The sequence below is a fragment of the Tessaracoccus antarcticus genome (assembly GCF_003688855.1).
In the GTDB taxonomy this organism is placed as follows: Bacteria; Actinomycetota; Actinomycetes; order Propionibacteriales; family Propionibacteriaceae; genus Arachnia; species Arachnia antarctica.
This window is the reverse complement of record NZ_REFW01000001.1, coordinates 112398-170068: the sequence shown is the minus strand read 5'-3', so window position 1 is coordinate 170068 and position 57671 is coordinate 112398. Positions and strand designations below refer to the sequence as shown.

Sequence of the window (57671 nt, the reverse complement as noted above, 5' to 3'; positions counted from 1 at the left end):
TCCAGTCCCAGGTCCGGGCACAGGTAGAGGTTCGTGAGGAATGCCACCTCACCCATGCGGGCGACGAGCGTCATGGCCGCCTCGGCGCGATCCTGGGCGTCGAGTGCACGCTGCCAGTCAGGGACCACCGTCAGGTCGGCGTCGATGATCCCCGCGGCCCGCCACTCTGCAAGCAGTTCCTCGGGGGCGCCCTCGGGACAGCGGTGGGCGAGCTGCTCCACGGCGGCCTGCCAGGCGGGGGTGGCGAGGCGCCCGACCTGCAGCCCACTTCCGGTTCCCGTCATGGGGTGGTGGGTCATGAGCGCTGGAGTCCTTCCCGGACGGCGAGGCGGTCGAAACTGATGGCGGCTCCGAGGTCGTCGTCCACCTCGTCGACAGTGTGGCGCATCCCGTCGCCGTCGTAGCAGTACAGGTAGAGCTGGCCACGCAGCGCCGACGATGCCAGCACGACAGCGCACCGTGAGAGGGCCGCGCGAAGGAGTCGGGCTCTCGAGGCGGGGTCGGTGCTGGTGGTGTGGAGGGTGACGACGCACTGGGCGCCGCTGATGGGCCCGCTGCGACGACAGGTGGCCTCGACGCTCTCGCATCCCTCGAGCGTCGTCAGGGTGTCGCGGAGCGCCGCAGCCATGTCGGCGAGACTTTGCCTACTCACGCCCCACCTCCACCTGGTACGTGGAGATGGTGCCGCCGACGGTGGGGTAGAACCGGTCGATGTGGGTGGTGAAGTCGTGCACGGGGGCCTCATCCTTCGTCCAGTCGGATCCGCCGGGTCTCATGATGTCGCGGATCTTGTTCTCATAGGTGTCCTGGCCGTGCCAGTCGTGAAGTCCGAGTTCACCCGGCCCGTTGTCCAGGGACACGTCGGAGACCCCTGGGCGCTCGTACGAGCCGCCGAAACCCCCCAGGTCGGATTTCGGCACGGGGTCGTACTGGTTGGAGAAGTTGACCACGGGGATGTCCCGGGGGATGGGGACGGTCTGGATGGGGGACCCGGCAGTCATGATGCCGCCGATGTCGTAGCGGGAGGAGAAGTCGGGATCGGCCGCGATGTTGGCGGCAATGATGCCGCCCTGCGAGTGGCCCGTGAGGATGATCTGGGGGCGCCCGCCGCCGGGATGTTCTGCCGTCACCTTGTCGATGGCAGCCCGAATGGCCTCAGTCGACGATGTGGTGCCGTAGCCGACCCCCTTGAGGTTGGCCGCCCAGTCCGTGCCCCCCTGCTGCCCGGTCCAGCCGCCCCACGTGTCGATGGATTCGGTGGTGCCGGGGATGGCCACGATGTAGCGCGGCGGCTGCCCGGGATTGTCGACCCGGGTGATCTGGACACTCGGGCGGTCGCGGCCCTCGTTGCGTGTCGAGTACACCGTGGACATGTCGCGCATCAGATCCGACGGGTTGTGCAGGCGCCGGTTGTCCAGGCCCGACCTGTGCTGCGGGTCGCCCACGAACGGCCGCCCGTCGTCGAAGAACTTCTGGTCCTCTCCGGTGACGAGGTTGGCGATGGCGCCCGCACCGAGGCCGGTCAGGTAGCCGCCGACCGCCAACACCTCGGCAAGCTCGGGGATCTCGCCCCGCTGCAGGAGATCGTCCACCCATCTCGGACGTTCCCCCGACGCGTCGAGGAACCGGTCGACCCCGGCCGTGAAGGCGGACAGGTGTTCGCCGACGGTGTCCCGCGCAACATCGGCGAGGTCGCCCAGGTCCTCCCACCGGCCCCGGCCCCAGTCCAGCCCGTCGTCGACGCGGTCGCCCAGGAACTGCGCCCCTGAGAGGACGCCGTCGGCCATGGAGGTTCCCCCTTCGCTGATCCGGCCGCCCACGGCCATGACGGCGAGTCGGCCGGCCAACCGGGCGTCGAGCGTCGTGAGCCGGAAGACGATGGCCTGCACGGAACCCCAGATGCGGATCCGGGTCCAGGGCCTGCGGGGATCCAGCATCCTCCAACCGCCGGCGAGGTCCTCCACGTGGCCGCCGTCGGAAATCCGGAAACCCTGTGACAGGGCGTTGTTGGCGGTGGCGTCCATGTCGCCGCGCAGGGGCTCAAGGTCCGATGCCGCGTCGGCGTACGCCGTCGACGCGTCCGCCAGCAGGGAGGACAGGTGGGCGCCCTGGGCGGCGAGTGCGCTGCGCCGCGCCGCCGCAGCGGTCGCGGCGACGCCCTCCCAGGTGCCGGTGGGCGTGTTGCTGAACCGCTGTATCGCGGAGGCCAGCGCGTCGGCCTGGCCGCGCTGTGCCTCCGCGGAGGCATGGAGCGCTGCCGCGTCCCACCGGAGACCGTCACCCCAACCAGCCACGGCTCAGCCCCCGAAGAACTGGGTGATGGCGGCCGCGGCCTTGTCCTCCTGCTGCCGGTAGCCGTCGACGGTGGCATGCGTGGAAGACCCGTACGCCTCCAGCCCGCTGGCCAGCGTGCCAGCCGCCGACGCGAACCTGCCATGGAGAGCCACGGCTGCGACGCCTGACATCGAACCCGGCATGGCGGTGGCGGCCGCGTCGAGGCGCACAGCGTGCAGGGTGTAGGCGGCATCGGCGCCGACGGCCGCAACGTCGCGCCCGTGGTGCTCCAGCCGTCCGATCTGCACGGTGTAGTCCATGGCCAGACCCTAGGGCGGACGCGGGTCAGGCCGCGAGCAGCGCCGAACACGAGCAGTGGGTCCCGGCTGGTCCCTGCGGGAGCTGTGAGCAGGGACTCGCCCATTGGCGGCGCCCGGCCAGCCCTCGCCACGGCAGCGGGCGCGCATGGATAGGGTGATTGGACGTAGTCCACGAAGGAGAGCCGCATGAAGCAGGTCATGGTCGTTTATGGCACACGTCCCGAAGCGGTGAAGATGGCGCCGTTGATCCGTGCGCTGGAGGCGTCGTCGGTGCTGAACCCGATCGTGGTGAGTACTGGTCAGCACAGGGAGATGATGGATCAGGTCAACCAGTGGTTCGGGATCACGCCGGATCTGGATCTGAAGGTGTTCCATCCGGGTGCCACGTTGACGGAGTTGGCGGCACGGATCCTGCAGGAGTTGCCGAAGGTGTTGACGGAGCGTCGCCCGGATGCGGTGGTGGTGCAGGGGGACACGACGACGGTGGCCATTGCTGCGATCGCGTGTTTTTATCACAACATTCCGGTGGTGCACCTGGAGGCGGGGTTGCGCTCGGGTGATATTCATTCGCCGTTCCCGGAGGAGGCGAACCGGAAGCTCGCGGGTCAGGTGACGGCGTTGCATCTGGCGCCGACGACGTTGTCGCGGGACAACTTGTTGCGTGAGGGTATTGATCCGGCGATCGTCAGTGTGGTGGGCAACACGGTGATTGATGCGTTGCACTGGACTGCTGAGCAGGTGGTCACGTTCACGGATCCCCGGATCGCCGCACTGGCGGGGGAGGAGCGTCGGATCGTGTTGTTGACGACGCATCGCCGTGAGAATTTGGGGGAGCCGATGCGCCGGATTGGTCGGGCGGTGGCGCAGCTTGCTGCGGCGCGTCCGGACACGGTGTTTGTGTTCCCGGCGCACAAGAATCCGAAGGTGCGCGAGGAGATCCTGCCGTTGTTCGCGGATCACGACAATATTTTGGTGTGTGAGCCCCTGGATTATGCGGAGTTCGTGCACGTGCAGAAGTTGGCGTACCTGATCCTGACGGATTCGGGTGGTGTCCAGGAGGAGGCGCCGAGTCTGGGGAAGCCGGTGTTGGTGTTGCGGGACAACACGGAGCGCCCGGAGGCTGTGGATGCGGGGACGGTGAAGCTGATCGGTACGACGACGGAGCGGATCGTGGCGGAGGTGGATGTGTTGCTGGATGATCCTGCTGTGTACAAGGCGATGTCGACCGCGGTGAATCCGTATGGTGATGGCCTTGCCGGTGAGCGCAGTGCCGCGGCGATCGCGGAACTCCTCAACGTTGGCAAACGGATGCCGGAGTTCGACGTCCAGGGGAACTGATCGCTCCACGTTCCAGAGGGCTGGGACGTGTGGCTCAGATGCGGTGGTACGGGGCGAGGAGTTCACGGACCGTGCGGAATGACGTCCAGTCGCGCTCCGTGTACCACCGGATGCCACACTCGCCAAGCCTCCTGTACAGACCACCCAGGAGGGGCTGGGGGAAGTGCTCGTACAGCGTCGGGTTGGCCCGCTCCATGAACGCCATGTCGAGTCCCTTGGCTGCCTCCGTCACCGACGGGGGCATGTCACTCACAAGGCGAAGTCCGGCCACATCCCCGCGCCGGGAGACGACGTAGAGGGACAGGAGGTCCAGGGCGAAGTTCTGGCCGAAGCGGAAGTGGGGTTCGGCAGGGGGCGCGATGTCATCGAAGTCCACGGTGATGTTCAGCGTGTCCGCCACCAACCGGGTCAGTACCGCTTTGCGATACAGCTTCTCCTCACCGGGGCTTGCCAGGGATGACAGGGACGGGGCAACGAGCTCCGGGTTGGTCTGCAGCAACACGATCAGTGTGCCCACTTCTGTGAGCCCGAGAACGTACGGGGCGTTGGTGTAGCCGGCAGCGCGGAAAGGTGGGAACGTGCCCGCGGCCGCAGCAGCCGGCTTGACCCGCATGTTGTCCACCCCGGCTTCCAGAATCCCCCCGAAGGTGTGGTACTCGCAATGGTGGAAGTCGGAGGCCAGGATGGCTCCGATGCCCATGAACGACCAGGAGTTCCTCCGCAGCGGGCTCGACAGAAGGTTGCTCGAAACGCGCAGGGTGTCGAAGCGGTCGAAGAAGTCCCGCTCCCGGGAGAACCGCCCTCCGAAATCCATCGACACCAGCTTGGTGTCCGAGGGCATCAGTGCGCGAGCGGCCAGTGAGTCGAATCCTCCGCTGAAGCTCAGCAGGTTGCCGCGTCGCGCGCCGCTTGGATCCGAGGATTGTGTGGGGGTGGCACTGACCTCTGCCTGAGTCAGTTGTGTGATGGGTGTGATGACGCCTTGCGACACCGGAAAGTTGAAGTGGACCTTGTCGAATGCCCGGCCGCACAGCGTGGACAGCGCGACAGCCATGGATGTTGACGTGATCCCCACGTCATGGCTCGTTTCGAACCAGAGGTCGTGCACGGTTCCTGCTTCCCGTGCTTGCACGTCAACGCGCCGGGGTCCGATCTCGAGTTCGTGGAAGGTGATTTCCGCGGCGCGGCGCGTCGTGATGTCAGTGATGTCCGGTACTCCATCGAAGGATCGTTGACTTGGGGAGCAGGGCTTCCTGCGCCAGTTCGGGAAACTCTGACAACCACAGCTCGATCACGTGCTTCTCGTCGCTGCGGATGGTGTCGTCGAGGTACACGAAGGCACCATCGGCCAGCATGGGTGCCAGTTGGGGAAGCGCCGGGTACCTGTTGTTCTCCGTGTTGCCTGCCGGGGGGCCGTCCACGAGGAGCATGTCGATCCTGGCCTCCGAGCCAAGCGCAGACGTGTCGTACCAGTTGAACGTCCTGCCCCGTATGTCGACGGGGACCAGTGGGGCTATGTGGACCGTGGCGAACTCAGTGAGGCCGTAGGCCTCCAGAAGTGCCCTGGTCTTCGACCCGTACTCCTCCAGATGGTCCAGGGAGTGGATGTGACCTCCGGTGCCGCGGCTCCGCAGCGCGTACGCCAACCAGATGGTGGATGCCCCGGATCCCAGTTCGACGATGGTGCGCGGACCGTCCTCGGCCAGTGCCTTGTGCACCAGTGAGTCGACCGTTGAGCTGGAGATGGCCCAGCCGCCCAGTTGTGGGAGGGCGACGTGGTCAGGCACCAGGAGGCGGCGCAGCGTGCTGTACTCCCCGGCGTCCGAGGGAAGGTGTTCGAGCTGGGTTCGCAGCTGCTGAAACTGTCCTTGAACCCATGCGTGGCGGGTGGTGACCGCTTTCTCGTGCGCCAGCAGCTCCGCCGAGCCGGACGTGGCCGTCGACGTGATGCGCTGCCGAAGCGTGCTCAGCTCGGCCAGCAGGAAACTCTCACTCGCCGCGATGGAAGCCTGCGTGTCGCCCAACGCGAGCAGGATTGTTTCGTCGGCCCCCCTCGCCGAGGCGGAAACATCCTTCACTGCCTTCTCCAGTAGCACCAGTTGCTCGCTGCGCGACACCAGCGTCCGGAGGGCAGCAGCAGTCGCGCGCTGTCCCGTCGAGGTCAGGCGCATCCGGAGGTGGCCCGTGAGCAGTGCCCCGAGGATGCCCAGCGACAGGGCGAAGACCTGAAAGGGGACTCCGTCCGGAACCACGGCCAACACCGCTGCCGCTAGAAGGAGCAGGGCTGAGCCGGCAAGCGCCAGACGGTAGAGAAGCTTGGTCCTGTTCAACGTATCCCCCCGGGAACGAGTTGGTTGAGAAGAGCCACCGCTGCCGGCACGTCCCCGAGCCGGGTGATGTGGTGCACGGGTGACCGGGAGAGCATGCTGCCGGGTTCCGCCATTGCCCAGATGGGGCTCCCGCTGCCAAGGTAATCGCTGAGCTTGGAGGGCAGGTAGGGATTGACCCTCTTGCCCACGGACCGCGTTTCCGCATCGTTGAGGAACAGCAGATCGAACTCCCGTGTAGCCCTGAGGAAGTCAAGGTAGGGCAGCGAGTTGTAGACGATGATGGAGGAGCGCCGCGGATTCCTGGCGATTTCCTCCGCCAGTTGGGGCGTTGACGCCGTGAAGAGATGAAGTTTGATGCGGGCGGCCTTCTCGGCGGGGAGTTCAGCCAGAGCCTTGAAGACGTCGCCCATGCCACGCGTGGGGTAGAACGAACCGAAGTACCCGATGTGGAAGACGCCGGGTGTGAGTGTGGTCGGTCCGCGCCCGAGGTCGTACCAGGCCTCGGGGAGGGTCGGCTGCGGGGACACCACGGCCCTGTCAAGGATCCGTTCCCGGAGCGTGCGGTCGGTCACACGCTCCAGCATGGCAGTCATCTGGTGAGGATTCGTGAACATGATCTGATCCGCCAACCCGTACGCCACTGTTTCGGCCCAGACGAAAAGGGAGTCGGTCCCCGGAGGCTCCACGCCCACAGCACGCAGTGCATCCTCAAGTTCGGCGAGGAGGGGGGAGGGGGTGACGACGCCCGGCCTGAAGTTGCCCTTGACGTCGGTGCTGAGGGGGTCGGAAAATTCGGCCGCCCAGTGCACCTCAGCGCCGCGACGTGCCTTGATGAGTGCCCCCAGGTAGTGGGAGGCGGGCCACATGGCGCGGCTGTGAACTTCCCGCTGGCGGCCATGCACCACCTCGAGCTCCTCGAGCGCGGTCCACCCGCGCTCCATGAAGTCCTCCATACCCGACCATTGCGACCAGACGGCCGGCCCATCCACCATGGTGTGCTCGGCGACGGCGTCGCGTGCGAGCCGCGCCAACGTGCGGTCCGTGGAACGAACGCTGGACATGTCGGCGGAGATGACGTTCCACTTCTTCCCGGACACCACGGCTCGCTTCAGTGCGACGACGGAAGACGGGTCGGAGAAGGGGGCGAAGTTGTACGAGACGATCAACCGCTGGCTTCGCAACCGCAGCACGTACCACGGAAAATTGTGCAGATCCCTTTCCTTGATCGCCGCCACCACCGTTTCCTGTTGCTCCGGATGGGCATCCAGGTAACGGGAGATGAAACTGGCCTGGGAGATGACGAAGGATGCGATGAGGTCCTTCAGGGGCCCGCCCCGCTCGATCTGCTGTTCGAGCACCTCGATCACATCGAGTCGTTGACGGACCTTGAAGTCGAATGTCATGCCTTGGCGGCCCACGGAACCCGCCCGGACCAGGCGGCGATACATGGCACCCTCGTGCGCCGGAGTGGTGTCGAAGCTCAACCCTTCGGCATCTGCCATGTCGGCGAACAGAGCGACGTCCTCGCCGCTGTCGAGTTGCTCGTTGAAGGGGTGTCGGTGCACCACCTCGGCCGGGATCAGTTTCAGTGTCGCCAGCGTCAGCACCCGGCGGAGGTCTCGAGCGTCGACGACCCCGCGGTGCTCCTGTATCTGTTCGTGGATCTCCGAGGGCTTTTCGTTGCCGAACTCGTCGATGTCCACGATGCCTGCGACCGGCACGATGGTCCGCGAGGTGGCGGACGCCAGCAGTGCTTCCAGGTACTGCGGGGACAAGGTGTCGTCCACATCGTGGAAGACGATCCAGGAACCCCTGGCCTGCTGCGATCCACGGTTGCGCGCCGGGCTGGCCCCGACGGAACTCTTGAGGATCTGGTGGTGAAGACCACTGGCCGACAGCAATTCCTCTGCCAGTGCCATTCCACCGTCGTCGGTTCCGTTGAAGACGAAGATGGTCTCGAACAGGTCGGGATCCAGTGTCTGCGCGGTGAAAGTGGCGATGCAGGCAGGCAGGAAATCGATGCTGCGGAAGCATGGAACAACCACCGAGACGACCACCTGGGAGGGCGAGTCAGTCTCAGGCATCGTGTCGTTGCCGATCAGCGCCAGAGCCCCTTGCTGTCCACGACCTGCTTCTCCGCGACGCGATGCGCGGGGATGGCCTTGAATGCGTCGTGGTCCACCAGGACAACGACGACGTCCGCCGCGTCAATCGCCTCATCGGTGGGGGTGAGACGCACGTTGGACAGCCCCGCCAGTTTCGCCGGCAGTTCCTCGACGTGCGGCTCCACGGCAAGGACGCGCGACTGCGGATGCGCCTCGGCGTAGTCGTGGACGATCTGGAGTGCCGGGGACTCGCGCAGGTCATCGATGTTGGGCTTGAATGCCAGACCCAGCATGGCGACCGTTGGTTCGTTCGTGCCCTCGCTGGCGGCCCGTATGCGCTCCATGAGGTAGCGGGGCTTGCTGTCGTTGACCTCGCGTGCCGTCCGGATGAGGCGGGCCTCATCGGGGGCGGCCGCGACGATGAACCACGGGTCGACGGCGATGCAGTGGCCGCCCACGCCGGGGCCGGGCTGCAGGATGTTGACCCGGGGGTGGTGGTTGGCGAGCTCGATGAGCTCCCACACGTCGATGCCGAGCTTGTCGGAAATGATGGACAGCTCGTTGGCGAACGCGATGTTGACGTCGCGGAAGCTGTTCTCCACCAGCTTCGCCATCTCCGCGGTGGTGGCATCGGTCAGGAGGATCTCACCCTCGCAGAACACCCGGTAGAGCTCACGGGCCTCTTCGGCCGCCTCGGGGGTGATTCCGCCGACAATGCGGTCGTTCTCGACGAGTTCCACCATGACACGGCCGGGCAGGACCCGCTCAGGGCAGTGGGCGAACTTGATCCCGGCGTGGGCCAGGTCCGGCCGCTCCTGTGCCACCACGTCCGCCATGTGCTGCGTGGCGCCGGGTGGGGACGTGGACTCCAGGATGAGGAGCTCGCCGCCAGTGAGGTGGCGGGACACGGCACGGGTGGCGGCCTCGATGTAGCTGAGGTCGGCACTGTGGTCATCGTGGAAGGGCGTTGGCACCGCGATGATGTAGGTGGACGCCGGGACGGGCTCGGTGGAGGCTGTGAGCGTGCCGTTGGAGACGGCGCGCTCCACGAAGCCGCCAAGGTCGGGTTCGACGAACGGCACCTTCCCCGAGTTGACCGCAGCCACTGTTCTGGGGCTGACGTCGACACCGTGGACCTGCTTGCCCTTGTGGGCGAAGATTGCGGCTGTCGGGAGGCCGATGTAGCCGAGGCCCACCACGCACACGTCTGGTTTTGTCACTCCGTGATCTCCTGATCGCCTCAATTGACAACAATCCGTCGCCGACCCGGGGGACGGCTTCTCGATGTCACACTAGCGCACGCCCCCCGGCTCCCCGTGTGGGACGAGCACCACTGATAGCGTCGACGGTGACGTCATCATCGGCCAGCGGAGACCCATGTCAGCAATCGAGAAAAGGTGTGGCCTCCAGTGTGCAGCCACCCTCGGAACGGACGCCCCGTCGTTCGACGGCGCGGACGTGCTCATGGACGCGTGGCACAGCCGGGGTGTGGGCGCAAAGCTCCCCCTGGGAGGCGGGCGTCTGCACGCATCACTGCCTGCGTGGGAATCCCTCGAGGAGATGGCGGCGATCGTGGCCATCATTGATACGCGCCCGGAGGTGTGGCTCGCGGCCACCCACAAGGCCATGGCCCTCGGCAACGGTGGGATTGACCGCGCTGTGTTCATCGTGACCACACAGGACCATGCCACCGTGATCGAGGCGATTGCCGGGTCAACGTTGCCACAGGACCTGGAGGTCCATGTTGTTGCGTCACTGAAGCGACTGTCAGTGACAGGTCTGCGGGTGCAGGGCGGGGAAGGGAGTAGCCTCCAGCCGCTTCTGGTGGGGCTACGGGCGGGGCGGGAGCCGCTGTGGCAGGAGCAGGAGGAGAGGCTACTCGCAGCAGGTGCGCACGCTCTTGAGCAGGCACGGGAGTCCGTGGGTGAACGCGAAGAGCAGTTGGCTGCCCACGCCACAGCCCTGGAGGGGGAGTTGGCGGCGCTGCAGAAACGCTACGCCAACCTCTCGAACTCCACCCTTGGTCGGGTCACGACGAAGTACTGGGCCCTGCGGAAACGCCTGCGGTCGTGAACCCCGTGACGCTGCCGCCCGTGGCGCTCTCCGTCATCATCCCCACCTACAGGGGGGCCGAGAGGATCGAGGGTGCACTCTCGTCCCTCGCCTCGCAGACGCTGGATGCCACGATGTTCGAGGTGGTCGTGATCGTCAACGGGCCACGGGAAGGCTATGTCGAAGCGCTGGAAGGCATGGCCGAGAGACACCCGGGGCTGCGACTGCGCGTCGAGTTCTCTGACCGCACCGGTGCCAGCCACGCGCGCAACATCGGTCTGGCCATCAGCAGCGGACGGTACGTGACCTTCGTCGACGACGACGACTGGCTGCAGCCGCGCTTCCTGGAACTCGGACTTGCTGCTGCAGGCGTCGACCGCGTCGTCGTCCTCCCCCTGATCGACCAACTGATGGACACCGACGAGCTCCGGCCCAGCCCCTACGGCACCCAGACCCGGGCGGCAGACGCCCAGGTGGTCCCACTGGCCACACAGCACTGGATACTGATGTTCAATGCCTGCAAGATCCTGCCGCGTGACGTCGCGGTGCAGATTCGCTATGACGAGGATCTGCGCAGCGGTGAGGACCTGGTCTACTTCTCCCACCTACTGGCCCATGAGCTGTTGGTTGCCTTCACCTACGGGGACGACGCCCACTACGTGCGTCGCGTGCGCGCCGGATCCATCTCCCGCCAGAACACCTCCTTTGATTTCCTGGTGACCCAACGGTTGGCGTGCATCCAGCGGCTTGACGGCCTCGACCTGCCCGTCGGAAGCGTCGCGGATGACAGCCGGATGTTGATGATCCGGTCCCAGGCCAACTCACTCGTCCGCTGGCTGGATGGGAACCCCGAAGGCCGCGCCCGTGTGATGGCCGCGGTGAACCGGGCCAACATCCAACGTTTCCCCCGAGGTCTCTTCAACAAGGGGCAGGCCGAGGAGCTGGCTTTTCTGCCCACCTTCGGGTTGCAGACGGACGCCGACGCTGCGGGGGAACTGGAAACGCTGGTGGCTCGGGGTGCGGTGGTGGATGTCATCTCCGCGGTCCCGCCGGGCCCCCATCCGCAGAATCCTCACGCTCTGGTTCTCGTGGCCGATGTCCTGGACACCCACACCGGGTTGGCGGTCCCGTGGGGCGAGGACGTCTCGGAGTGTGTCACCGCTTTTGCGCTGTCCGCGGCCCGCACGGCCGCACGACGACATGGGCGCAAGCCCTACAGATCGCTGTACTCGCGCGCTCCGTGGGCAAGTTCCCACGCAGCCGGCGCCCTGTTCAAGCTGGACCACTGGCCCATCGTGTGGACGGCGGAGTTCTCCCATTCCCTGCGGACAACCCCCGAGGGTGCAAAACGGCCGTCACCGATCGTGTGGGACGACGTGACTGCCACATTTCGGGCTGCCATTGACGCGAGGGGTTTTGAGGCGCTGCGCATCCCCACCACGTTCGCGCTCATTGAGGCGGTCACCGTGATCGTGGCTGATGAAGTGGTGTTCCCCACCCCCCATATCCGCGACGAGATGCTGGCAGCCTGGGGTGACAGTGGGCTCACGGAGCTGGTGATGGCCAAGTCGACGGCCCGAACGCCTCGCTGGCAGGGTTATCCTTCCCCTGCTCCATGATGAACTCCGCCATGGCCTCGATCGTGGTGTGCAGGGGTTCGTCCCCCACAAGGGCGGCATCATCGGGTGGTGGGAAAAGCAGGGCAGTGGCGCCGGAGGCCTCCACCTGCGCGAGCACCGACGCGGGGGCGACGACGTCTGGGGGGAACATCACCCAGCCGATACTGCGAAGCCAGTTGGCGGTGTCCCGGCGGGGTGGCTCGAACACCACGTGGTCCAACAGTCCCGGAGTGGAGCCGATCCTGTCGAAGAACGTGAGGTAGAGCTCACGCTCCTCCCACTGCCGCCACACCGGGGGGCAGTCCCACGGCTGTGGCCCCATGATGTGGAGTCTGAACCCCGGATCCTGCACGATCAACGCCTCCAGAAGGTCCAGCGCCAGGTCCGGGCGGGTGGCGTACGGCACGAAGCCCATCATGGCGATCGCGTGCCCGGAGCCGGGATGCTTGGGGCGGTCGAAATCGGGCACGTCCACGCCAAGCGGGGCAGGCGCCGAACCCTGGGTGGCACGCTCCGCGTCCACGACCCCAGTCGCGAGCGGGTCCACGTCGGGGCCCGACTCACTGCGGCGGAAGTATGCCTCCAGACGTTGCGCCGTGACGCTGCTCGCGTAGGGACGGACGGCCTCCTGCGCCGCCACACGCGTCGCCGGCAGGAGTGGGCGGCAGCGCGACACCACCTGGATCACGGACTCGATTGTCTCGTCGACGAAGAGCGGGTAGTCCTTCCCGAAGAGCGCCTCGTGGGCGGGCGTGCGGTTCAGGATGGGAGGTGTTCCCGAGGCGGCGTACTCCAGCATCTTCGTGGAGATCTCCAGGCTCGAATCGAGGTCCGATGATCGCCAGCTCAGGCCCAGATCCTTCTCTGCGATGACACGGAGGGCCTCCTCCCGTGGAACCCCTCCGGCCCAGGTCACCCGCGGCGGTGGTGCCTCCAGGGCGCTCTGCATACTGGAGATCCAGAGAGGCTCCGGTGAGTACACCTTGTCGCCGAGGATGGTCAGCGTCGCCGGACACCCGACGGCTGCCAGTCGTGCCGGGAGCTCCATGCTCTGCAGGGTCTTCCAGTCGGGATGCAGTTTCCCGGAATAGACCAGCTGCAGCGGTCGGTCGCCCATCGACTCCTCCAGGGGGACGAAGAACTCGTCGGGGATCGTCGGTGTCATGAGGAGGCACTTCCCGGCAGCCTCGGGAACGATCGCCTCGAGGTAGGCCCGCGTCTCCTCCGTTTGGGCAAAGAACCGATGGGAACGTGTTGCGATGTCGCGCAGCTGCGCCAGTTGTTCCGGCGGCATCGTGGTGGCGGGGAACGTGAGGTCGGTCACGTAGCTCCACAGGCGCGGGGAGAGGACCTCGGAGGATCCTGCCGCGGCGGCCATCTCCCTGCCGCGCACGATGAGGATGCCGGCCCCCACGTCCTGCACCACCCCTTCGAGCCGCGTGACCGCCTCTGCCTGGGACATGACGCTGTACCCCGGTTTCGTGATGGGTGGGTGGATCACCACCCGGGGGTGGTCCGCAATGCGGGTGAGGAGCCGGTCCGTGGTCACGTGCGCCTTGAGAACCACATGGAGGGTGGAGTCGGTGAGGGTCAGCGTCTCGGCCAGTGACACCAGCCACGTCGCGGAACCATCCAGGACATTGAGATTGACGTCGCCGTACAGGACTACCTGTCGCCCCGTCATGCTGTCGGCTGCCCGTGACGGTGCGCTGCCAGCGCTGACAGCAGCGACGGTGGCGCGTCGACGCGTTGAGCAGCCATCGTCGCCTCGTCCAGCACGACGGTGTCGGTACGCAGAGACTGCGCCCCTGCCTTCCGGGCACCAGATGCGGGGAGGACGACCACGGCGCCGTCGTTGCGTCGCATCCACTCCACGGCCGTGCGCAGTTCCGCGAGGAGCTCTGCGCCCTGGGGGTCCAGGGCGCCGATCCAGGGACCTGAGTCGATGGCGTCCTCCTCCACGACGAGCGTGTCCGGGGTGGCCTGCTCGAGCTCCGCAACACTCATGCGGGGGTGCAGCGGGATGACGGATCCATGAGCGGTGAGGCGGTCGCGCAGTGCGGTCGAGCCCACCAGGGCGATCCGCCGACGCAGTGGGGCCTCGGCAGAACCTCCACCGTGGATGAGGCGGACAAGATGGTGCGCCGTCGCGTCCCCCCGGGGAGGCTCCGGTGCGGGGGAGGGGCTCGCCACTGCAGGCGGCTCGGGTGCCTCGGGAGTGGGGGGAGACGATGACGAAGAAGGGGGCAGCGGCGGTGGAGGCTGCGCGCTGGTCGCCAGCACATCCATCCTGCGTTGCAGGGCCTTGGTCGTCACCCCGATGCTCTGGAGCTTCCACGTCAACAGGATGAATCCGCTCCCCGTGAGCAGTGCCGCCAGGCCCATCAAGGGCAGGGTGAGGAGGAACAGCTGTGCGGCCGCGAGGATGGCTGCCACGCCGAACACGACGATGGCGAGGGCAACCACGGGTGTCAGGCGTTGCGCCAGTGCAGTTGTGAGTCGTCTGGGCGTTGGCATCGAAAGCTCCAGTTGATGGGGGTCGCCTGATCCGGCTGGGGCGGGACGACCGGTACCCGGACACCGTAGCGCCCACCGCGGCGTCGAGGATCTTGACGGAGGGGTCCGCTGATGGCGTCCACGACCACGCGAAGTGCGGGCGTCGACGGAAAAGCACGATCCCCGACACATCGGTGTCGGGGATCGGCGTTCTCAGCTCTCAACCACTGGTCAAGCGTTCATCACTCGTCCTCGGACCCGTCGGATGATGCCGGCGAGGCGTCCTCGGGGAGGGCCATGGTGGTCGGCACGACCGTGGGGACTTCCGACATGGGGGCGGGCTCCGCCTCGACGAACACGGGATTGCCGCCGACATCCAGGACGCGCGGGATCTCCCTGCACGAGGAGTTGTTCGAGAAGTCCCTGTAGGGCTTGGTGGCCATCGCACTCCAGCGCTTCGCAATCTGATCCAGGGACTTCTCCCCCGAGTAGCAGGCGATGAGCTGCAGTTCGGAGATGTGCCCGTCGTGGTAGTTGTAGTTGATGTTGCGCCCCGTGTAGCGCTCGGGAACCTTCACGTTGAGTCCGGCAGAGGTCAGCGTGCCTTCCGCGAAGGTCAGCCAGCGGCCTCCGTAGTACCCCTGGACGGCCACCTTCCCTGTGCCCTTGACGGTGAGGGTGTTGGTGGGCGTCCTGTGCACCAGCAGGTCGTAGGCGGGTGCAACGTTGGGGCCCAACGGGTCGGCAGCGCTGAGGGTGACGTCGTCATACCAGGCGGTGGTGTTGTCGACGCCGTAGCTGTAGGTGAGCAGCTGGATCTTGATGTCGCAGTTGGCTGCCGGGGCAGTGAAATCGGCGGTGGACCACGACACGCGATTCTGGGAGCGGTTCTTCGGGTTCTCAAGAATGAGGGTGGTGGTGGTCTTGTTGCCGGGTGCCGGGCACACGGAGTAGATGGAGACCTTGCCTCCCGTGCCCGAGGCGCCTGCCGTGATCTCCAAGCGTGAGTTCATGGCCATCGAGAGACGGGAACCGGGCGATGCCTTGGTGGTCCACGACGACGCGGGGATGATCTGCTCGAGACCCGCCCAGGACGATCCGTTGGGGTGGACGCCTATCATGCCGAGGCTGTCAGGGCCGCGCAGGCCTGCGACGTTGCCATTGACGGCACGCCAACCTGCTGGGACCTTGTTCACCACGGCGTTCATGTGGGGGTTCGCGACCATTTCCGGTGCGCTGCCGCTGGGGCTGCCGAGGGGCAGTGTGGCGGCCTTCGTGGCCTTGTCATAGCGTGGTTTGTTGTCCGGATAGGCGGTCAGGGGCTGCCCGTTGAGCAGCGTCTGGGTGATCTTTGCGTTGCCCAGGGACACGGCCCGCAGGGGGGTGGCCTGGTAGCCGCGCATCAGGTCGTAGGACGACATGGTGCCGCCCTCCAGGGGCACTTCCGACTTGATGGTCTGGGGGCCCATGTCCGCAACAGCTTCATCGAAGAGAGCCAACGCCTCGGGGTCCTTCGTCCGCAGCCAGTAGCTGTACAGGGCCAGCACGTTTTGATGGTGGCCGTTGTTGACGACGGTGGGATCGGGGGTGGTGGGGTACTCCTCGAACCACAGGAAGCCGTTCTCGCGGTTGGTGAAGCCGCCCTTGTCGAGGGGGATGAGGTAGGAGTTGTAGATCTTCCTGGCGACGTTCTCCCACGTCCGCTCTGCCACCGGCTTGTCGAGTTCGCCCACGAATTTCGACAACTCCAACATGGCCGTCATGGCGCCGGCCTGACCCAGGCCGGAGTTCCAGCCGGCGGGGAGGTCGTCCACGGCCGGGTTGGCGGAGAAGCCGAAGGGGTAGGGGAACCACAGGCTTTCCCTGCCCTCGTAGGTGCGCGTCTCATCCTTCTTCAGGAGTTCGTTGGCCCCCAGCAGGGCGAAGCAGAGGCGGTCGGCCTCCTTCACCTTCGTGGGATCCATCCTCAACGCCAGCTTGGTGAAGTTGGCCAGGGAGATGGGGTTGTAGTGGTCGGCCGGTTCATAGCCGGGCTTGATGAGGTGGGGGCGACCCTCCGACGTGAATGTCCACCCTGCCGGCGGATCAATGTTGCAGGGATTCTTGGGCCCCGCCGGCGGCGGCGTCGAGACGACGGGGGTGAACTGCACCACGTTGTTGAACAGCCACTTGTCGACCTTCTTGAACGTCCAGCCGGTCGCTGTCTTCGTGGGTTCGATCACGCTGGCGAAGATGAAGGAGCGACAGCCGTTCTTGCCGGTCCAGGCGGTGTCGCATTCGGTCTGCCACATGCGTCCGTCCTGGATGAACTGGCCGTCCTTGCCGAGCGGGTTGTTCTTCCAGTTCTCCCTGTTGGACGGGAGGTAGGTGAGGTTGTTGAAGGCGAACCCGTTGACGAACTGGTATGTACCGTCGATCACCTTCACCTGGGTTGCCCAAATCTCTGCACGGCAGCGCTTCGCCGTGGAGGAGTAGTCCTCGCACGTGGTGTTCCACAGCCTGCCGTTGTACTCGCGTTGCCCCGGCGTCGTGTAGGGATGGTCCTCTGCTGCCGCGGTCTGCGGGAGTTGCACCACCGCCCCGATGCAGCCGAGGAGGACGGCAACCAGTAGAGGAAGGATTCGCCGATGTGTTCGAACGGAAGACATAACCACCACGTCAGAGATGAGTTGGGTGCCCGGTTGGGCCTGTAGGCGATTTCACCCTAACTCATCCCTCAGTATTTTCTAAGAATCTGTGGCAGGCCTGTGTGCAGAGCGACCCAGCTCGCGGATCACGGCCACCAAATGTCGTGTGGCTTGGGGTTTGTCTCCATCCCGATGGTCGGGGATCACCTCAAGGACCGCTTGAGGTCCGCTGCGCTCCACCAGCGCCAGGGTGGCTGCATCGGGGGCTGTCGTGAGGTCCGCGGCCATGTTCCAGCCCCGTTCCTCATCCGCAGCCTGCACACCCGCGGCCCCCGGGAATGAGCGTCGACGGACCAACTCTGCAGGCGCGCCGTAGTCCACAACGGTGCGGGCATACCAGTGGTTCTGAGCCCACGCCGCGAACCCGAAGTACTCGAAATCCTCGCCCGTGATGATGACGACGTCGAAGTGGTCGTCGCGCGCCGCGAACCAGCGCTCCAGCGCCACGTGCCAGTACCCGCCCACGTGGCGGGTGGGGGCGTAGGCCCTGTCAGCGGCGTGTGTGAACGCGACCGTGGCCCAGGTGTCGATGGGGCCCCGGCCAGGGGCAAGGGTGGCCGGCCCGAGGTCGGGTACGTGGTGCACCCGGCCGTGCGCCGCATCCCACGGCGCAGCGGTGGCGAGGTCGACGGTGATGTCGCCGCCGGACAGGCGTTCCAACTCCTCGAACCAGTAGGTGGGCCGCTGGGCGCCGACGGTGGGGCTGTCCCCGGCGTAGTAGGCCACCACAAGCACGCGTGTGACGCCCTCTCTGCGCGACGAGGGTGTGGGCGCGCCGGGACGCGGCACGTCGATGAGCGGGGTGGAGGGGAGTTCCGTGATCGTCGAGCGCCAACCGGCGGTGAAGCGCGACCGGGTGTCATCGTCGAGGAACAGCACGCCCTGGCCGGAGGCGACGAGTGCCACCGCCCCGGCGGCCGCGACGACGGGCGCATCCCCGTGCACCCATGACGCCATGGGCCAACCGCGGGAGGACGCCGACCAGAGGGCCAGGTCCTGCACCCAGCCGTTTGGCTCCACCACCAGGAGGGGGCGATGCAGATGCTTCTCGAGCCAGTCCAGGACAAGCTTCCAGCCAGCGACGTGGGGTCCCGTCAGGGACCCGGCCTCGATGCGCATGGCCTCCTCCGGCACGGGGACGCTCTGCTGGACACCAGTGAGCCGCAGGTTGGCACCGTCACGGCTGACCACGGGCCAACCCCGGGATCGGGAGGCGGCGGCCACGGCGCCGTCGTCGGTGAAGACCACGGGTGTGTGGAAGGTCATGGCGTCAGCCCCCGGATCAGCTCGATCTCACGGTCAATGGTGGCGGTGGTGCCGCACTGCCGGCGCACCCGGGCGGCGGCATTGCGGGACAGGGCCGGCATCCGTCCCGGGTCCTGGACGAGTTCCCACAGGGAGTCGGCGAACGCCCAGGGGTCGTTGCCGCGGGGTAGCAGGCTGCACGTGTCGTCGGTGAACTCCGGGATGGCGGCCACGGGGTTGGTGATGGTCACCATGCCGCTGGCCATGGCCTCACCCAGCATGACCCCCTGCGTGTCGTAGCGCGTGGGGCACAGGAACACCCCGTGTGCGTCGTGCAGCGCTGCCATCTGGGCGGGGCTGGAGAAACCCTCCTCGACGGTGACGTTGTCGAACGTCCGGACCCCCTTCACCTCGCTCCCGAAGTGCTGCCCGTAGCCGCGCACCGTGATGTCCAGTTCGCCGAAGCCGTCGCGGCGGGAGCAGATCTCCAGTGCCCGCAGGGCCACGTCGTTGGCGTAGTTGAGTTGCGCGAAGCCACGCATCAGCAGGATCCTGCGGGCCTCATCGGGTCGGCGTTCCCGCGCCCGGTAGGTGTCCTCGTCAATGTGGTTGGGGATGATCTCCACATGGGTGGCCGCGACGCCCACGTCGAACTCCGAGTACTGCCTCTGGATGTCGGAGACGAACACTTTCGTGACGGCAGGGTCGCTGAAGACTGGCGCGGCCGCGCGGAACCGGTCGCGGTTCTGGGCGTCGCGGATGTGGCGGATGGCGAACAGTTCCTCGGTGGTGGTGTTGCACTGCAGGCGCCGGTAGTCGCGCACCTCGTAGCCGTGGAACCACACGGCCAGGCGCTCCCCGGGGATGCGGGCGTGCAACTCGTCGAGGGCCTGGGGCGTGGGGGAGTGGGCCAGGACGGGGGAGCCGGCCGCGGCGATGGCCTCCAGCGCTGCGGGCAGGTCGGTGGGCCGGATCACGGCCACGGGGGTGGTGTCGGATTCCATGTGGGGTTCGGCGACGTTGAGCGGTGAGTAGTCCACCACGACACCACGCAGTCCGGCCGCCGCATAGGCGTCGGCGCGGCTGCGGACATATTCGGACCCCGTGCGCCAGCGGTGCGGGTAGGTGACGGCAACGAGAACGAAGTCGTGCCGCTCCCGTAACACATCCAGCACGGTATCTCTGGGGGCGACGGTGCCCGTCACGAGATCTCCGGCTTCGCGTACTGCCCGCGGCGCAGGGCCTTCTTCACCATGAGACGGCCGGGCCGCTCCAGTTGCTTCTTCAGCCGGGCGACGTGGGCCTCGAGCCCGGCGATCCTCTGCTGGAGTTCCTCTCGTTCCACAGCAGCGATGTCCACCTGTCCCCGCAGGGCGGCGGTGCCCGAGTGCTCCCGCCCGAGTTCGTGGCGGAAGGCCTCGGCCTCCGCCCGGGCGGCGTCAACGCGGGAGGCGAGGGCGAGTACGTCGGAGCGAAGTTCGTCGATGGTGCGGCCTGCGTCTGAAAGGTGGCGGTTCGCCACGTCAAGTTCGGCAAGGGCCACCTCATGGAGGTGGGGTGTCTGGTCGGATTGCGTCACTGGGTCCACCCGTCGAGCCTATCCACGAAGCAGCAACGCCGTCCCGGGAGTGGCAGAACCATCCCGGGGCGGCGCGTCGGTGTCACGTACTGCCGCGACTCAGTCGGTGCCGGTGTCCATGGCTGAGCGCAGGCCGGCGGAGTCGACGTCGTCGTCCGCGGTGACGGCACCGATCTCGGCGATTTCGTGGGCACCGCCGGGGGTCAGCTCACCGATCAGCTCGGCGGCCTTCCCCGTGAGGGTGCCCTGAATGGCGTAGAGCTCCAGCTTGTCGCGGGAATCGGCGATGTCGAGGTTGCGCATGGTGAGCTGGCCGATGCGGTCGGTGGGGCCGAACGCGGAGTCCTCCACCCGCTCCATGGACAGCTTGTCCGCCTGGTAGGAGAAGTTCGGTCCGCGCGTGTCGAGGATCGTGTAGTCCTCGCCGCGACGAAGCCGCAGGTCCACCTCTCCCGTGACGGCCGAGGCCACCCAGCGCTGGATGGATTCACGCAGCATCAGCGACTGGGGGTCCAGCCAGCGTCCCTCGTACAGCAGCCGACCCAGTTTCCGGCCATGGGAGTGGTAGTTGGAGAGGGTGTCCTCGTTGTGGATGGCAGCCAGCAGGCGCTCGTAGGCGATCCACAGAAGGGCCATGCCGGGGGCTTCGTAGATGCCGCGGGACTTGGCCTCGATGACCCGGTTCTCGATCTGGTCGCTCATGCCCAGCCCATGGCGCCCGCCGATGGCGTTGGCCTCCAGGACGAGGTCCACGGCGGAGTCGAAGCGCTGGCCGTTGATGGCCACGGGGCGTCCCAACTCGAAGGAGATGCTGACGTCCTCGGTGTCGATGTCGACGGCCGGGTCCCAGTACTTGACGCCCATGATGGGCTCCACGGTCTCCAGGGACACGGCGAGGCTCTCGAGGGTCTTGGCCTCGTGGGTGGCACCCCAGATGTTGGCGTCTGTGGAGTAGGCCTTCTCCACTGAATCGCGGTACGGCAGGTCCCGGGCGGCAAGCCACTCACTCATCCCCGTGCGGCCGCCCAACAGCGACACGAACGCCTCGTCGAGCCACGGCTTGTAGATGCGCAGGGACGGGTTGGCCATGAGGCCGTAGCGGTAGAACCGCTCGATGTCGTTGCCCTTGTAGGTGGAGCCGTCGCCCCAGATGGAGACGTTGTCGGCGGACATGGCGCGCACCAGCATGGTGCCCGTCACGGCGCGGCCGATGGGGGTGGTGTTGAAGTACGCCCGACCGGCGCTGCGGATGTGGAACGCGCCGCAGGCCAGGGCGGAGAGCCCCTCCTCCACGAGCGCCTCGCGGCAGTCCACCAGGCGCGACAGTTCGGCGCCGTAGATGTCGGCGCGGCTCGGCACCGAGTCGATGTCGGGCTCGTCGTACTGCCCGATGTCGGCGGTGTAGGTGCACGGGATGGCGCCGTTCTCGCGCATCCAGGCCACAGCCACGGACGTATCGAGGCCGCCTGAAAAGGCGATGCCGACGCGCTCGCCGACGGGAAGGGAAATCAGGACTTTGGACACGGCGACCACTGTAGTGGCTCGGCTCGGCCCGGCTCCACGGCCGCTACAGTATGGAACTGGTCACCTGAGGATCGCCCCGTCCCCCATGAGGAGAGACATGCAGCAACCGCATGCCGTCATCGCCCTTCCCAACAACATCGAGATCGACGCGCGCGCGCACCGCAACGGCCTGGCCCTGCTGGCTGCCGGGTACAAGGTCACCATGGTGGGTTTCGGAGGGGGGATCCCTCCCCGGGGCATGATCGCCGGGATGCCGTACGTGCTGTGCACCCCCTCTGCTCCTGTGCCGGCCAAGAAGCCGTTGTCGCTCGTGTACCGCGGAGTCCGCAAGGCGTTCCACGTCACTGCTCACCGCCGCCCCCCACAGCAGGTGCTCAAGGGTGTTGCGCGGATCGACGAGGTGACAGGTGTCGTCGCGGAGAAGGCGCGCCATCTGAAGGACAAGGTGTTGCCGCCGCCCCCGGAGCCCAAGCCGGACCTGAAGTTCTGGGAGGAGGCGCTGCCGCAGGTGCCCGTCATGACCCGGGCCATGAAGCCGACCCTCATCGAGTTGCAGCCCGACGTCATCGTCACCGACGTCCACCTACTGCCGCTGGCCACCGAGGTGGCCGCCCACTTCCGGGCGCAGGGTCACCGGACCGGCGTCGTGTACGACGCCCGCGAGTACGTCTACGGCCTCGCCAGCGAGGACCCCAACGTCACCGAGGGGTTCCCGGCGTTGGAGGCCGAATACATTGGCAGCTGCGACGCCACCGTCACGGTGTGCGAACCCATCGCCGACTTCCTGGCGGAGAAGTACAACCTTCCCGTCACCCCGCAACTCGTCCCGAACGCTCCCATCAACGGGCTTCCCCCCGTCGAGCACCCCATGACCATCCGCGACTTCCTGCGCATCGACGCCGATGCACCGCTCCTGGTCTACGCGGGGGGCCTGTCGTACCACCGCGGCGTCCACGACGTCGTCGAAGCGCTGGCGAAGCTGGCGGGCGTCCACCTGGCCATCGGGGCGAGGCGCGGCAGCAGCTACGTGCTGGAGTTGGAGGAGCTTGCCGAGAAGCACGGCGTGCGCGACCGCGTGCACTTCGTCCCGTTCGCCCCCACCCATGAGGTGGCCGAGTACCTGGCCTCGGCCACGGCGGCCATCTTCCCGTTCCTGCCCGTGGGCAACCACAACTGGGCGGCCCCCAACAAGTACTACGAGTCCGTCCAGGCGCGGCTGCCGATCCTGACGTCCAACATGGACTGGCTCAGCGAGCGCATCACCACGCTTGGCATCGGTGAGGTGTTCGAGCACTCCAACCCGGATTCCATCGCCGAGGCCACCACCACACTGCTGGCCAACCTCGACGACTACCGCGCCAGGATCACCGACGAACTCGTCGAGGAGCACAGCTTCGAGCGGTTCCTGCCCACTGTGCAGGAGGTGTGCCTCGACGTCACCGCCGCCCGTGCGAAGGAGGGGCTGCGTCCCAGCGCCCTGGGTGACCAGCTGAGCGCCATCCGCCGTGACATGCTGTCGCAGCGGGCCTCGCTGGCGGACTCGGAGATCTTCGAGCCCCGTCCGTGGCTGCGCGTGGGGTGCGCCAACACCGGCGGTCAGCCGCGGATGTGGTCCACCTCGCTCATGCGGGAACACCCGGAGGCCATCGCCGAGTCCGTGTGGCTGGTCCGCGACCAGGCATTCACGTTCCCCGTCGACCAGAGCGTCACCTACCAGCAGTGGGTCTCGCCCGCCTGGCAGCGCCAGTTGGTGCGCAAGCTGGAGAACCGCGTCACGCACGTCCTCACCGAGAGCGCCCGCGCCATGGTGGGGGCAAAGTTCGGCAAGTTCTTCCACGACGAGGCGGCCTGGTTCAAGGAGGCCGGCATCCGGCAGGGCCTGGTGTTCCACGGCTCGGACATCCGCAACCCCCGGCTCCATGCCGCGCAGGAGCCCGACTCGCCGTTCGCTGACCCTGATGACGAACTGACGGCCACGCTGCAGTCCCAGGTGGAGGCCATCATGCCCCATGTCCTGGCCTTCGAGGGACCGGTGTTCGTGACCACCAACGACCTGCTGGACTACCTGCCCGAGGCCACCTGGCTGCCCATCGTCGTGGACACCGACGCGTGGTCCAGCGACATCGAGCCGTTGGCCGGTGATGGCGCACCGAAGGTGTTCCACGTCCCGTCGCGCGGCTCCATGAAGGGCTCCGACGACGTCGACCTCATCTGCCAGAAGCTGCAGGCCGAGGGCCGCATCCGCTACGTACGGGAAGAGGGCCTGACCCGTGAGCAGATGCGCGAGCGCATGATGGCCTGCGACATCGTCATCGACCAGCTACGCCTTGGTGACTACGGGATCACCGCCGTCGAGGCCATGTCCGGCGGCAAGGTGGTCATCGGCCACGTCGCCGACCGGGTCCGTGCACGCATCGACGGCAACGTCCCCATCGTCGAGGCGTCCTGGCACAACCTCCGGGAGGTGCTCGAGGCGGTCCTGGAGAACAGGGAGACGGTCGCGGCGTTGTCCCGTGCCGGCCGCGAGTACGCCGTGCGTTGGCACGACGGGCGCGCCAGCGCCCAGGTGCTCGCCGAGTTCATGGGGCTGTGACGGTCCCGCGCATGAGAATCCTGATGCTCGTGGCCACCACGGTGGCCACCGACACCCGAGTCCTGCGGGAGGCGCGCACCCTCGTGGGTGCCGGCCACAGCGTGCACATCGTCGGTCGTTCGGTGCCCGAGGGTTTCCAGGATGTGGACGGGATCACCGTCTCCACCGTCGGGACCTCGTCGGTGTTCCGGGCGGAGGGCCAGCCGTCCCTGAAAGGGCGGACGCTGTCGGCCCCGATGCGGCTGGCGCGATGGACGTTGCTTCCGCAGCACCGCCGCAGCTCGTTCGGCCGGTGGGCAGAGGGCGCCTACCTCGACGCCAAGGACCGCGACTTCGACGTGGTCCACGCCCACGACTTCACCGCGCTGGCTGCTGGCGCCCGGCTCGCCCGCGAGCACGGGGCACCGCTGGTCTACGACTCCCACGAACTGTGGACGGGTCTGCCGCGTGAGTACCGTCCCACCCCGCTCGCGGACCGCCGGGAACGACGCCTCGAGGCGGAGCTCGGCGGCCAGGCGGCCGCGGTCATCACCGTCGGGGACGGCGTCGCGGCCGCCTTGGGCCGCCAGTACGGCTGGGACAACGTCTCCGTCGTGCACAACACCTTCCCGCTGCTGCCGGAGCTGCCCGCCCCGCTCCCCGCCCCCGCCGGGCTGGTGTACGCGGGACGCGTCGCGGCGTTCCGTGAGCTGGAGACCATTTCCGCCGCCAGCCGGCAGGTCGAGTTGCCCATCACCGTCGTCGGCCCCTCCGACGACACCTGGCTCACCTCCTTCGACAGGGGGCGTCTCGACGTGAGGCCCGCACTGCCCCTGGACGGCGCCTCCGACCTCATCCAGGCCGCTGGCCTCTCCCTGGTGACGCACTCCGACAAGTGGGAGAACCACCGGCTGGCCATGCCCAACAAGCTGTTCCACGCCGTCAGCCTCGGGGTCCCCGTGGTGGCCACGGAGGTGGGGGAGCTGGCCCGGATGGTGCGCACACACGATCTGGGCACCCTGTACAAGCCGGGCGACGCGCAGTCGCTGGTGGCCGCAATTCGTGATGCGGTGGAGCAATACCCGACACTGGTGAGTAATGTCGGGCGAGCGCGCCCGGAGCTCAGCTGGGAAACGGACGCGGATCGCCTCCTGGCGATCTACACGCAGCTGGGCGAGAAAGAGCAGAAGGAGTTGCCGTGATGCGGTTCCACGATCATGGTCAGGGGGACGCATGGCTGTGAGCAAGCAGTCTGCAGACATGTCCAACGTGCGTGTCTACACCCCCCACAAGGCAGGTCTCCCGGACCTCAGGGAGTACTTCACGGAGCTCTGGAAGCGTCGCGACTTCGCCAAGGAGCTCTCCGACACCAACATGCGCGCCAGCAATACCAACACGGTGCTGGGCCAATTGTGGCTGGTGTTGAACCCGCTGATGCTGGCCGGCGTCTACTACCTGTTGATCTTCATCATCTCCGGGTCCAAGACCGCCGACTTCGCGCAGATCACCTCCGGCTTGTTCCTCTTCTTCTTCATCTCGGGCGTCATCACATCGTGCGCCACGTCGGTGACCAACGCCGGCAGCCTGATCCTCAACATGAACTTCCCCAAGTCGTTGCTGATCATGTCCAACCTGTACCTGTCGCTGCGCCGCTTCGCGCCGACGATGCTGGTCTACCTCGTCATTCACGTCATCTTCCGCAAGCCGTGGACCCTGAGCTTGCTGTGGCTGCCCGTGGTGGTGGTGCTGGCCAGCATGATCTCCTCCGGTATCGGCGCCATCGTGGCGACGTGGCACGTGTACTTCCGCGACACCGCCCAGTTCCTGCCCTACTTCATCCGGGTGTGGCTGTACCTCTCGCCGGTGCTCTACTCAGCCGAGGAATTCGTCACGAAATTCGGCAACCACCCGTTGGGAAAGTTCGCCCAGTTCGTCAACCCGTTGTTCGGGCCGCTGGGCATGTGGTCGGACGCGCTGGCCGGCCACCACGTGCCGTGGCACTACGTGGCCATCGCGGTCGCCTGGGCAGTCCTTCTGTTCTTCGGTGGCCTTCTCTACTTCATCTCGAGGGAGCGTGATTTCGCTGTCCGCCTCTGACAACCATTCGCTGGAACGCGACCCCGGCGCGGCCGAACCCGTCGCCGACGACTCCGTGGCACGTCCCACCGAGCACGGCGGCTCCGCCGTCGTCATCGACGACCTGCACATCACCTACAGGGTCAACCTGGAGCGCAAGAACACGCTGAAGAACTTCCTCGTCAAGGGAGCCAGGGGTCAGCAGGTCAACTACCGCGAGGTCAAGGCACTCCGGGGTGTCTCCTTCGACGTGCCCAAGGGCCAGTGCACCGGCATCATCGGCGCCAACGGCGCCGGCAAGTCGACGCTGATGCGTGCCGTCGCCGGGATCCTGCCCCCCACCGAGGGACGCATCGAGATCCGCGGCAAGGTCAGCACGCTGCTGGCGCTGGGCGTCGGCTTCAACACGGCGTTGACTGGCCGTGAGAACGTGCTGCTGGGCGGTATGGCCGCGGGGCTGACTCGCGCCGGCGTGAAGGAACGCTTCGAGGAGATCGCGGATTTCGCCGACCTCGGAGACTTCATCGACATGCCGATGCGCACGTACTCCTCGGGCATGTTCTCCCGGCTGGCGTTCTCCGTGGCCGTCCACATGGAGCCCGACATCCTCATCATCGACGAGGCGCTCAGCGCCGGCGATGCCCAGTTCAAGGAGCGGGCGGCCCAGAAGATGGCGTCCCTCATCGACGCCGCCGGCACCATGCTGCTCGTCTCCCATGCACTGCAAACCATCCAGGACCTCTCCGACGAGGTGATCTGGCTCCACAAGGGCCGGCTCATCAAGCGCGGCAACCCCAAGGAAATGTGCAACGCCTACCTCGAATTCCTCAAGGTGGGCGACGACAAGATCATCATGGAGGACTTCTGAACCCCCGGCTGGCCATCGTCACGACAGGTCACGATGTGGCGGACGCCCGACTGCACAGGACGTCGGCGGCGCTGCGACGGGCCGGTTTCGACGTCTCCATTCGTGGACTGGGCGATGCGGCGCTGGGGCCCAGGGAGTGCGAGGTGGTGGCCGAAGCCCCCGTGGGAAAGTTGCGCCGCGGGCTGCGCGCACTGCTCTGGCCGTGGCAGGCCAGGGCCGACGTTCTCGTGACCATCGACCCCGACCCCACCCCCAGCGCCTGGCTCGCCAGCAAGGCACGGCGCATGACGTGGGTGGCCGACGTCCACGAGGACTACCGTGCCCTGCTCAAGGACCGGTCCTGGGTGCCGAAACCCCTCCTGATGTTGCTGCAGAGCGCAGTCAGTGGACTGACCTGGGCCACGCGTCACGCCGACCTGGTGCTGGTGGCCGACGAGCACGTCCCGCCCCGGCGAGCCCCGCTTCGCTACGTCATGCGCAACGAACCCGACTTCACCCTGCTGCCTGAGATGGCCACCCACGTCGACGACGGAGCGTGGCGGGCCGTCTACATTGGCGACAACCGACGCTCCCGCGGACTGCAGACCATGGTGGAGGCCATCGCCCTGACAGCCGGTGATGACCGGCCGTGGGAACTCGACATCGTCGGTCCCGCCGCCGGTGACGACCGCGAATGGCTGGAGTCACGGCTGCAGGACCCCGACTGCTCGCGGATCCGCTTCCACGGAAGGCAGGAGCCCAAGCAGTCCTGGGCGATTGCCGAGGGCGCCGACATCGGGTTCTGCATGCTGGCCAACACCCCTGCCTTCGCCGAGGCCATGCCCTCGAAGATCTATGAGTACCTCGCCTGCGGACTGCCCACCATCGCCACCCCCCTGCCGCGTGTGGCGGAGCTGCTGCACCGCACGGGCGCCGGGGCCATCGTCGAATCGCCCGAGGAGACCGCCCGCGTCCTGCGCCGCTACGCCACCGACCCGCTGTGGCGCGCCGACCTCGTGGCGGCGGCACGTGAGGCCGGTGAGGTGGCCCGCACCCGCCGCAACACCTACGACGAGGCCGCCAGCCGCATTGCAGGGTTGGTCAGCGCCGGCTGACACGGACACTGCTCCCGGTTCGGACGCTCGGAAACCCAGACGGTATGCTCGCGAGCGGGGTCAACGGAAGGAAGATCTGCATGGTGCGCATCCAGGACAGTGCCGACGTCTCGCCTGACGCGGTCATCGGGGAGGGCTCATCGGTCTGGCATCTGGCGCAGGTGCGGGAACAGGCTGTGCTCGGCAGGAACTGCATCATCGGACGCGGCGCCTACGTCGGCACCGGCGTGCAGATGGGCGACAACTGCAAGGTGCAGAACTACGCGCTCGTGTACGAACCAGCAGTGCTGGAGGACGGCGTCTTCGTCGGTCCGGCCGCCTGCTTCACCAACGACTACTTCCCCCGTGCCATCGATCCTGACGGCAACATCAAGGGTGGCGACGACTGGGACGCCGTGGGCGTCACCTGCCGCATGGGGTCCTCCATCGGCGCGCGCGCCGTCTGCATCGCGCCCGTCACCATCGGCCGTTGGGCCATGGTGGCCGCCGGCGCCGTCGTCACCAAGGACGTCCCTGATTTTGCCCTCGTCGCCGGTGTCCCCGCGCGTCGTATCCGGTGGGTGGGTCGCGCTGGCGTCCCACTGGAGCCCGGAGAAGAACCCGGCCTGTGGGTGTGCCCGCAGACCGGTTCCCTGTACACGCAAGACAACGAAACACTCGTGGAGGTTTCTCAGTGACTGATTTCATCCCCCCGGCCAAGCCCATCATTGGTGACGAGGAGCGTGAGGCCGTTGATCGGGTTCTGCGTTCCGGCATGATCGCGCAGGGTCCCGAGGTCAAGGCGTTCGAGGAGGAGTTCTCGGAGCATTTCAAGCTCGGGCGTGCGTGTGTGGCTGTGAACTCGGGTACGTCTGGTTTGCACCTGGGTTTGTTGGCGTGTGGCATCGCGGCTGGTGACGAGGTCATCGTTCCGTCGTTCACGTTCGCGGCGACGGCGAACTCGGTGGCGCTGACGGGCGCCACCCCGGTGTTTGCCGATATTGCGGCGGATGACTTCACGTTGGATCCGGCGTCGGTGGAGGCCTCCATCACGGAGCGCACGAAGGCGATCATGCCGGTGCACCTGTATGGTCATCCGGCGAAGATGGCGGAGTTGCAGGCCATTGCTGACAAGCACGGCCTGATGTTGTTCGAGGATGCTGCGCAGGCGCATGGTGCGTCGTTGAACGGGACCCCTGTGGGTGCGTTTGGTGAGTTCGGGATGTTCTCGCTGTACCCGACGAAGAACATGACCTCCGGTGAGGGTGGGATGGTCTCGGCCGCCACTGAGGTGGTGGAGCGCAACCTTCGTCTGTACCGCAACCAGGGGATGTTGCAGCAGTACCACAACGAGGTTGTGGGGTTGAACAACCGCATGACGGACATCCATGCCGCGATTGGTCGGGTGCAGCTCACGAAGGTGGGTGCCTGGACCACGCAGCGTCAGGAGAATGCGGCGTTCCTCTCAGCGAACCTGGAGGGTGTTGTGACGCCCCCGACGTTGCCGGGTGCGGTGCATGTGTTCCATCAGTACACGGTGCGGGTGGCCGATGACCGTGATGGTTTCTCTGCGGCGTTGAAGGAGCAGTACCAGGTGGGCTCGGGGATGTTCTACCCGGTGCCGAACCACCGGCTCAAGCCGTTCCAGTCGCCGGTGGAGTTGCCGGAGACCGAGCGTGCCGCCAAGGAGTGCCTGTCGTTGCCGGTGCACCCGTCGCTGTCCCGGGCTGACCTGGAGCGTGTCGTGGCCGCTGTCAATGCTTTGGCGAAGGCAGGTGCCTGAGATGGGAAACCTGAGGGCTGGTCTGATCGGGATCGGCATGATGGGGCGTCACCACGCCCGCGTGCTGGGGTCCCTGGAGGGTGTCGACCTGGTGGGGATCATGGATCCCGGGGGCGACAAGTTCAACGTGGCTGGTGGGCGCCCGGTGTTTGACACTGTGGAGCAACTGCTGGAGTTGAAGCTGGACTACTGCATGGTGGCGGTGCCCACGGCACTGCACCTGGAGGTGGGTTTGAAGCTGGCCGAGGCCGGGGTGCATGCCATCATTGAGAAGCCGCTGGCGGTGGATGTGGTGAGCTCGAACCAGCTCGTCGACGCGTTCGCGAAGGCGTCCCTGGTGGGTGCTGTGGGCCACATCGAGCGCTACAACCCGGCGTTGCAGCAGGCCCGCAGGCGGATCGCTGAGGGTCAGCTGGGGCGTGTGATCCAGGTCGCGACCCGCCGGCAGGGTCCGTTCCCGGCCCGGATCGCGGATGTGGGTGTGGTCAAGGACCTCGCCACCCATGACATTGACCTGACCGCGTGGGTGGTGCAGTCGCGCTACGAGCAGGTGGCGGCGAACGCCAACAACCTCTCGGGGCGCCAGTACGAGGACCTGATTTCGGTCACGGGCCGGCTCGAGGGCGGGATCGTTGCGAACCACCTGGTGAACTGGCTCTCCCCGCTGAAGGAGCGCGTCACGATCATCACCGGTGAGACCGGCACGTTCGTGGCCGACACGCTGACCGCGGACCTGACGTACTACGTCAACGGGACCGTCAAGAGCACATGGTCCGACATCGCGCACTTCCGCGGTGTCAGTGAGGGCGACGTGGTGCGCTACGCGTTCCCCAAGCCGGAGCCCCTGCTGCGTGAGCACGAGAACTTCCGCGACGCCGTCCTCGGCAAGGACGCGGACATCGTGACCCTGGAACAGGGCCTCAACACCGTCCGTGTGGCCGAAGCCGTCATCGAGTCCGCCACCACCGGCGAGACCGTCACGCTGTAGGTCCTGACAGCGGGGCCGTCGGGGATCTCCTCGCCGGCCCCGTTTCCATGCTCCGGGCAGTCTCCCGGGTCTACCGTGGGTGGATGAACGAGCAGTTCTGCGTGCGTCTGGACCAGGTGCGTCGAGACGACCTGGCGATCGCCGGGGGCAAGGGCGCCAACCTGGGGGAACTCCTCCATGCCGGCTTCGATGTGCCGCACGGTTTCATCGTCACCACGCACGCATACCGCACCGCGGTGGGGGCGGCCCGCTCCGTCGACGACGTGAGGGGGGCCGGGCTGCCGTCCGGTGTTGATGCCGCCATCCGGCAGGCCTACGGCTCGATGAGCGGCGGCGCCGTCGCGGTCCGCTCCAGCGCCACGGCCGAGGACCTGCCGGGGGCGGCTTTCGCAGGACAGCAGGACACGTTCCTGGACGTGGAGGGCGAGGACGCCGTGGTGGCCGCGGTGCTGGGCTGCTGGGCGTCACTGTTCACCGAGCGGGCTGTCGCCTACCGGGACCGGCTCGGTATCGAGTCGGCCACCGTTGCCATGGCCGTCGTGGTGCAGGCCATGGTGCCTGCAGACGTGGCCGGCGTGATGTTCACGGCCGACCCGGTCACCGGCGCGCGGGACACCGTCGTGATCGACGCGGCTCGCGGACTGGGGGAGGCGGTGGTCTCGGGGACGGTGATTCCCGACCACTTCCTGGTGGACCACAGGGACCACATCGTGGAGCGTCGGGTGGTGGCGGTGCCGTCGCTGCGGGAGGACCAGATCCCGGAAATCGCAGCGGTGGGCAGGCGGATCGCCGAGCACTTCGGAGCTCCCCAGGACATCGAGTGGGCCATCCGTGAGGGCCGCCTCTCGATCCTCCAGTCCCGGGCCATGACCGCGCTGCCGCCACCTCCGCGTGCGCTGAACCGGTTCCAGCGTTTCATTGGGCCCACCCTGCTCGAGATGCTCCCCCGACGGCCCTACCCCATGGAACTCACCGCATGGATTCTTCCGACGGTGGCGGCGCACGTTGCAGAAATGATGGAGCAACTCGTGGGTGTGCGGATCTCCTGGGGTGAGATGCTGCCGGCTCGCGACGCCATTGTGCAGGAGTTCGCGCCACCATCGCCGCACCCCACGGCCGTCGTGCCGCTGCGGATCGCTCGGACGGTTGCGCGTGGGTTGCGCGGGAGCACGGCCCCGTGGCAGGAGGATCCGCTGACCCGGGCGTACCGCAGCGGCGCAGCCGCACTCGACCGCCTTGACCCCAGCATGCTGTCGCTGGAGGAACTCGTGGACGTTCCCCGCAGGGCCTCGACACTGGTGGAGCTCATGACCCGGCTGCGTGTGGAGCGTCTGCCGGGCGGACTGGTCGGGATGGTTGGTCTGCGGCTTGTCCTGGTGGGTCGGACGAAGGTCCTCCCTGAGCTGATCGGCCACGTGCCCACGATGACCAGGGCCGCGAACGACGAGCTCGCAGGGCTCGCCGCTGACGCCGTCGCCATTGGGGAGCTGCGGAAACTCCTCGAGGCGGGGGAGTTGGGGGAGGCACTGACGTGCGCGTCATCGTTGCCAGCAGCTGCCGACTGGTGGCGCCGTTTCCAGTGCTTCCTGGACACCTACGGTCACCGGGAAACCACCAGCATCATGCTCCTGCACGACCCGGCCTGGGTCGACTCGCCCACCACCGTGATGGGCCTGATCCGGGTGCTGATGGAGCAGGGGGGCGCAGACGAGAAGGCCAGTGCGCCGACGTCTCTGCTCCGGCGGTCGGGTGTGGTCCGCGGGCTCGGGCGCCTCGCCGCCCGGGGAGTGGCCTTCCGGGAGGACACGCACTTCGAGCTCACGAGGACCTTCCCCGCGGTGCGCAGCGCACTCAACGAGGTGGGTCGTCGTCTTGCCAGGGATGGCCGTCTCGACGACGCCGAGGACGTCTGGATGCTCACGCTGCAGGAGGTCACCAGGGGGGTGTCGACGGCCGGCTCGGACGCCTTCTCCCTGCGGGAGGCGGCCACCCGTCGCCGGGCGGCCTGGGCGGTGTTGGCAGCCACCCCGCTGATCGCCTCGAGCACGCTGTATCCGCACCGTCGGGCATCCCCTGACGCGTTGGTGACCGGTGCCGCCGGTGGCGGTGGACGTGCCACCGGCGCGGTGCGGGTCATCGACGGCCCCGACCAGTTCGGGGACTTGCGGTCGGGCGAGGTGCTGGTGTGCGAGGCCACCAACCCGTCCTGGACGCCGCTGTTCCAGCGTGCCGCCGCGGTCGTCGTCGACCATGGTGGGGTGGCGTCGCACGCGGCGATCGTCGCCCGGGAATACGGCATCCCCGCCGTCATGGGTGCCGCCACGGCCACAACGATCCTGCATGACGGGCAGTGCGTCGTCGTGGACGGGGACCGTGGCGAGGTGATGCCGGCGCCCGACCCCGGCTGAGCGGGTCAGGCATCCGGCGGCGACGGGGGAGACGGTAGACTCACCAATCGCGTGCCGCGCCACCGCGGCCCCAGACGTACCTGAAAATGAGTGGGAGTTCCCCTTGAAGATCACCGTCGTCGCGCTGGGCAAGATCGGCCTCCCGCTCGCCGTCCAGTTCGCAGACTCGGGGCACGAGGTGATCGGCACGGACATCAACACCACCATCGTGGACCTGGTCAATGCCGGCACCGAACCCTTCCCCGGCGAGGCCCACCTGGCCGAGAAGTTGGCAGTCCTGGTGCCGGAGGGTCGCCTGCGGGCGACCACCGACACCGTCGCCGCCGTCGCCGAGTCCGACGCCGTCGTCATCGTGGTCCCGCTGTTCGTCCAGGCCGACGGCACCCCCGAGTTCGCGGCCATGGACGCCGCCACCGCCTCCATCGCCAAGGGGCTCACGCCCGGCACGCTCGTCAGCTACGAGACCACGCTGCCCGTCGGCACCACCCGCACCCGCTGGACCCCCATGCTGGAGGAGGGCTCCGGCCTGAAGGAGGGCGAGGACTTCCACGTCGTCTTCTCCCCGGAGAGGGTCCTCACGGGTCGCGTCTTCGCGGACCTGCGCAAGTACCCCAAGCTCATCGGCGCCGTCTCGCCCGGCGGCGCCGAGCGTGCCACCGCCTTCTACGAGGCGGTTCTGCAGTTCGACGAGCGCCCGGACCTGGTGCGCGGCAACGGCGTGTGGGACCTCGGCTCCGCCGAGGCCGCCGAAATGGCGAAGCTGGCGGAGACGACGTACCGCGACGTCAACATTGGCCTGGCCAACCAGTTCGCCCGCTTCGCCGGGGACAACGGCATCGACGTGTTCCAGGTCATCGAGGCCTCCAACTCGCAGCCCTACAGCCACATCCACCGCCCCGGCATCGCCGTCGGCGGCCACTGCATCCCCATCTACCCGCGGCTGTACCTGTGGACGGATCCCGACGCCTCCATCGTCGAAACCGCCCGACTCGCCAACGAGGCCATGCCCGCCTACGCCGTCGAACTGGCGGAGAAGGCGATGGGGTCGCTTGCCGGACGCAAGGCGGTCGTGCTGGGGGCGTCCTACCGCGGTGGGGTCAAGGAGTCGGCCAAGTCCGGCGTCTTCCCCGTCGTCGACGCCCTGACGTCCCTGGGCGCTGATGTGACCGTGCACGACCCCCTGTTCAGCGACGACGAACTCGGCCGCCTCGGCTTCCGCGCCCATCACATGGGTGAGCCCGCCGATGTCGTCATCGTCCACACCGACCACGCCCAGTACCGCGACCTGACGGCCGACGACCTGCCGGGCGTGCAGGTGGTCGTCGACGGTCGTCGCATGCTGGACGCCGCCAACTTCCGCGACATCACCCTCATCACCCTGGGAAAGGGAATCTGACCCGTGACATCCAAGCCTCGCGTCGTGCTCTTCCGCCACGCCCCCGTCGACTTCGACTCGCGCATCAAGCGGATCGCCACCACCCTGCACCGCGGCGGCTTCGAGCCGATCGTGATCTCCGTGGAGCCGAAGGACGGCGAGTCCGGCGAGTTCCTCCTGGGCGGCCACACCCGCGTGATCCGCGTCCCGTTGCAGCAGTGGCCCTCGACCGGTGCGGAGGCGCCGGCGCCGTCCCGCAACGACGAGCGCGCCGGCCGGTTGCAGCGCCAGCGCGGCGCGTACGGTCAGCGGATCACCGGCCCCAACGCCGCCTCAGTGAAGGCGCTCATCAAGTGGCTGATGACCACGGCCAAGCTTGCGCTGGTCCACGGCATGCAGCTGAAGGAGACGGCCATCACCGCCGGCAAGGCGGCGCGGGTACGGCTCAAGGGGTCCGACGACCCGTTCGAAGCACTCGATCTGCCCCGCAACCTCCCCGTCGCCCACAACGTCGTGTACACGCTGCACGACCTGCTGGTGGAACTCGACCCCGACGTCCTGCACGTCCACAACCCGCTGGCACTGCCGGCCGCGTGGGCGGCGGCCACGTCGCTGCGCCTGCAGGGCAAGGACGTCAAGCTGTCCTACGACGTGCGCGAGGACTTCGCCGGCCTGCCGGACAAGGAGATCGGTGCACGCTCCGCCCACGAGGCACTACTGGGCACCGAGCGCGCATTCATGCCGAAGGCCGACTACGTCATGACCGTGACGGCGTCGCACGCCACCATGCTGCAGGAGCGCTACAAGCTCCCCGTGCTGCCGGACACCATCGTGAACCTGTCGGTGTTCCAGCCCATGGAGGGCGACATCACCGTCCGCGAGGCTGCAGGTGTCGCCGAGGGTACGCCGCTGCTGGTCTATGCAGGGATCATGAGCTGGGCCCGCGGCATCGAGACGCTCATCGAGGCCATGGCCCACGTGGCCGACGACGTCCACCTCGCGATCGTCACCATGCCGCTGCCGCACCCCATGATGACGAAGCTGCAGCCCATGATCGACGACCTCGGCGTGAACGACCGGATCCACTTCATCGGTCCCGTGAGCCAGGCCAACCTCAGCTACTACCTGCACGGCGCGGACGTGGCGGTGCACCCACTGCCCGGTGGCTCCGACAACCACGACCGCACCCTGCCGAACAAGCTTTTCGAATACCTGCACGCCGAGCTGCCCATGGTGTCCTCCGACGCGAAGACCATGGCGGAGTTCGTGCTCACCCACAAGATGGGCAACGTGTTCACGACCGGCGACCCCGTGGACCTGGCCGCGAAGATGATGGAGATGCTGCAGAATCCCATCCCGCAGGAACGGCTTCACCAGTTGGCGCAGGAGTTCTCCTGGCAGAGCAACGAGCCCAGGCTGCTGGAGCAGTTCGGGAAGCTCACCAACTTTCATCCCCACCTGCAGGACGGCCCCTTCGGCTCCACCGAGGTGACCCCCGCCACTGCGATTCCTGAGTAGCCCGGCGACGAGGGCCAGTGCTTCCTTCCCTACACGTTTCCGTGGGGCTTCGAGTGGAGCGGTTTCAGGGCCGGGGTCAGCAGGAGCATCACCAGTGCGCAGGCCGGGACCACGAGCAGCGCCCAGCGCAGGGCCGTGGCGTCGGCGAGCAGACCAATGAGCGGGGGGCCGGTGAAGAAGCCCAGCCGCATCATCCACGTCACGATCGTGAGTCCGCTGCCCGTCCGCATCCCGGGCAGTTCGTCGGCGGCATGCATGGCTGACGGTATTGCCGTCGCCACACCCCACCCGGCGCAGGCGAAGCCGATGAGGGTGGCCGCGGGGCTCGGGAACGCCACGGCGGCAGCCATGCCGAGCGCCGCGATCGCTCCGCCCTGCATCAGAGCAGGTCGGCTGCCGAGCCGGTTGACGAGTGCGTCACCCGTGAACCTGCCCACCATCTGCGCGCCCTGCAGCGCCACGAAGGCCATCCCCGCCAGGAAGGGTGTCACGACGAACGCGCGGTCCATGTACACGGCACCCCAGGTGGCGCCGGTGTCCTCGATGAGACCTGCGGAGGCGCCCAGCAGGCCGAGCGCCACGAGGCGGATCAGGATGGGGCTGGGAATGCGGCGAGGAGCGGTGCGGGAGGCCTCGACGGCGACGTCGTCCAGTTCAGTGTGGTCGGGCGTGCGCAGCAGCAACGCCTTCGATGCCAGGGCCATCGTCGCGAACACCACGGTGGCGACGAGGCACTGCAACCAGATGGGCACGTGCCACTGCGCCGCGGCCGATCCCAGGAAGCCTCCGCACACCGCCCCGATGGACCACCAGCCGTGGAAGCTGTTGAGGATGGAGCGGCCGTAGAGCTTCTGCACCCGAAGACCGTGGGCGTTCATGGAGATGTCGGTGAGGGCGTCGAACGCTGCCATGAGGAACACCCCGACGGCGAACACCGCCGCCACCGGTGCGTTGCCGATGACGTTCAGCATGGCAATGTAGAGCACCAGGGATGCGACGGCTACGACGGCCGAGTTGAAGCGCCGCATGAGGCGGGCCGTGAACAACCCGGCCACCAGCCCGCCGATGGGTCCGATTCCCACCGATACCCCCCAGAAGGTGTCCGAGAGCCCCAGCGCCTGCTTGATCTCGGGGTAGCGGGGCAGGATCGACGCCCACGCCACGCCGTTGAGCCAGAACAGTGCGATGACACCCCATCGGGCGCGGCGAGCTTCAGGGGACACGACGGCGGGCATGGATGAACTCTCCTGTGGGCGGACGGCAGAGGGCCGCGCTCAGTCTAGGTGCGGCGCCCCGATGCTGAGGTCGGTGTCGTCGTCCCTCCTTGCCAGCGCCTCGACGCCGCCCAGACCCGGCGGCCCCGACGCTGGTCCACCCGTGGCGGGGGCGACGTTGGCCCCGACGTTGCAGGGCCGTGCACCCGGCAGACCGGGGGGCGAGTCCTGCCTGAAGCCCCGTGTGGTTTGCTGGGTCCATGATGAAGCGGACACTCTCGGCCATTGCCCTCGGCGGACTCCTCCTGGCTGGCTGCAGTGGCGGAACCACGGACGTGGAACGAACCGGGTCACCCGCATCGCCGACGCTCACTGCCACCACTCCCGAGCCCGTGGCCAGCGGCGAGCCCGTCGAATCCGCCACCACGGCGCCAATCCCCGTTTCGAGCGCGCCGGCGGAGACGACCCCGCCCGTGCCGTCAACGGGCGAACCCTCGGCCTCCTCCGAGGCTCCACCCACCGCCACCGCACCGCCCCCGGTCAGCGCGCCGCCGCCGCCGTCGGAGGCCGTCACCAGTGCGCCAGCCGGTGGGGCGTGGGTGAGCATGGAGGTGACCGTGAAGACCGCGGCCGAGGCAAAGGGACTCACGCAGACGACTGCCGATTTCCGCGCGTTCGTCGCCGAGCGCGTGTCCACCCCTGACGCCAGTGGCTGCCAGAGCGAGTTCACCGTCCTGGCGTTCCACGCCGACGGCTACGCGGCGGGGCAGGATTTCGCCCCCGGCTGCGGCGGCTCCCAGAGCATCTGGGGCAAGGTGGATGGGAAGTGGGAGACGCTGATGGCCATGCAGAGCGTGGTGGAGTGCACGGAGATGGCCGACAACAACATTCCCAAGGGCCTGCCCGACATCCCCTGCCTTGATGCCGGTGGTGCCCTCGCCACCTGGTGACCCCTGCTGGCGGCGACGACGGTGGCGCCGAGGAAGGCCCGTCGCGGGATGATCCCATTCGGGACCTTGCTGACCCCCCTTCGCGTAGCATGCGCTCATGTGCCGCGAGCGTTGACGCTCCGGACGACGCGCGTGGACGAAGGAGTCTGAAGTGTCGCTCGAAACCCGATCCCGGAAACTGTTGGCTGCCCTCACGGCACTCCCGCTGGTCGTCGCGGGGCTGGTGTCGCCCGGCGCCACCGCGCCCGCGGCTGCCGCCGAACTGCAGGTGGTGGCCACGGGCTCCTTCCAGTCCGAACTCGGGTGCGCCGCGGACTGGGACCCTGCCTGCCAGTTGACCAGGCTGGTGGAGGAGGACCCGGGAAGTGGTGTCTACACCGCCGACTACGCCGTTCCGGCGGGTCAGTATGACTTCAAGATCGTGCTCGACGGCGACTGGGATCGGGCAGTCGGTGCCAACAACGCCGCTGGCGACAACGCCAGGCTGAATCTCCCTCGCGACATGGACCTGACCTTCTCCTACGACGCCGCCACTGGGCGCATCGGTGTCACGGGGCCCGAGCTGCTTCCCACGGGCAAGGACGTACCCGGTGACGACACCATCGCCCAGCCGGCGGTCCGCGAGGGGGACGTGGAGAACTTCTACTTCGTCATGACCGACCGCTTCGCCAACGGCGACCCGACCAACGACACCGGCGGCATCGTCGGGGACCGCCTCGCCAACGGCTTCGACCCCACCGACGAGGGGTTCTACCATGGCGGGGACATCACGGGCCTCGTCGACAAGCTCGATTACATCCAGGGGCTGGGCACCACGGCCATCTGGCTGACCCCGTCGTTCACGAACAGGCCCGTCCAGGGCGCAGGCGACGACGTGTCCGCCGGCTACCACGGGTACTGGATCACCGACTTCACCACCATCGACCCGCACCTCGGGGGCAACGACGCCCTGGCCGCGCTGACCGACGCCGCACACGAGCGCGGCATGAAGGTCTACTTCGACATCATCACCAACCACACGGCCGACGGCATCGAGTACGAGGAGGGTGAGTACTCCTACATCCCCGTGGCCACCTCCCCGTACAAGGACGCGGCCGGCAACGTCATCGACATCGCCGCACTGGCGGGCTCCGCCGTGTGGCCCGCCCTCGACGCGAACGTCTCCTTCCCCTACACCCCCACGCTGCGCGCCGGCGTGACGAAGACCCCCGCCTGGCTCAACGACGAGACGCTCTACCACAACCGGGGCGACTCGACGTGGGAGGGCGAGTCCGTCACCCTCGGCGATTTCGTGGGCCTTGACGACCTCATGACGGAGCACCCCACCGTGGTGGACGGCATGGTGGACATCTACACCTCGTGGATGGACATGGGCGTCGACGGCTTCCGCATCGACACCGTCAAGCACGTCAACTTCGAGTTCTGGGAGAAGTGGACGGCCGCCCTCGCGGCGCACGCCGCAGCCGTGAACCCCGACTTCTTCATGTTCGGTGAGGTCTACGACGCGGACCCCGCCAAGCTGGCCCCGTACCTGCGCCGCACCGACATGGACGCCACCCTGGACTTCACCTTCCAGTCCGCCGCCACCAACTTCGCGAAGGGGTCCAGCACCAAGGGGTTGTCCTCGCTGTTCGCGGGCGACGACCTGTACCTGACGTCCGACACCTCCGCCGCCACCCTGCCCACGTTCCTCGGCAACCATGACATGGGCCGCATCGGGTACTTCGTGAAGGACTCGGACCAGCCCGAGAAGCGCTCCGCACTGGCCCACGAGTTGATGTATCTGACCCGCGGCCAGCCCGTCGTCTACTACGGCGACGAGCAGGGCTTCGTCGGCACGGGCGGCGACAAGGCCGCCCGACAGGACATGTTCGGCACCAGCGTTGATTCCTACGCCACGCAGCCGCTGCTGAACGGTGACGTCGTCGGGACCGCTGACCGCTACGACACCGACACTGCGCTCTATGAGGGCATCGCCGACATGGCGCAGCTCCGGGCCGAGAATCCGGCCCTGGCCGACGGTGCCCAGTACGAGCGCCTCTCCACCGCCGGCGCCGGCGTCTACGCGTTCTCCCGCGTTGACCGCGACGAGAAGGTCGAGTACCTGGTGGGCGTCAACAACGCCACCACGGACAAGACCGTCGACGTCACCACGCTCACCCCGTCTGCCGCCTACGCGTCCGTGCGCGGCGGCAGCGCCGTCACGGCCGACGCCGAGGGCGTTGTCTCCCTCACGGTGCCGGCGCTCTCGAGCGTGGTGCTGAAGGCCGACCGCACGGTCGCGGCGAGCACTGGTGCCATCGCACTGGACCTCACCGATGGTGCAGCCATCACCGGTGACACCGCCCCTGTGACGGCCACCATCGACCTGAACCGCTGGGCGGAGACGACGTTCGCCATGCGCACGTTCGAGGACTCGTCGACGTGGACGACCATGGGCGTGGCCGAGGACGACACCCCGCGTGTCTACGGCGACGTGGCCTCGCTCGCCGTCGGCACCCCCGTCGAGGTCCGTGCCGTCACGACGGGCGTCGACACCATCGCCGGCGACTCCGCCCTGGTCTGGGTGGGGCAGGACTTTTCGCTGGCCCCCGCCGACGGTGGCGAGGTGCCCGGCGCAGTGGAGGTCACCGTTCCCGGAACTCACAACTCCGACATGGGGTGCGCGGCCGACTGGCAACCGGACTGCGCGGAAGCCGCCCTGACCCTGGACGGATCCGGCCTCTACAGCGGCGTCTTCACCATCCCGGCGGGCACCTATGAATGGAAGGTGGCCTACGGCGGCAACTGGGACGAGAGCTACGGTGCCGACGGTGTCGCCGGCGGTGGCAACATGACCTACACCACCGACGGCACGCCCGTGCGGTTCTTCCACGACCCCCTGACCAAGTTGTCCTGGGTCGTCAACGTGTCCGCCATGGTGACGCTTCCCGGCACGTGGCAGTCGGAGCTCGGGTGCTCGGCCGACTGGCAGCCCGAGTGCATCGCCACCGCCATGCGGCCGCTGGGCGACGGTACCTGGGTGTACCAGAGCGACGCCCTGCCCGCTGGCAGCTACGAGATCAAGGTGGCCGTGGGCGGCTCCTGGGATGTGAACTATGGGGTGGGCGGTGCCCCCGGAGGCGGCAACTACCAGTTCACCGTCGGCGCAGGGGAGACCGTGAAGGCCGTCTACGACGAGACTTCCCATCTGCTGAGCATCGAGGTTGCCAACCCGCCCCTGGCGGGCGTCGGTCAGGCGTGGGCCCAGTGGCTGACCCCGACCACCATGGCGTGGCCGACGTCGCTGATCCCCGGCGACCTCTCCACCCTGACGTGGGCCCTGCATCACGACCCGGCCGGTGGAGTCACCGTCGGCGACGCGGTCACGGGCGGCGAAACCATCCCCCTGACCTACGGGGGCGTTCTGCCCGCCGACCTGGTGTCGCAGTACCCCCAGCTGAAGGACTACGTTGCACTCACCGTCCCGGGCACCGCAGCCGTGGCGGACCTCCTGACCGGTGAACTGCTGGTCAGTGCCGGAGATGGTGACGTCCTGCGGGCGGCCACATCCGTGCAGATCGCACCTGTCCTCGACGCCCTCTACGGGGACGCCGTCGAGAACGTGGACCTCGGTCCCGTCTGGACCAACGGCATCCCGACGCTGCGCGTCTGGGCCCCGACCGCCAAGGACGTGTCGCTCCACCGCTGGCCCGCCGGGGGTGCGGGTGACCCCGTGGCCGTGGAGGCGACGCAGTCCGACGACGGCACGTGGTCCGTCACCGGCGACGCGTCCTGGAAGGACTCCCAGTACCTGTGGTCCATCGACGTCTTCGTGCCGTCCATGGATGCGGTGGTGACCAACGACGTCACCGACCCGTACTCGCTGGGGCTGACGGTGAACTCGACGCGCTCGGTCCTCGTCGACCTCGACGACCCGGAACTCGCGCCGCAGCAGTGGCGTGACGTGGCGGCCCCGACGGTGCGCAACGACGCATCGCGCGCCATCTGGGAACTGCACGTCCGCGACTTCTCCATCGCCGACGCATCCGTGCCGGAAGCCGAGCGGGGCACGTACAAGGCGTTCACCCGCAAGGATTCCACCGGCATGCAGCACCTTGCCACGCTGGCGGAGGCGGGCATCGACACCGTGCACCTTCTGCCCACCTTCGACATCGCCACGATCCCGGAGGACCGCACCCAGCAGGCCGTCCCCGCCATCCCGTCGGACGCCGGGTCGGCATCGGAGGATCAGCAGGCCGCCGTCACCGCCGTCGCCGACAAGGACGCCTTCAACTGGGGCTACGACCCGCTGCACTGGAGTGCGCCGGAGGGCTCCTACGCCACCGACGCCAACCAGGTGGGTGGTAGGCGAAGCTACGAGTTCCGGGAGATGGTGGGTGCACTCCACGACACGGGGCTGCAGGTGGTCCTCGATGAGGTCTACAACCACACGGCCGCCTCGGGGCAGGACGCCAAGTCCGTGCTCGACAAAGTGGTGCCCGGCTACTACCACCGCCTCTCGGCCTCGGGTGTCATCGAGACGTCCACCTGCTGCGAGAACGTGGCCACGGAGAACCAGGTGGCGCAGAAAATGATGGTGGACTCGGTGGTGACCTGGGCCCGCGACTACCACGTGGACGGGTTCCGCTTCGACCTCATGGGCCACCACTCCCGCGCCAACATGGAGGCCGTCCGCGCCGCACTCAACGAGCTGACGATGGCCACCGATGGCATCGACGGCTCCGCCGTCTACCTCTACGGCGAGGGCTGGAACTTCGGTGAGGTGGCCGACAACGCCCGCTTCCGTCAGGCGACGCAGGGCCAACTCGACGGCACCGGCATCGGCGCCTTCAACGACCGACTCCGCGACGCAGTTCACGGCGGCGGCCCCTTCGACGAGGACCACCGCGTCAACCAGGGACTCGGAACGGGGCTCTACACCGACCCCAACGGTCTCTCCACCCAGACCGGCGCCGAGCAGCTGGCAGCGCTCAAGCACTCAAGCGACCTCGTCCGCCTCGGCATGGCCGGCAACCTCAAGGACTACTCCTTCCTGGCTGCCGACGGGACCGTGAAGAAGGGATCCGAGCTCGACTACAACGGGCAACCGGCTGGGTTCTCGAGCATGCCTCAGGAGTCGGTGAACTACGTCGACGCCCACGACAACGAGACGCTGTACGACCTCGCCATCATGAAGCTCCCCGTGGGGACCTCCATGGCTGATCGTGTACGGATGAACACGATCTCCCTGGCCACGGTCGCGCTGGGGCAGTCGCCGTCGTTCTGGCACGCCGGCACCGAGATCCTGCGGTCCAAGTCCCTGGACCGTGACTCGTACAACTCCGGCGACCATTTCAACGCCGTCGACTGGAGCCTGGAGAGCAACACGTTCGGTACCGGCCTGCCCGTGAAGGACAAGAACGGGGAGAAGTGGCCCGTCATGAAGCCGCTGCTCGAGAACCCGGCCCTGAAACCGGACAAGGCGGCCATGGAGGCGTCGCTGGCGCAGTCCCTGGACCTGCTCCGTCTGCGGAAGTCGACGCCGCTGCTGAGTCTTGGCACCGACGCCCTCGTGCGTGAGCGCGTCACCTTCCCCGGGTCCGGCACGGACCAGGTGCCGGGACTCGTCCTGATGGCGGTGGATGACCGATCCGGCGCGTTCGCCGTCGACGTCGATGAGGACCTCGACGGGGTCCTGGTGGCCATCAACGCCACGCCGGGGACCATCACCACGAAGGTGCCGGCACTGGCGGGTCGCCAGTTCGCGCTCAGCGAGGTGCAGGCCGGCGGCCAGGACGCCGTCGTCAAGGCGACGGGGTGGGTGGCCGCCGACGGCACCCTCACCGTCCCGGCGCGTACGGCGGCGATGCTCGTGGAGAAGGCGACGCTCGTCGAACCGACACCCACGCCCACGCCCACGGCATCACCGACGGCAACGGCCACCCCCACGGCGACACCGACTGTGAAGCCGACATCGGGTCAGAGTGATCTGTATTCGACGCCGGGGTACCACGACGTGAACGGGCGGAAGTGGTTCACCACGTGTGAGCCGTATTCGCAGACGGTCCGCTGCCGTACGTCGATCTGGGCCACCCAGGTCTCCTACGTCAACGGTGCCTTCCGGCCGAGCACGGGCTGGTACTTCAACAACATGACGTACCTGCCCTACATGAAGCGCTCCCAGTGGACCAGCAACCCGCTGGGGCACGCGGGGGAGTGGACGTCCACCGAGGGGCGGAAGTGGCGTACCGAGTGCGACACCCCGGCCACCGGTCGCAACGGCTGCCGCAGCTTCATCTGGGCCAGCTACATCGCATCCAGGGTGGAGGCGGGTGGCAACCGCACGTACTACTGGACCAACGGCTGGCTGTTCAACAACATCGTGAGGTTCAAGTAGGACGTGAACGGCAACGACGAAGGGCCCGGACCGATTGGTCCGGGCCCTTCGTCATGCTGGTCGGGGTGACAGGATTTGAACCTGCGGCCTCGTCGTCCCGAACGACGCGCGCTACCAAGCTGCGCCACACCCCGATCGACTCGTCACCGAGCCATCGGAAATACTAGCTCACCGGTTCATCAGTCGCGAAACCGACCGGGCGTGGCACCAGGGTCAGCAACGTCACCTCGGGGCGGCAGGCGAACCGGTACGGCGCGAACGGGGACGTGCCCACACCAGCTGAGACGTGCAGCGCGGAGGTGTGGCCGCCGTGCGTGTGCGAGGACAGTCCCTTCGCGCGGGCCGGATCCAGGTCGCAGTTGGTGACCAGAGCGCCATAGCCGGGGACGCAGACCTGGCCCCCGTGGGTGTGGCCGGCCAGGATCAGGTCCATGCCATCGGCGGTCATCCCGTCCAGGAGGCGCAGGTAGGGGGCGTGGGTGACGCCGATGTTGAGGTCGGCAGTGGGGTCGGCGGGGCCAGCCACGGCCGAGTAGTCGTCGCGCCCCAGGTGCGCGTCATCCGTGCCGCGGAAGGCGATCTTGTACCCGTTGACCTCCAGGGTTTCGCGACGGTGGGTGAGGTCCTTCCACCCGACGCCGGTCATCTTGTCGCGCAGGGTCCGCCACGGGAGTTCCTTCGGGTCCTCGGCGGGGCGCGAACGCCCGTCGAGGATGTACTTCACGGGGTTCTTGAAGGCGGGGGCGTAATAGTCGTTGGACCCGAACACGAACACACCGGGGGTGAACCGGAGGCTGTTCCATGCCGCCATCAGCGGGAAGATGGCGTCGGCGTCGGCGATGTTGTCGCCCGTGGTCACCACCAGGTCGGGGCGCAGGGACGCCAGGCTGCGGATGAAGTCCAGCTTGAAGTGCTGCTTCGACGTGAGGTGCAGGTCGGAGACGTGCAGGATCCGGAGGGTCCTGCCCCCCGGTGGCAGGACGGGAACCTCCAGGCGGCGGACCGTGAAGAGGTTGGCCTCCACCAGTCCCCATGCGAAGCACCCGAGGGCTGCACCACCGAGGGCACCCAGGACGTGACCGGGACGCGGCCCCATCAGCCGTTGGTGCCGGGCGTGGCCGGCGGTGTGACAGCCGGCGTTGCCGCCGGCGGTGGGACAACCGGGGTGACGACGGGCGGAGCCGATGGCGGGGTGGGCTTCGGTTCGGGCTTCGGCTCGGGTCCCGCTGAGACCTTCATGGAGATGGTGCCGAACTTCGTGGCGGTGGTGGTGGGGTAGATGCCGAGGAAGGCACCCTTGCGCCTGCGGTCGAACACCGGACGACGCACCGTGCTGAAACCGGCTGCCTCAAGTGTCTGCTTGGCCTCGTTGTACCCCATGCCCGAGACGTCGGGGACGGGAACCTTCTCGCCCTCCAGGATCTTCTTGGAGGGGTCCGTGAAGTTGGTGCGCGGCAGGTCCTTCAGTGCTGAGGCCATGGCGACCTTCCAGATCTTGCCGGCGTCGCCGCCACCACTACCTTTCAGTCGGTTGCCGTTGGCCACCCGGATACCTGTCAGCGACTTGCGGTGGGTCTTGAAGTAGGGGTTGGTCTTGTCGATGCCGATCATGGCCACGCCCGCCATCTCGGGGGTGTACCCGGCGAACCACACCGCGGTGGCGTCGTTGGTGGTACCGGTCTTGCCGGCCTGCGGACGGCCATCCGGCATGCGTGCGGGACGCCCGGTGCCCTTGCTCATGACGGATTCGAGCACGTAGCTGACGCCGTCGGCGACCTCCGGCTCCATGACCTTGGTGCAGTTGGCGGACGGCACGGGGATGTTCTCGCCGTCCTTGTTCTGCACCGACTCCAGGATGATGGGGTCGCAGTGCACGCCGCGGTTGGCGAACGTCGCGTAGGCCTCCGCCATGGACAGCGGGGTCACGTCAGCGGTGCCCAGCACGAAGGAGGGGTTGTAGGACTCGGTGGCGAGGTCGTCGCCGTTGGACAGCTTCACACCCACCTTCTTCGCCATGTTGATGGAGGCGCAGATGCCGATGTCGCGTTCCAGCTGGATGTAGTAGTTGTTCACCGAGGACTGCGTGGCCTTCATCATGTCGATGGTGCCGTAGGAGCTGTCGTAGTTCTTGGGCTTCCAGTCCTGGTTGAAGACGAAGGGGCCGTCGCAGCTCTTGAACGTGGTGCCGCGGTAATCCTTCTGGTACGGCGCGTCGTAGGTCTTGCTGGGCGTGGCGCCAGCCTCCAGGGCGGCGGCCATGACGAACGGCTTGAAGGTGGAGCCCGCCTGGAACCCCTCGAGGCCGTTCATGGCCTCCTCGACGCTGAAGTTGTAGTACGTCTGGCCGGGGCCGGTGCCGATCTCGGGGCGGCTCTGGGCCATCGAGATGATGAGGCCGGTCTTCGGCTGAATCTGCACGGATGAGGACAGCACGGGGTCGAGGGGCGCGATCTGGGCGGCCACGGCCAGTTCGGCGGCCTTCTGGGCCTCCGGGTCGATGAGGGTGTGGATCGTGAGACCACCGCGCTTCAGGATGTTCTCGCGCTCCTCGGCTGACGCACCGAGGGAGGGCATCTTGTCGGACTTCAGCGTCTGCACCACGTAGTCGCACAGGATCGGGAATGCCGACGAGATGCAACCGTTGGGGGTCTGCGTCACCTTGGCGGGGTCGAACACCACCTTCTTGGCGGCTTCTGTGTCGGTGCCCTTGATGATCCCCAGTTCAGCCATGCGGTTCAGCACGACGTCGCGGCGCTCCATGGCCTTCTCCGGGTACTTCACGGGGTTGGTCTGGACGGGGTTCTGCACCATCCCGGCCAACATCGCGGCCTGGTCCAGTGTCAGATTCTTGGCGGTGGTACCCCAGTAATGGTGGGCTGCGGCCTCGACACCGTAGGCGCCGTCGCCGTAGTAGGCAATGTTGAGGTAGCGCTCAAGGATCTCGTTCTTCGTGAGGCGCTTCTCCACGGCCATGGCGTAGCGCATCTCACGGATCTTGCGGTCGAAGCTCACCTCGGTGGCCTTGCGGACACCGTCCTCGTCGCCCTTGGCCTTGGCGGCCTCCACCTGCACGAGCTTCACGTACTGCTGCGTCAGTGTGGACGCGCCCTGCGTGTCGCCCAGCGCCGTCTTGAAGAAGGCGCGGCCCAGACCGGTGAGGTCGATGGCACCGTGCTCATAGAATCGGTGGTCCTCGATGGCGATCTGCGCGTCCTGCATCACCCCGGCGATCTCGTCGAGCCCCACGTACACGCGGTTCTCGTCGAAGAAGGTGGCGAGCGTCTCGCCGTTGGACATCACGATGCGCGAACGCTCGGACTGGGGTGGCGTCTCGAGCTCCTCGGGGAGGTACTGGAGGCTGTCGGCGGCCATCTTCGTGGTGCTGCTGGCCAGCGCCGTGAAGGGGACCGCCAATCCTGCCAGCAGGAGGCCCGACAGGACGCTGACAGCCACAAACATCAGCATCGCGTAGGCCTTGCGGCTCAAGGAGGGTGACTTCATGGCTTGGATTCTACGTGACCGGGACCGGTATCCCGACTTCGCGGCGGCCGGGTCCCCAAGTCCGGCCGGGAACCCACTGTTGCGCTGGGCCCGCTATGCGCTACGGTCGGTCCCAACGGACCACCAGTTGCGCAAGGGAGGGCACTGATGTCGTTGGCAGAAGTGAGTGAATGGACGATGCTTGCAAAGTGTCGTGAAATGGCTGACGCCCTGTTCCCCGAGGGGAAGGATCAGAAGCGGGCACGATCGGTCTGCATGGGTTGCCCCGTGCGTTCCGAATGCCTGGCTGAGGCGTTGGACAACCGCATCGAATGGGGTGTGTGGGGAGGGATGACCGAGAGGGAACGCAGGCACCTGCTGCGGACCCGACCAGACATCGAGTCCTGGCACGACGTGCTCGTCGGGTTCCCCGCCGAGATCCAGGCCGGCTGACGGCGCGGCGACGACGGACGGGTCCCGCTCCCCGGGCAGTCGAGTGGCCAGATGACTAAGCTGGCCACATGACTAAATGGGAATACTTCACGGCCCCGATCCTGTCCCACGTGGCACAGCAGATCCTCAACAACTTCGGTGCCGACGGCTGGGAGCTCATCCAGTTGGCTCCCGGACCGAACCCGGACACCCTCGTCGGCTACTTCAAGCGGCCGCTCAAGGGCGACTGATGCGTTCGGCGTCCGAGCGGCTTGCCGCGGCGGGCATCACCTTGCCGCCGGTGGCCGCGCCGCTGGCTGCGTACGTGCCGTCCCGCCGCTCAGGCGACCTGATCTGGACGTCCGGGCAACTCCCGCTCTCCGGTGGCACCCTGGTCGCCACCGGGAAGCTGGGTGGTGCGGTGACCACTGACGTGGGCCGCGACGCCGCACGGACCGCGGCCCTCAACGCCGTTGCTGCCGTGGCCGACCAGGCCGGTGGCGTCGACGCCATCCTGCGGGTGGTGCGGGTGGTGGTCTACGTGGCGAGCACCGTCGACTTCCTGGAGCAACCGCAGGTCGCCAACGGTGCCTCGGAACTCCTTGCGGAGATTTTCGGGCCCGAGAACGGAGCCCACGTGCGCAGCGCCGTCGGCGTCAGCGTCCTCCCCCTTGACGCACCCGTCGAGGTGGAACTGGTGGTCGAGGTCTAGTTGAGAGCGGCGGACAGGCACCAGGCAGCCGAGGTCAATGCTCGGCTGGGCGAGGCGTACCCCGACGCCCGGTGCGAACTCGACTTCGAGAACCCCTTTCAGCTCCTGGTGGCCACCGTCCTGTCCGCCCAGTCCACCGACCGCCGCGTCAACCTCGTCACACGTGAATTGTTCGCCCGCTATCCCGACGCCGCCGCCCTGTCCGCAGCCCCGCGTGAGGACGTCGAGCGGATCATCGGACCTGTCGGGTTCTTTCGGAACAAGACCACGTCCATCATCGGGCTCTCCACCCGAATCGTTGACGAGTTCGACGGGAGGGTGCCCGGAACCCTGGACGAACTCGTGACGCTGCCGGGCGTGGGTCGTAAGACAGCCAACGTGGTGCTGGGTGACGCGTTCGATGTCCCCGGCATCACGCCCGACACCCACCTGATCCGCCTGGCCAACCGTTTCGGCTGGGTTGCCTCCACGAAACCGGACGTGGTGGAGCAGGCAGTGGGGGCGCTCTTCGATCCGTCGGAGTGGGTGGTGCTCTGCCACCGCGTCATCTGGCACGGGCGCCGCTGCTGCCACGCCCGCGGGCCCGCCTGCGGGGCCTGCGTCCTGTCCGATCTCTGCCCCAGCTACGGCACGGGCGAGACGGATCCTGTCAAGGCGCGCGCCATGATCAGAGAGCCCCGGTCGTGAGGCGAACGCTGGTGGCGGTGGTGCTGACGGCACTTCTTGCCATGTCTGCGTGCGCCTCCTCGGGTGCTGAAACCGCCCCGACCCCCAGCGCCACGGCCGACCTCAACGCCCTGCGGGTCCAGTACGGACTGCCGGAATGCCCGGAGACCGACCAGAACGCAGAACCCGTTGCCGACGGACTCCCGAAGACGGCTCTTCCATGCCTCGGGACGGATCAGGTCGTGAACCTTGCGGGCCTGCCGCGGGAACCCATGGTGGTGAACTTCTGGGCGCAGTGGTGTGGGCCGTGCCGTGAGGAGTCGGCGTTCCTCACCGAGGCGTCCGCTGAGGCCGACGGGGTCACCTTCCTGGGCATCAACTACCAGGACCCCCAGCCCGACTGGGCCATCGAGTTCGCCGGCCTCGTCGGATGGACGTACCCGCACGTCATGGACATGGAGCGGACGTTGCAGACGCCCCTGAAGGTGCCGGGCCTGCCCGTCACCCTGTTCGTGGCCTCTGATGGACGGGTTGTCGGCCGGCACGTCGGAGGCATCGACTCCACGCAGCAACTCCGCAACCTCATGGCCGAGTACCTGGGGGTGTCGTGAACGACGCTTTCGCCCAACTTCTCACGGGACTGGCCGCCGCGCTGCCCGACTCCAGTGGTATCCGTCGCCCACGCGGCGGGCGTCGAGCGGGGGTTCTGATGCTGTTCACCGACGAAGCCGATCCCAGAGTCACCGTCATCGAGCGTGCCATCACCATGCGTCGACACGCAGGGCAGGTGGCGTTCCCCGGCGGCGCCATGGAACCAACAGACCCCACCATCATCGACGCCGCCTTGCGGGAGGCGCAGGAGGAGGTGGGGTTGGACCACCGGTTGGTGCGTGTGATCGGGGAATTGCCCGCGGCGTGGGTGGCGGCCAGCAACTTCGACGTCACTCCCGTGATAGGAGTGTGGGACGGCTCCGTTGAGCTGTGGCCCGCCGACCCCCGCGAGGTGGGAGCCGTGCATTCGTTGCAGGTGTCACGCCTCGTGGATCCGGCTGCGAGAGTGCGCAGCCGGCACCCGGGCGGCTACGTCGGACCCGCGTTCCTGGCCGGGGAGTTGTTCATCTGGGGTTTCACGGCCCATCTGCTCGACGAGGCGCTGGAACTGGCCGGGTGGGCCAGGCCGTGGGACGCCAGCGTCGTCGTTGACGTCCCCGATCGGTTCCTGCGCGACTGAGCCGCGGGTCAGCGCCCGACGACGGTAGAGCCCTCGATGGTGTTGCGGGCAGCGAGTTCCTTCTCGGGGCCGCGGCCGCCGATGGAGTCGCCGATTGCCGTGAACGTGGCCTTGGCCTCGGCGATGGTCGCCTCCGGCATGGTCACCTTCTTGAACCGGGACTGGCCCAGCTTCACGAGGATGAATGCCACCAGTAGTGAGAACACGGCCGTGATGACGAACGCAATGGTGCCGGATCCCCACGGGCCCAGCACCGTCACGGAGTTCAACAGCCACGCGATGGCCAGGGCGACGGCGATGATGATCATCCACAGTGCGTGCAGAGCGAAGGCGCCTGCACCGGCGATCATGCCGGAGCCGATGCCTGCCTGCTTGGCGGAGGGAATCACCTCCGCCTTGGCCAGTTCGGTCTCCTTCGAGACGAACTCCGCGAGGGAAACGCGGATCTGCTGGAACGTTGCGCCGCTGTCCTTGAGGGTTGCGCGCGAGTCGTTGTGGGTTGTGTCGGTGTCGCTGTTGGCCATCATCATCCTTTCGCCGTCGGCACAAGACTATGGCCCAACGGGTCGAGCGTGCATCACATGTGGATCTTGATGCCGTTGTCGGGGGCCATCACGGGCGCGGTCAATTCGTCGTGGCTCACCCAGGCGCGCGAACACAGGAGTTGGAACGGCAGCCGCAGATGCTCACCGGGCCGCACGGAGTGCTGGTACAGGTCCCGCACCTCGGAGGCGAGACGGGAGCGCTGGCCCTCATCCAGCTTCGCTGACAGCGGCTGCGAGGCCACCAGATTCTGCAGGTTCACCAGTGACACCGACCGCCAGATGCGAAAGGCCCGCTGCTCCACCTCGGGGAAATACTTCGAGGAGGACAACCGCTGGAGGCTGTCGTGTCCGTAGTTGCCGCGCATCGCGACGGGGTCGTAGTGGCGCAGCAGGGCCGTGAGGCGTCGCACCCACGGCACGGAGTCGTCCCTGACGATGTAGGACGCGCTGAGGCAGCCACCGGGTCGCAGCACCCTGGCGATTTCGGGGAGCGCTGCGGAAGAGTCCATGAGATGGAACCCCTGATGGCTGATGACCACGTCAAACTGCCAGGGATCCATCGGCATGGCCTCGGGGCGGGCCCAGATCGGGAGTGCACCCGAGACGTCGCGAAGCTTGTCCACATCCGCTTCGGTGGCGGCCATGGCGAACACGGTGTGGCCATCGTCCAGCAGGCGTCGGGCCAATGTGGGGCCGCCATGGATCGTCAGGGCGCGCACACCTGGCCAGGCGGCAAGCCAGGTCAGTGCTTCGGGCGGAATCGCGTTGTGCTTCGGCATGACACTTTCGTTGGGTGGGACGTCGTGTGTTCTCAGGTTATCCACAACGGGACGGGAGTCTGACGATTCGCCCGTGGGGCAGCCCACCATGTCCCTCGTGAGGACCGCCTCGGAGGATCTGGAATGCCTGCTCGTCACACGTGACGCTTCGCTCGTCGACGCAGTGTCCGCCACGGCGCTGGCGCTGGGCGTCACGGTGGAGGTGGCCGGGGACATGGAGGAACTGAGGGGTCTCTGGTCGACGGCGGGTCTGCGGCTCGTGGGTCCGGACATGGCTGCCAGGGCGGCGGCCCTTCCGCGGTCACACGGGGACACGTGGGTGGTGGGGCAGGCCGATTCGGCCCTGCTGGCCGCCTCCGCGGAACTGCGGGTCCCCGCGCTGGCACTGCCCCAGTCGTCCGCGCAGCTCGCCGAGGTGATGTCGCGGCGCACGGACCGGCCGGACCCCGGCGCGCGCCTGCTGGCCCTGGTGGGTGGGTCCGGAGGTGTGGGAACCAGTTCGCTGGTCGTTGGGCTGTCCCTGCTGGCCGCCCGTGGGGGTCAGCGGGTGGCGGTCGTGGAGCTGGCCGAGTTCGGGGGCGGGCTGGACCTACTGCTGGGCCTTGAGGCCGCATCGGGTGTGCGGTGGAAGGACCTCGCCGGTGCCACGGGCGAGCTGGGGAGCCTGGGCGAGCAACTCGTCACCGGCGATGGCGTGTCCGTGCTGCCGCTGGGCCGGGAGCGGCAGCCGCCGCCCACACGCGCGGCTGTCGACGCCGTCCTGCGGAGCCTTGGGCGGTCGCACGACGTGGTGGTGGTGGACACCGGTGACGGGCGGCACCTCAACTGGCTCGTCGATGCCCAGGTTGCGGTCGTGGTGGCCGCGCACGTGCGTGGTGTGGCGGCTGCCCGGATGGTGATGGAGCAGCACGAACCGGTCGGCGCCCAGCTCCTCGTCCGCACGGGGCCGGGGGCCACGCTGCCGGCCGAGGCCGTCTCCCACGCGCTGGGACTTCCCCTGTTGGGGGTCGTGCGACATGACTCCGCAGTCCCCAGGCTCTCCGGGATGGGTGTCGGCATCACCTCCGGTCCGGCCAGGAGATTTCGTCGGGACGTCGCGCGGGTTGTGCGGGGGTGGACCTGATGGATGAGAAGCATCTGCAGGCCCTGCAGTCCGTTCTCGGGAGACTGGCACGCCCCCACACACCCGCAGACGTGGCCACCGCCCTGCGCGGGCTGGGTGTGGTGGTGACGGACCACGTGCTGCTGGACACCATGGAGGTCTTGCGGCGACACAGCATCGGCGCCGGTCCACTGGAGGATCTCCTGCGGACGCCTGGTGTCACGGATGTGGTGGTCAACGGCACCGACGGTGTGTTCATCGACAGGGGCCGGGGTCTGGAACGCACCAACGTGGTGATGTTTGACGACGAGCAGGTTCGACGCCTGGCCATCCGGCTGGCCACGGCCGCCGGGCGACGTCTCGACGACTCCCAGCCGTTCGTGGACGGCCGGCTGGCCGACGGCACCCGTCTGCACGCAGTGTTGTCGCCCGTCGCCTCGCCGGGAACCTGCATCTCCCTGCGCATCCCTGCCCCGTCCGGGCTGACACTGCAGCAACTCATGGACCAGGGATCGCTGGCGCCTGACGCCCACGCGCTGCTGGTGGGGATGGTGGCGCAGCGTGTTCCGTTTCTGATCAGCGGAGGCACCGGGTCCGGCAAGACGACGCTTCTGGCCGCCATGCTCGGGTTGGTGCCGGCGTCGGAGCGCATCGTGGTGGTCGAGGACGCCCGGGAACTTGCACCCCACCATCCGCACTGTCTGCGGCTGGAGGGTCGACCCCCCAACACCGAGGGCGTGGGCGGGATCACGCTGACGGCGCTGGTGCGCCAGGCCCTGAGGATGCGGCCCGACCGCATCGTGGTGGGGGAGGTGCGGGGTGGGGAACTCTGCGACCTGCTGACCGCCCTCAACACGGGGCATGAAGGGGGATGCGGCACGGTGCACGCCAACTCTGTGGCCGATGTCCCCGCGCGGCTGGAGGCCCTCGCCGCGCTGGGTGGACTGGGCCGCGATGCGTGCCACGCCCAGCTCGCCTCGGCGCTCCGGGTCGCCGTCCATGTTCGACGCCGGCCGGATGGCACACGCGGTGTGGCCGAGATGGGGTTGTTCACGCGCGAAACCGACGGCGGGGTCCGCATTGAACCCGCCGTCGGCTTCAGTCCAGGAGGCGTGGAGTGGGGCAGCGGTGCCGCGCGACTTCGGGAATGGGCGGGGCTGTCATGACGTTGGTGGTGGTGCTCTTCACCCTGGCCGCCACCGTGGGTGTGGGGTATCCGGCGGAGCGGGGCCTGGCCCGCCTGCATCCCCGTCCGTCGCGCCGCTCACGGGGTGGCGTCGCGTTCCCGGCGCTCGCAGGGCTGGTGCTGCTGTTGACCGCCTTGCTGGGGCTGCGCGTGGCCGGATGGGGGGTGGCGGGTGCAGCCATGGCAGCCACAGCCTCCTGGGTGATCTCGGGGATGCGTGCCCAGCGCAACGTGGTGCGTGAACGCGATGAAACCGCTCGTGCCGTCAGGACGGTGTCCCTACTTCTGCAGTCCGGGCAGATTCCCACCCGTGCACTCGAGGATGCTGCCGCTGACTGCGTCGTGCTGGCTCCCGCGGCACTGACGGGGCGGCTTGGTGGGGATGTGGCTGCCGCGCTGCGGGAAGCGGGGATGCTGCCGGGTCGGGATGGGCTGACGAGGATGGCAGCGGCGTGGTGCGTCAGCGAGCGGACCGGCGCGCCGATCGCCGCGATCCTCACGAGGGTGTCGGAGACTCTGCGGCAGGAACGGCACCTCGCCGCGGTGGTGGCCGCCGAACTGGCGGCGGCACGGGCGAGCGGCCGGGTCATGGCGCTGTTGCCGTTCGTCGCCATCGGCCTGGGCGTCGTCGTCGGTGCCGACCCCCTCGGCTTCCTGTTCGGGTCGTGGCTGGGTGAGGCGGTGTTTGTTGCCGGGACGCTGCTGGCGGCCGTGGGCGTCGTGTGGACGGAGAACATCTCCCGTAACGGAAGTAGCGCACCGCGGGGGCAACCATGAATGGGGCCGTGCTGGGCGCCATGTTGTTGTGCGCCGCAGTGTGGGTGGCCTTCCCTGATCCGCGCCATCAGTTGACCCGACTGGGTGCAACGGCCACCGCGGTCGATCGGCGACTGATGTTTCTGGTGCGTGGAAGGAGGGGTGCGCACCACCTCAGGACCCGCGTGTTCGCAGGGGTGACGGTGGCGGCCGCCGTGCTGCTGTGGCAGCCCACGCCGGTCGGGGCGGCGGTGGGTGTCGCCGCCGGGCTCGGGGTGGTGGCCGCCAGCGGGTGGGTGGTGCCTCGCGAGGGTCGCTCCGAAGCCCTCCGGGCGGAGCTGGCCGACGCCGTGGAGCTGCTGGCGGCCTGCCTGGACGCAGGGCGGGCGATGGCTGAGGCGCTTGCCGTGGTCGCAGGGGTGAGCGGCGCGGCCACCGCGGCCGTCCTCACCCGTGTCACGGGGGCGTTGGCGATCGGCGTGGCCGAACAGCAGGCGTGGGCTGAACTGGTCGACGACGACGTGTGGGGTCCCGTCGCGCGGGACGTCGCACGCTCCGCCCGGTCGGGGACATCGCTGGTGGAGGTGCTGCACGTCCACGCCGAGGAGGCCCGGCTCGCCGTCCAGGAGGGGGCCCTGCAGCGGGCAAGGACGGCGGGTGTCCGCTCCGTGGTCCCACTGATGGCCTGCTTCCTGCCGGCCTTCATCCTCGTGGGGGTGGTGCCCATCATCGCTGGCCTCCTGGACGGCCTGCTTTCGCCGTGATCCCCCGCCCCGTGAATGTCCCGGGCAGTAGTGTGATGCCACTTCACCCCACCTGAGGAGCCATCATGAGGATCGCCGTTCCGCTCGAGGTCAAGAACAACGAGTTCAGGGTCGCCCTCACGCCCACGGGCGTCAACGAACTCGTGCGCCACGGCCATGAGGTGGCGGTCCAGACGGGGGCAGGGCTCGGCTCGTCGATCCCCGACAGCGAGTACGAGAAGGTGGGTGCCACGATCCTCCCCGACGCGGATGCGACGTGGAAGTTCGGTGAGCTCGTCATGAAGGTCAAGGAGCCGGTGGAGGAGGAGTTCGGCTTCCTGCGGGATGACCTCACCCTGTTCACCTACCTCCACCTTGCCTCCGGAGGGGAATGCGCCGAGGCGCTGCTGTCCGCCGGAACCACCGCCATCGCCTACGAAACGGTGCAGACCGAGGACGGGGCGCTCCCGTTGCTGCAGCCCATGAGTGAGGTGGCCGGCTGTCTGGCCCCGCAACTGGGCGCCTACCATCTCACCAAGCCGCTGGGTGGGCGAGGTGTGATGATGGGCGGCATCGGAGGGGTCGCCAATGCCAAGGTGGTCATCCTCGGCGCCGGTGTCTCCGGCCGCAACGCCGCCAACATCGCCTCAGGGATGGGGGCCGACGTCACGCTGCTGGACACCAACCTCAACAAGTTGCGGGACGCCTCGTGGTACTGGAACGGCGCCGTGCAACAACTCGCGTCCAACGAGCTGACCGTGTGGCAGCAGGTGAAGGAGGCCGACCTCGTCATCGGTTCAGTCCTCATCCCCGGCGCCCGTGCCCCGAAGCTGGTGCCCAACGAACTGGTGGCCGAGATGAAGCCCGGGTCCGTTCTCGTGGACATCGCCATCGACCAGGGCGGCTGTTTCGCGGACTCCCACCCCACCACGCACGACAACCCCACGTTCAAGGTCCACGGCTCCACGTTCTACTGCGTCGCCAACATGCCGGGCGCTGTCCCGCACACCTCCACCTACGCCCTGGCCAACGCCACACTGCCCTACGCGCTGCTGCTGGCCGATCATGGCTGGCGCGAGGCCATGGGGAACAACCCAGCCCTGGCGCTGGGTCTCAACGTGCATGCCGGCAACGTTGTGAATGCGGCGGTGGCGGATGCGTTGGGCAAGGACGTCGTGGTGTTCGCCGACCTCTCCTGATCGGCTCGTGCTTCTCAGCGGCGCAGCTCGGGTGGTACGTGGCCAAAGCGGTGGAGCGTCCGGCTGA

48 protein-coding genes and 1 tRNA gene (2 of these 49 cut by a window edge) are annotated in these 57671 nt (G+C 67.6%); 27 read left to right on the top strand and 22 right to left on the bottom strand.

Annotated features, from left to right (window positions below; translation table 11 throughout):
* The 4 genes in view from EAX62_RS00785 to EAX62_RS00770 are tightly spaced (at most 11 nt apart) and all read right to left on the bottom strand, a layout consistent with a single transcriptional unit that may run on beyond the window.
* Positions 1 to 284, bottom strand: the 5' portion of a protein-coding gene (locus EAX62_RS00785; protein WP_147453959.1) for a hypothetical protein. The gene continues 400 nt to the left of window position 1, outside the view; 284 of the gene's 684 nt are visible here — the first part of the coding sequence; the start codon lies at positions 282 to 284; its stop codon lies beyond the left edge, outside the window.
* An 11-nt stretch (positions 285 to 295) separates the two neighbouring features.
* Positions 296 to 652 (bottom strand): hypothetical protein, encoded by a 357-nt coding sequence (locus EAX62_RS00780; RefSeq protein ID WP_147453958.1) that lies wholly within the window; start codon positions 650 to 652, stop codon positions 296 to 298.
* Complete coding sequence (locus tag EAX62_RS00775) at positions 645 to 2294, bottom strand: PGAP1-like alpha/beta domain-containing protein (protein WP_121899786.1); 1650 nt, start codon at positions 2292 to 2294, stop codon at positions 645 to 647. The genes EAX62_RS00780 and EAX62_RS00775 overlap by 8 nt, the downstream gene beginning before the upstream one ends.
* A 3-nt stretch (positions 2295 to 2297) precedes the next feature.
* A complete protein-coding gene (locus tag EAX62_RS00770; protein ID WP_121899785.1) occupies positions 2298 to 2594 on the bottom strand; it encodes a hypothetical protein in 297 nt (98 codons plus the stop codon).
* A gap of 186 nt (positions 2595 to 2780) precedes the next feature.
* Between EAX62_RS00770 and wecB the strand changes: the two genes are divergently transcribed.
* Positions 2781 to 3932 (top strand): non-hydrolyzing UDP-N-acetylglucosamine 2-epimerase, encoded by a 1152-nt coding sequence (wecB, locus tag EAX62_RS00765; protein ID WP_121899784.1) that lies wholly within the window; start codon positions 2781 to 2783, stop codon positions 3930 to 3932.
* Between the two features lie 34 nt (positions 3933 to 3966).
* On the opposite strand, the gene EAX62_RS00760 is transcribed toward wecB, so the two are convergent.
* The 4 genes from EAX62_RS00760 to wecC form a co-directional block, all read right to left on the bottom strand.
* Positions 3967 to 5040 carry a hypothetical protein gene (locus EAX62_RS00760; RefSeq protein WP_121899783.1) on the bottom strand — a complete coding sequence of 358 codons (1074 nt, stop codon included), beginning with the start codon at positions 5038 to 5040 and terminating at the stop codon, positions 3967 to 3969.
* Between the two features lie 91 nt (positions 5041 to 5131).
* Positions 5132 to 6262, bottom strand: coding sequence for an O-methyltransferase (locus tag EAX62_RS00755; protein WP_121899782.1), 1131 nt, complete (start codon positions 6260 to 6262; stop codon positions 5132 to 5134).
* A complete protein-coding gene (locus EAX62_RS00750; protein WP_121899781.1) occupies positions 6259 to 8346 on the bottom strand; it encodes a glycosyltransferase in 2088 nt (695 codons plus the stop codon). The genes EAX62_RS00755 and EAX62_RS00750 overlap by 4 nt, the downstream gene beginning before the upstream one ends.
* 14 nt (positions 8347 to 8360) lie before the next feature.
* On the bottom strand, positions 8361 to 9587 hold the full coding sequence (wecC, locus tag EAX62_RS00745; RefSeq protein ID WP_121899780.1) for a UDP-N-acetyl-D-mannosamine dehydrogenase: 1227 nt from the start codon (positions 9585 to 9587) through the stop codon (positions 8361 to 8363).
* A gap of 157 nt (positions 9588 to 9744) precedes the next feature.
* Between wecC and EAX62_RS00740 the strand changes: the two genes are divergently transcribed.
* The gene (locus EAX62_RS00740; protein WP_121899779.1) at positions 9745 to 10440 is read left to right on the top strand and encodes a hypothetical protein; all 696 of its coding nucleotides are present in this window, start codon (positions 9745 to 9747) and stop codon (positions 10438 to 10440) included.
* Positions 10437 to 12038, top strand: a complete 1602-nt coding sequence (locus tag EAX62_RS00735) for a glycosyltransferase family 2 protein (protein ID WP_158600428.1) — start codon at positions 10437 to 10439, stop codon at positions 12036 to 12038. Before EAX62_RS00740 ends, EAX62_RS00735 begins: the two co-directional genes overlap by 4 nt.
* Here EAX62_RS00735 and EAX62_RS00730 read toward each other — a convergent pair.
* From EAX62_RS00730 to argG, 7 genes are all read right to left on the bottom strand, one after another.
* On the bottom strand, positions 11965 to 13722 hold the full coding sequence (locus EAX62_RS00730; protein WP_121899777.1) for a glycosyltransferase family protein: 1758 nt from the start codon (positions 13720 to 13722) through the stop codon (positions 11965 to 11967). The two genes, EAX62_RS00735 and EAX62_RS00730, sit on opposite strands and share 74 nt — an antisense overlap.
* Positions 13719 to 14555, bottom strand: coding sequence for a hypothetical protein (locus EAX62_RS16805; RefSeq protein ID WP_199711049.1), 837 nt, complete (start codon positions 14553 to 14555; stop codon positions 13719 to 13721). Before EAX62_RS16805 ends, EAX62_RS00730 begins: the two co-directional genes overlap by 4 nt.
* A gap of 221 nt (positions 14556 to 14776) precedes the next feature.
* On the bottom strand, positions 14777 to 17182 hold the full coding sequence (locus EAX62_RS00720; RefSeq protein ID WP_121899776.1) for a D-glucuronyl C5-epimerase family protein: 2406 nt from the start codon (positions 17180 to 17182) through the stop codon (positions 14777 to 14779).
* A 78-nt stretch (positions 17183 to 17260) separates the two neighbouring features.
* Complete coding sequence (locus EAX62_RS00715) at positions 17261 to 18487, bottom strand: hypothetical protein (protein WP_121899775.1); 1227 nt, start codon at positions 18485 to 18487, stop codon at positions 17261 to 17263.
* The gene (locus EAX62_RS00710; RefSeq protein ID WP_147453957.1) at positions 18484 to 19671 is read right to left on the bottom strand and encodes a glycosyltransferase family 4 protein; all 1188 of its coding nucleotides are present in this window, start codon (positions 19669 to 19671) and stop codon (positions 18484 to 18486) included. Before EAX62_RS00710 ends, EAX62_RS00715 begins: the two co-directional genes overlap by 4 nt.
* The gene (locus EAX62_RS00705; RefSeq protein ID WP_147453956.1) at positions 19668 to 20054 is read right to left on the bottom strand and encodes a hypothetical protein; all 387 of its coding nucleotides are present in this window, start codon (positions 20052 to 20054) and stop codon (positions 19668 to 19670) included. The genes EAX62_RS00710 and EAX62_RS00705 overlap by 4 nt, the downstream gene beginning before the upstream one ends.
* Before the next feature lie 90 nt (positions 20055 to 20144).
* Positions 20145 to 21578 (bottom strand): argininosuccinate synthase, encoded by a 1434-nt coding sequence (gene argG, locus EAX62_RS00700; RefSeq protein ID WP_199711048.1) that lies wholly within the window; start codon positions 21576 to 21578, stop codon positions 20145 to 20147.
* An 88-nt stretch (positions 21579 to 21666) separates the two neighbouring features.
* Between argG and EAX62_RS00695 the strand changes: the two genes are divergently transcribed.
* From EAX62_RS00695 to EAX62_RS00645, 11 genes are all read left to right on the top strand, one after another.
* Complete coding sequence (locus EAX62_RS00695) at positions 21667 to 24162, top strand: glycosyltransferase family 4 protein (protein ID WP_158600426.1); 2496 nt, start codon at positions 21667 to 21669, stop codon at positions 24160 to 24162.
* 11 nt (positions 24163 to 24173) lie between these two features.
* Entirely contained in the window at positions 24174 to 25343 is a 1170-nt protein-coding gene (locus EAX62_RS00690; protein WP_121900918.1) for a glycosyltransferase, read from the top strand.
* 31 nt (positions 25344 to 25374) lie between these two features.
* Positions 25375 to 26238 carry an ABC transporter permease gene (locus EAX62_RS00685; protein WP_121899771.1) on the top strand — a complete coding sequence of 288 codons (864 nt, stop codon included), beginning with the start codon at positions 25375 to 25377 and terminating at the stop codon, positions 26236 to 26238.
* A complete protein-coding gene (locus EAX62_RS00680; protein ID WP_233557750.1) occupies positions 26216 to 27085 on the top strand; it encodes an ABC transporter ATP-binding protein in 870 nt (289 codons plus the stop codon). Before EAX62_RS00685 ends, EAX62_RS00680 begins: the two co-directional genes overlap by 23 nt.
* Before the next feature lie 35 nt (positions 27086 to 27120).
* Complete coding sequence (locus tag EAX62_RS00675; protein WP_121899770.1) at positions 27121 to 28179, top strand: glycosyltransferase; 1059 nt, start codon at positions 27121 to 27123, stop codon at positions 28177 to 28179.
* 80 nt (positions 28180 to 28259) lie between these two features.
* Positions 28260 to 28856 carry an acyltransferase gene (locus EAX62_RS00670; protein WP_121899769.1) on the top strand — a complete coding sequence of 199 codons (597 nt, stop codon included), beginning with the start codon at positions 28260 to 28262 and terminating at the stop codon, positions 28854 to 28856.
* Positions 28853 to 29941 carry a DegT/DnrJ/EryC1/StrS family aminotransferase gene (locus tag EAX62_RS00665; protein WP_121899768.1) on the top strand — a complete coding sequence of 363 codons (1089 nt, stop codon included), beginning with the start codon at positions 28853 to 28855 and terminating at the stop codon, positions 29939 to 29941. Before EAX62_RS00670 ends, EAX62_RS00665 begins: the two co-directional genes overlap by 4 nt.
* A gap of 1 nt (position 29942) precedes the next feature.
* Entirely contained in the window at positions 29943 to 30929 is a 987-nt protein-coding gene (locus EAX62_RS00660; RefSeq protein WP_121899767.1) for a Gfo/Idh/MocA family protein, read from the top strand.
* 83 nt (positions 30930 to 31012) lie between these two features.
* Complete coding sequence (locus EAX62_RS00655) at positions 31013 to 33337, top strand: PEP/pyruvate-binding domain-containing protein (RefSeq protein WP_121899766.1); 2325 nt, start codon at positions 31013 to 31015, stop codon at positions 33335 to 33337.
* A 103-nt stretch (positions 33338 to 33440) separates the two neighbouring features.
* Positions 33441 to 34733 carry a nucleotide sugar dehydrogenase gene (locus EAX62_RS00650; RefSeq protein WP_121899765.1) on the top strand — a complete coding sequence of 431 codons (1293 nt, stop codon included), beginning with the start codon at positions 33441 to 33443 and terminating at the stop codon, positions 34731 to 34733.
* 3 nt (positions 34734 to 34736) lie between these two features.
* On the top strand, positions 34737 to 36230 hold the full coding sequence (locus EAX62_RS00645) for a glycosyltransferase family 4 protein (RefSeq protein WP_121899764.1): 1494 nt from the start codon (positions 34737 to 34739) through the stop codon (positions 36228 to 36230).
* A 29-nt stretch (positions 36231 to 36259) separates the two neighbouring features.
* On the opposite strand, the gene EAX62_RS00640 is transcribed toward EAX62_RS00645, so the two are convergent.
* A complete protein-coding gene (locus tag EAX62_RS00640; protein ID WP_121899763.1) occupies positions 36260 to 37465 on the bottom strand; it encodes an MFS transporter in 1206 nt (401 codons plus the stop codon).
* 239 nt (positions 37466 to 37704) lie between these two features.
* On the opposite strand from EAX62_RS00640, the gene EAX62_RS00635 reads away from it, so the two are divergent.
* Positions 37705 to 38394, top strand: coding sequence for a hypothetical protein (locus EAX62_RS00635; protein ID WP_121899762.1), 690 nt, complete (start codon positions 37705 to 37707; stop codon positions 38392 to 38394).
* 151 nt (positions 38395 to 38545) lie between these two features.
* A complete protein-coding gene (pulA, locus tag EAX62_RS00630; protein ID WP_121899761.1) occupies positions 38546 to 44773 on the top strand; it encodes a pullulanase-type alpha-1,6-glucosidase in 6228 nt (2075 codons plus the stop codon).
* Positions 44774 to 44830: 57 nt separating this feature from the next.
* Here pulA and EAX62_RS00625 read toward each other — a convergent pair.
* The 3 genes from EAX62_RS00625 to EAX62_RS00615 all read right to left on the bottom strand — a co-directional run bounded on the left by EAX62_RS00625 (position 44831) and on the right by EAX62_RS00615 (position 48274).
* Positions 44831 to 44907 (bottom strand) — tRNA-Pro (locus EAX62_RS00625).
* Between the two features lie 29 nt (positions 44908 to 44936).
* The gene (locus tag EAX62_RS00620) at positions 44937 to 45869 is read right to left on the bottom strand and encodes a metallophosphoesterase (RefSeq protein ID WP_121899760.1); all 933 of its coding nucleotides are present in this window, start codon (positions 45867 to 45869) and stop codon (positions 44937 to 44939) included.
* Positions 45869 to 48274 carry a transglycosylase domain-containing protein gene (locus tag EAX62_RS00615; protein WP_233557749.1) on the bottom strand — a complete coding sequence of 802 codons (2406 nt, stop codon included), beginning with the start codon at positions 48272 to 48274 and terminating at the stop codon, positions 45869 to 45871. The genes EAX62_RS00620 and EAX62_RS00615 overlap by 1 nt, the downstream gene beginning before the upstream one ends.
* Before the next feature lie 147 nt (positions 48275 to 48421).
* On the opposite strand from EAX62_RS00615, the gene EAX62_RS00610 reads away from it, so the two are divergent.
* From EAX62_RS00610 to EAX62_RS00590, 6 genes are all read left to right on the top strand, one after another.
* Positions 48422 to 48706, top strand: coding sequence for a WhiB family transcriptional regulator (locus EAX62_RS00610; RefSeq protein WP_121899759.1), 285 nt, complete (start codon positions 48422 to 48424; stop codon positions 48704 to 48706).
* A 68-nt stretch (positions 48707 to 48774) separates the two neighbouring features.
* Positions 48775 to 48936 carry a hypothetical protein gene (locus EAX62_RS16800; RefSeq protein WP_199711047.1) on the top strand — a complete coding sequence of 54 codons (162 nt, stop codon included), beginning with the start codon at positions 48775 to 48777 and terminating at the stop codon, positions 48934 to 48936.
* Positions 48936 to 49397 carry a RidA family protein gene (locus EAX62_RS00605; RefSeq protein WP_121899758.1) on the top strand — a complete coding sequence of 154 codons (462 nt, stop codon included), beginning with the start codon at positions 48936 to 48938 and terminating at the stop codon, positions 49395 to 49397. The genes EAX62_RS16800 and EAX62_RS00605 overlap by 1 nt, the downstream gene beginning before the upstream one ends.
* Positions 49398 to 50084 (top strand): endonuclease III, encoded by a 687-nt coding sequence (gene nth, locus EAX62_RS00600; protein ID WP_121899757.1) that lies wholly within the window; start codon positions 49398 to 49400, stop codon positions 50082 to 50084.
* Positions 50081 to 50674 carry a TlpA family protein disulfide reductase gene (locus EAX62_RS00595; protein WP_121899756.1) on the top strand — a complete coding sequence of 198 codons (594 nt, stop codon included), beginning with the start codon at positions 50081 to 50083 and terminating at the stop codon, positions 50672 to 50674. Before nth ends, EAX62_RS00595 begins: the two co-directional genes overlap by 4 nt.
* A 59-nt stretch (positions 50675 to 50733) precedes the next feature.
* Positions 50734 to 51294 (top strand): NUDIX hydrolase, encoded by a 561-nt coding sequence (locus tag EAX62_RS00590; RefSeq protein ID WP_407703303.1) that lies wholly within the window; start codon positions 50734 to 50736, stop codon positions 51292 to 51294.
* A gap of 8 nt (positions 51295 to 51302) precedes the next feature.
* On the opposite strand, the gene EAX62_RS00585 is transcribed toward EAX62_RS00590, so the two are convergent.
* Positions 51303 to 51818, bottom strand: coding sequence for a phage holin family protein (locus EAX62_RS00585; RefSeq protein ID WP_158600424.1), 516 nt, complete (start codon positions 51816 to 51818; stop codon positions 51303 to 51305).
* A 53-nt stretch (positions 51819 to 51871) separates the two neighbouring features.
* Positions 51872 to 52618 carry a class I SAM-dependent methyltransferase gene (locus tag EAX62_RS16605; RefSeq protein ID WP_158600422.1) on the bottom strand — a complete coding sequence of 249 codons (747 nt, stop codon included), beginning with the start codon at positions 52616 to 52618 and terminating at the stop codon, positions 51872 to 51874.
* Positions 52619 to 52691: 73 nt separating this feature from the next.
* Here EAX62_RS16605 and ssd point away from each other — a divergent pair, with 73 nt between their 5' ends.
* The 5 genes from ssd (at position 52692) to ald (ending at position 57604) form a co-directional block, all read left to right on the top strand.
* Positions 52692 to 53741 (top strand): septum site-determining protein Ssd, encoded by a 1050-nt coding sequence (ssd, locus tag EAX62_RS00575; RefSeq protein ID WP_233557747.1) that lies wholly within the window; start codon positions 52692 to 52694, stop codon positions 53739 to 53741.
* A complete protein-coding gene (locus EAX62_RS00570; RefSeq protein ID WP_121900913.1) occupies positions 53741 to 54886 on the top strand; it encodes a TadA family conjugal transfer-associated ATPase in 1146 nt (381 codons plus the stop codon). Before ssd ends, EAX62_RS00570 begins: the two co-directional genes overlap by 1 nt.
* A complete protein-coding gene (locus EAX62_RS00565) occupies positions 54883 to 55683 on the top strand; it encodes a type II secretion system F family protein (protein WP_158600419.1) in 801 nt (266 codons plus the stop codon). The genes EAX62_RS00570 and EAX62_RS00565 overlap by 4 nt, the downstream gene beginning before the upstream one ends.
* Complete coding sequence (locus EAX62_RS00560) at positions 55680 to 56426, top strand: type II secretion system F family protein (protein ID WP_121899752.1); 747 nt, start codon at positions 55680 to 55682, stop codon at positions 56424 to 56426. Before EAX62_RS00565 ends, EAX62_RS00560 begins: the two co-directional genes overlap by 4 nt.
* Positions 56427 to 56491: 65 nt before the next feature.
* Positions 56492 to 57604, top strand: a complete 1113-nt coding sequence (gene ald / locus EAX62_RS00555) for an alanine dehydrogenase (RefSeq protein ID WP_121899751.1) — start codon at positions 56492 to 56494, stop codon at positions 57602 to 57604.
* A gap of 14 nt (positions 57605 to 57618) precedes the next feature.
* Here the strand turns inward: ald and EAX62_RS00550 are convergent, their stop codons facing one another.
* On the bottom strand, positions 57619 to 57671 hold the 3' end of the coding sequence (locus EAX62_RS00550) for a bifunctional proline dehydrogenase/L-glutamate gamma-semialdehyde dehydrogenase (RefSeq protein WP_121899750.1). It continues 3400 nt past the right edge of the window; only the last 53 of its 3453 coding nucleotides appear in the window; its start codon lies beyond the right edge, outside the window; its stop codon occupies positions 57619 to 57621.

What these genes read in the sequence shown, in the direction of transcription:
- EAX62_RS00730 (WP_121899777.1), bottom strand. Translation starts at nt 13,722, where the DNA reads ATGACGGGGCGACAGGTAGTCCTGTACGGCGACGTCAATCTCAATGTC.
- EAX62_RS16800 (WP_199711047.1), top strand. Translation starts at nt 48,775, where the DNA reads ATGACTAAATGGGAATACTTCACGGCCCCGATCCTGTCCCACGTGGCA.
- EAX62_RS00585 (WP_158600424.1), bottom strand. Translation starts at nt 51,818, where the DNA reads ATGGCCAACAGCGACACCGACACAACCCACAACGACTCGCGCGCAACC.
- EAX62_RS00695 (WP_158600426.1), top strand. Translation starts at nt 21,667, where the DNA reads ATGCAGCAACCGCATGCCGTCATCGCCCTTCCCAACAACATCGAGATC.
- EAX62_RS00670 (WP_121899769.1), top strand. Translation starts at nt 28,260, where the DNA reads ATGGTGCGCATCCAGGACAGTGCCGACGTCTCGCCTGACGCGGTCATC.
- EAX62_RS00610 (WP_121899759.1), top strand. Translation starts at nt 48,422, where the DNA reads ATGTCGTTGGCAGAAGTGAGTGAATGGACGATGCTTGCAAAGTGTCGT.
- EAX62_RS00715 (WP_121899775.1), bottom strand. Translation starts at nt 18,487, where the DNA reads ATGACCTTCCACACACCCGTGGTCTTCACCGACGACGGCGCCGTGGCC.
- EAX62_RS00560 (WP_121899752.1), top strand. Translation starts at nt 55,680, where the DNA reads ATGAATGGGGCCGTGCTGGGCGCCATGTTGTTGTGCGCCGCAGTGTGG.
- EAX62_RS00740 (WP_121899779.1), top strand. Translation starts at nt 9,745, where the DNA reads ATGTCAGCAATCGAGAAAAGGTGTGGCCTCCAGTGTGCAGCCACCCTC.
- EAX62_RS00750 (WP_121899781.1), bottom strand. Translation starts at nt 8,346, where the DNA reads ATGCCTGAGACTGACTCGCCCTCCCAGGTGGTCGTCTCGGTGGTTGTT.
- EAX62_RS00770 (WP_121899785.1), bottom strand. Translation starts at nt 2,594, where the DNA reads ATGGACTACACCGTGCAGATCGGACGGCTGGAGCACCACGGGCGCGAC.
- EAX62_RS16805 (WP_199711049.1), bottom strand. Translation starts at nt 14,555, where the DNA reads ATGCCAACGCCCAGACGACTCACAACTGCACTGGCGCAACGCCTGACA.
- EAX62_RS00720 (WP_121899776.1), bottom strand. Translation starts at nt 17,182, where the DNA reads ATGTCTTCCGTTCGAACACATCGGCGAATCCTTCCTCTACTGGTTGCC.
- EAX62_RS00620 (WP_121899760.1), bottom strand. Translation starts at nt 45,869, where the DNA reads ATGGGGCCGCGTCCCGGTCACGTCCTGGGTGCCCTCGGTGGTGCAGCC.
- EAX62_RS00570 (WP_121900913.1), top strand. Translation starts at nt 53,741, where the DNA reads ATGGATGAGAAGCATCTGCAGGCCCTGCAGTCCGTTCTCGGGAGACTG.
- EAX62_RS00565 (WP_158600419.1), top strand. Translation starts at nt 54,883, where the DNA reads ATGACGTTGGTGGTGGTGCTCTTCACCCTGGCCGCCACCGTGGGTGTG.
- EAX62_RS00660 (WP_121899767.1), top strand. Translation starts at nt 29,943, where the DNA reads ATGGGAAACCTGAGGGCTGGTCTGATCGGGATCGGCATGATGGGGCGT.
- ald (WP_121899751.1), top strand. Translation starts at nt 56,492, where the DNA reads ATGAGGATCGCCGTTCCGCTCGAGGTCAAGAACAACGAGTTCAGGGTC.
- wecB (WP_121899784.1), top strand. Translation starts at nt 2,781, where the DNA reads ATGAAGCAGGTCATGGTCGTTTATGGCACACGTCCCGAAGCGGTGAAG.
- EAX62_RS00685 (WP_121899771.1), top strand. Translation starts at nt 25,375, where the DNA reads ATGGCTGTGAGCAAGCAGTCTGCAGACATGTCCAACGTGCGTGTCTAC.
- EAX62_RS00635 (WP_121899762.1), top strand. Translation starts at nt 37,705, where the DNA reads ATGATGAAGCGGACACTCTCGGCCATTGCCCTCGGCGGACTCCTCCTG.
- EAX62_RS00605 (WP_121899758.1), top strand. Translation starts at nt 48,936, where the DNA reads ATGCGTTCGGCGTCCGAGCGGCTTGCCGCGGCGGGCATCACCTTGCCG.
- EAX62_RS00655 (WP_121899766.1), top strand. Translation starts at nt 31,013, where the DNA reads ATGAACGAGCAGTTCTGCGTGCGTCTGGACCAGGTGCGTCGAGACGAC.
- EAX62_RS00690 (WP_121900918.1), top strand. Translation starts at nt 24,174, where the DNA reads ATGAGAATCCTGATGCTCGTGGCCACCACGGTGGCCACCGACACCCGA.
- EAX62_RS16605 (WP_158600422.1), bottom strand. Translation starts at nt 52,618, where the DNA reads ATGCCGAAGCACAACGCGATTCCGCCCGAAGCACTGACCTGGCTTGCC.
- EAX62_RS00615 (WP_233557749.1), bottom strand. Translation starts at nt 48,274, where the DNA reads ATGAAGTCACCCTCCTTGAGCCGCAAGGCCTACGCGATGCTGATGTTT.
- EAX62_RS00640 (WP_121899763.1), bottom strand. Translation starts at nt 37,465, where the DNA reads ATGCCCGCCGTCGTGTCCCCTGAAGCTCGCCGCGCCCGATGGGGTGTC.